Origin of the sequence: Streptomyces sp. NPDC048420 (genome assembly GCF_040651535.1) — a bacterium.
Taxonomy (GTDB): Bacteria; Actinomycetota; Actinomycetes; order Streptomycetales; family Streptomycetaceae; genus Streptomyces.
This window is the reverse complement of record NZ_JBEZKG010000024.1, coordinates 36,588-93,058: the sequence shown is the minus strand read 5'-3', so window position 1 is coordinate 93,058 and position 56,471 is coordinate 36,588. Positions and strand designations below refer to the sequence as shown.

Genomic DNA, 56,471 nt, shown 5'->3' with positions numbered 1-56,471 from the left:
GTACACGCCCGCCCGGCCCCACGCACACGCCGGCGTGAACATCGCGGAGCCGGTGACCGCCGAACTCAAGGGGCTAGGCCGGAGGCCTGCGCACCTCGCAGAGGACACACGGCGGACCGCCGGTGGATGCCCGCGAAAAGGGCACCCGTCACGCCCGCCCGGCCCCACGCACACGCCGGCGTGAACATCGCGGAGCCGGTGACCGCCGAACTCAAGGGGCTAGGCCGGAGGCCTGCGCACCTCGTAGAGGAAACAGCCGTACTCGACGGCCCGGACGTGGACCAGTGCCACGGACGGGTCGTCGAACGCGTCGCGGAAGGCGTTGTCGTCCAGGCCGGGGACCAGCTCGCCGCCGAGGATGTGGCCGTCGGCGGAGTAGCGGCGGACGGTGCGGTGGGCGTGGGCGAAGGGATGGCCGTCCCCGGCCGCCGGTCCCGCACACTCCTCGGCGTGGATGAAGACCGGGCCCTGCTCGTCGTACGCCCCCGGGTGCGCGCCGGTCTCGGCAGCCCAGCGGCGCAGGGGGGCGTAGGAGACGAGCGCGATCCGCTCACCGGGCTCGCTGCGGCGCAGACAGCAGCGGAGCGGGACGCCGCCCTCCTCGTCGGTGAACGAGGACAGGAGGCGGCCGGCGTCGTCGGTGGTGCGGAGTTCCTTGAGGACGGCGGAGTCGACGGGACGTGCGGTGTAGGTCGTCATGGGACCAGGCTGGCGCGACCGAGCACGGATGACCGGCGGAAATCGGACGGGACGCCCCCGGATCCGCAGGGTAATCCCCCGATCCGTCGGAGACAGTTCGTGGAAGGATGACCGAACCGCCGAACCTACTCATAACGAGGAAACAAGGAGATGACCGCGTGCCTGGCACAAACCTGACTCGCGAAGAGGCTCAGCAGCGGGCGTCGTTGCTCAGCGTCGAGTCCTACGAGATCGACCTCGACCTCTCCGGCGCGCAGGAGGGCGGTACCTACCGGTCCGTGACCACGGTGCGCTTCGATGTCACCGAGAACGGCTCCGAGTCCTTCATCGACCTGGTGGCCCCCACGGTCCACGAGGTCACGCTGAACGGGGACGCCCTCGACCCCGCCGAGGTCTTCAAGGACTCCCGGATCGCCCTGCCGGGCCTCCTGGAGGGCCGCAACATCCTGCGGGTCGTCGCCGACGCGGCGTACACCAACACCGGTGAGGGCCTGCACCGCTTCGTCGACCCGGTCGACCAGCAGGCGTACCTGTACACGCAGTTCGAGGTGCCGGACGCCCGCCGCGTCTTCGCCTCCTTCGAGCAGCCCGACCTGAAGGCCACCTTCCAGTTCACCGTGAAGGCGCCGACCGGCTGGACCGTCATCTCCAACTCCCCGACGCCGGAACCGAAGGACGACGTCTGGGTCTTCGAGCCGACCCCGCGGATCTCGTCGTACATCACGGCCCTGATCGTCGGCCCGTACCACTCCGTGCACAGCGTGTACGAGAAGGACGGCCAGTCCGTGCCGCTCGGCATCTACTGCCGCCCCTCGCTCGCCGAACACCTCGACTCGGACGCCATCTTCGAGGTCACCCGGCAGGGCTTCGCCTGGTTCCAGGAGAAGTTCGACTACGCCTACCCGTTCAAGAAGTACGACCAGCTGTTCGTGCCGGAGTTCAACGCGGGCGCGATGGAGAACGCCGGCGCGGTGACCATCCGCGACCAGTACGTCTTCCGTTCCAAGGTGACCGACGCCGCGTACGAGATGCGCGCCGAGACCATCCTGCACGAGCTGGCCCACATGTGGTTCGGCGACCTCGTGACCATGGAGTGGTGGAACGACCTGTGGCTGAACGAGTCGTTCGCCACCTACACCTCCATCGCCTGCCAGGCGTACGCCCCGGACAGCCGGTGGCCGCACTCCTGGACGACGTTCGCCAACTCCATGAAGACGTGGGCGTACCGCCAGGACCAGCTGCCGTCCACGCACCCGATCATGGCCGAGATCCGCGACCTGGACGACGTGCTGGTCAACTTCGACGGCATCACGTACGCCAAGGGCGCCAGCGTGCTCAAGCAGCTCGTCGCCTACGTCGGCATGGACGAGTTCTTCGGCGGTGTGCAGGCGTACTTCAAGCGCCACGCGTTCGGCAACACCCGCCTGTCCGACCTGCTGGGCGCGCTGGAGGAGACCTCCGGCCGTGACCTCGGCACCTGGTCGCAGAAGTGGCTCCAGACGGCCGGCATCAACATCCTGCGCCCCGAGATCGAGACGGACGCGAACGGTGTCATCACCTCCTTCGCGATCCGCCAGGAGGCCCCGGCCCTGCCTGTCGGCGCCAAGGGCGAGCCGACGCTGCGGCCCCACCGCATCGCCGTCGGCCTGTACGAACTCGACGACGACAGCGGCAAGTTGGTGCGTGACGAGCGCATCGAGCTGGACGTGGACGGCGAGCTGACGGCCGTACCGCAGCTGGTCGGCAAGCGCCGTCCCGCGGTGGTGCTCCTGAACGACGACGACCTGTCGTACGCCAAGGTCCGCCTGGACGAGCAGTCGCTGGCCTTCGTGACCGAGCACCTGGGCGACTTCGAGTCCTCGCTGCCGCGCGCGCTGTGCTGGGCGTCGGCGTGGGACATGACTCGCGACGCCGAACTGGCCACCCGCGACTACCTCTCCCTGGTCCTGTCCGGTATCGGCAAGGAGTCCGACATCGGTGTCGTGCAGTCTCTGCACCGTCAGGTGAAGCTGGCGATCGAGCTGTACGCCGCCCCCACCGCCCGTGAGGCCCTGCTGACCCGTTGGACCGACGCCACGCTGGCCCATCTGCGGTCCGCCGCGGCGGGCAGCGACCACCAGCTGGCGTGGGCGCGGGCGTTCGCGGCGACGGCCCGGACGCCGGAGCAGCTGGACCTCCTGGAGGGGCTGCTCGACGGGTCGCAGGTCGTCGAGGGCCTGGCCGTCGACACCGAGCTGCGCTGGTCGTTGGTGCAGCGGCTGGCCGCCGTGGGCCGCTACGACGAGCCTGAGATCGCCGGCGAGTACGAGCGGGACAAGACGGCGGCGGGTGAGCGGCACGCGGCGACCGCCCGTGCCTCGCGGCCCACCGAGGAGGCGAAGGCGGAGGCCTGGGCGCAGGTCGTCGAGTCCGACAAGCTGCCGAACGCCGTCCAGGAGGCCGTCATCAGCGGCTTCGTCCAGACCGACCAGCGGGAGCTGCTCGCGTCGTACACGGACCGGTACTTCGAGGTGGTCAAGGACATCTGGGAGTCCCGTTCGCACGAGATCGCCCAGCAGATCGCGCTCGGCTTCTACCCGTCGCTCCAGGTCTCCCAGCAGACCCTGGACAAGACGGACGCCTGGCTGTCCTCGGCCGAACCGAACGCGGCCCTGCGCCGGCTCGTGTCCGAGTCGCGGTCGGGCGTGGAGCGGGCGCTGCGGGCGCAGGAGGCGGACGCGCAGGCCGCCCAGTAGGGCGCGGCGGGAGACGGGCGGCCCCAGGTCACCCGTCTCCCGCACACACCAGCCGAGCCGTGCTGAGCATCGTCCGCACATGCAGCCCGGTCTGCACGGCCACCGGCACCCACCTGAGGTCGTACGTCTTCTCCAGCTCCTGGCTCCACTCGCGCACCAGGTCGTCGAGGATCTCGGCGACCCGGGGGTCGGTGCGGGCCAGGGCGCGGCTCGCCATCGCCGCCACCCTGAGCGGGATCCGGCGGGCGGAGATCCCCCGGGTCGCGAAGTGGCCGTGGAACAGCCCGGGTTCCTCCGCGGCCCAGCCCTCGGCGATCGACTCCGCCACGCCCAGCAGCTCCCGCGCGGCATCCCGCAGCGGCGCGAGATCCTCCGGTACGGCCATGTCGTCGAGCCGGGTCCCGAGGACCGTCGCGAGCTCCTCGCTGCGGCCCAGCAGTACCTCGCCCAGCCGCGCGGTCTCACGGACCGGGTCGGCGACGGGCCGGGCGTCGCTCACCGAGGGCACGGCCCAGGCGGGCGTCTCGATCAGCGTGGTCAGGGTGCCGTGGCGGCGCGGGTGGAACCAGGTGCTCTGGGCGACGAACCCGCTCGGGTCGCGTTCGCCCTCGCCGTGTCCATCGGGCAGCACCAGGACGCCGGGCGGGTCGAGCCGCCAGTCGGGGCCGTCCACGGGGTGCCGGTCGACGGGGACGCGCAACCGCGCCGCCGTTCGCCGGAAGACGTCCGCGACCCCCGGCACCTCCCGGGTCATCATCACGAAGGCGCCGCCGAACTCGATGCCGTGCAGGGTGAACTGGGCGACCGGCCGCAGCTCGTCGAGGAGCCGGACAAGGGTGGCCGACTCGGGCAGCGGGTCGCCGGGAGGCATGGGCAGGGACTCCGGCTGACGGGCGAACGCGGGCCGGTAGAAGCCGCGATGGCACTCCGTCAGGGACGGTTCCGGTTCCTCCGGCTGCCAGCCGTGCGCGAGGTGGGCCCCGTCGGGGTCCAGGCAGAGCAGGAAGTGCCAGGTGCAGCCGAGGGGTTCGAGCATCCCGGGCCGCCGCGCGAACAGGGCGGCGAGCCGCAACGCCGAGGCCCCGCCCACGGGTTCGTTGGCATGCGCGCCGGCGACGGAGAGGATGTGCCTCTCGCCGTGCCCGGCGGACAGCAGCCACAGCGGGCGTCCGGCCCGGCTCTCACCGACCTGGGCCAGGCGCAGTGCGCTCGGGGCGGCGCGGACCAACGCGCGGGCCCTTCGCTCCAGTTCGTCGACTGCCGGATAGAGCGAAGTCCGCACGCCGGTCCTCCGAACACTGGTCCGATCAAGCACCCTGGGAGTTACTGTCCCCAGTGGTCTCCGTCTTGTCCAGCGGGCGAATCGCGCCCTCGAGGCTCAAACGCCGACCATCCCGCCGGTGGCGTTGACGAACGTGCCGGTGATGCCGCCCGCGTGGTCGGAGGCGAGGAACACCGCGGTGGCGGCGACCTCGGCGAGGGTGGGGTTGCGGCGGGTCATGCGCATCCCGGCCAGGTGGTCGACGATGCCCTGGACGGCCGCCTCGTCGATCGCGGGGTTGACGGCGGCGAGCTTCTCGACGGTGAACGTCTCGGGCACCCCCGCCACCCACAGCCCCACCGCCCGCACCCCGCGCGGCCCCAGCTCGATCGCCAGGTTGCGCACGAGCGTGTCGATCGCCCCGTCCGCAGGGCCGGTGCCGCCCATCATCGGACTGCCGTGCGCGGAACCGCTGTTGAGGGCGAGGATGACACCGGAACCACGGGCGGCCATCCGGCGGCCGGCGGCGCGGGCGGTGATGAAGTTGGCGCGCAGCCCGTCGGTGACCGGCCGCATGAAGTCGTCGACCGCCATGTCGGTCAGCGGCGCGCCCTGCACATCGCCGCGCGTGACCAGGTTGATGGAGATGTCGATGTCCCCGACCGACTCGGCGTGCGCCTCCACGGCCGCCTCGTCCAGCGCGTCCACGACGGCGACCTCGGCGTCCTTGAGGTCGGCGGCCACCGCCTGAAGCGTCTGCCGGGTCCGGCCGACGAGATGCACCCGCGCCCCCTGCTCGGCGAAGGCACGGGCCACGGCCCCGCCGATCGATCCGCCGGCGCCGTAGACGATCGCGGTCTTGTCGGTGAGCAGCATGGTGAACTCCTGTGTGGTGGTTCGTATGTGACATCCATACAGACGCACGAGTCCACGGATGCTCATCGGCCGCGGGTCACAGGCGCAGCGGCAGCCCGAACGCGGGGAAGAGATGCGGCTCGAAGGAGGTGATCTCCGCGATGCGGTCACCGTCCTCCTCGAACCGCAGGACGTCCATGACCTGGGCGCGGTAGACGCTGGTCCCGGGCCTGCGGACGTAATTGCCCACCGCCAGCTGCCCGTTGGCGCGGGCGGGCAGGCTGCGCCAGTGGCCCAGGAAGGCCGGGGAGTCCGGGTCGAGGCTGACCCGCACGAAGTCGAGGAGCGCGTCCCGGCCGACGAACCAGAACGGGTTCGGCGGCATGGTCAGGACGACGTCCTCGGCGAGCAGCGCGGCCATCGCGTCGAGGTCGAGACGCTCCACGGCCGCCATGTACCGCTCCAGCACGGCCTGTTGCTGCCGGGTGGGCCCCGCGGCCCGCCAGTCGGCACGCTCCCGGGGCAGATGCTCGCGCAGGACCGGTCTGGCGCGCTGGAGTGCGCTGTTGACCGAGGCCACGCTCGTCTCCAGGGCCTCGGCGGTCTCGGCCGCGGTCAGCCCGAGGGCGTCCCGCAGCACGAAGGCGGCCCGCTGCCGGGCGGGCAGATGCTGGATCGCGGCCAGCAGGACGAGCTCCAGGGTCTCCCGGGAGACGGCGGCCGTTTCCGGCAACTCCTCCTCGACGACCGGCAGTTCGTCGTCGGGATAGGGCTGCAACCAGGTGATCCGGGCGGGCGGCTCCCCGTCCCCGTGGTGCATCCCCGGCACCGGCTCGTACCGTTGCGGGCGGCGCGCGGTCCGCCGTAGCTGATCCAGACAGGCGTTGGTGGCGATCCGGTACAGCCAGGTCCGCGCAGCGGCCCGCCCCTGAAACCCCTCCCGCGCCCGCCAGGCCCGCAGCAGGGTCTCCTGTACGAGGTCCTCGGCCTCGTCGTACGACCCCGTCATGCGGTAGCAGTGCACCTGGATCTCCCGGCGGTACTGCTCGGTGAGGGCGGCGAAGTCGGTTTCGGTGAGTTGCGTAACGGGCTCTGGTGTGACGGAATCCGCGGAGTCCTCCGCGGTGTCGCGTGCGGTACGGGCCACGCGCCTCAACTGTGCGACGGACGCGGACAGTTCGGCGACGGTGGAGTAGAGGGCGTCGGCGGGCTGCGGCACCAGCCGTCCGGCCTGGCGCCCGATGTCGTCGATGAGTCCCTGCACGGTGAGTCCCTGCGGCTGGTGCCGTTCCCGGTAGGCCTTCTGCCGGCAGGCGGCGGAGCAGTACACGGAACCGCGCCCGGTACGCCCGGCCCGCGCGGCGAGCGGCTTGGCGCACACCGGACAGATCTCTGCGGCCACATGCCCTCCGGGAGTTGCGTAACGCGGGACCGTTGTGAAGTTACAACGCCCTCGACACGCCCCGCAGCGCCTCCGGGGTCGCCTTGCTGCCGGCAGAACCGACCGGCCGGCCGACAGCGGGCGGCCGCACCCCCAGCTGCCCCGCCACCGTCGCCCCGAACGCCACCGCCATCCCCGCCAGCTGCACCGGCGTCAGCGCCTGGTCGAGCGCCGCCGAGCCGACGACCGCGGCGGTCAGCGGGGACAGCGGGCCGAGAAAGGTGACCTGGGTGGCGGTGAGGCGGCCGATGCCGCGGAACCAGAGCCAGTACGCGATCGCCGTGTTCGCCAGCGCGAGGTAGAGGTAGCCGCCGACCGCCCGTCCGTCGAGCGCGGGCGGGGCGCCCTCGACGAGGAGGGCGAGGGGCGCGATGAGCAGGCCGCCGGCGGTGAGCTGCCAGGCGGTGAGGGCGAGCGGGCCCACGCCGTCGGGGCGGCCCCAGCGCTTGGTCAGCACGGTCCCGGCGGACATCGACGCGGCGGAGGCGAAGGCCGCCAGGACACCGACGGCATCGAGGGCCCCGGCCGCCTTGAGCACGACCAGGCTGACGCCGAACGCGGCCACGAGGCCGGTGATCACACTCCGGGCCGTGGGCCGCTGCCCCAGCAGCACCGCCGACAGCGCTACGACGATCAGCGGCCCCACCGACCCCACCACCGCGGCCATGCCGCCCGGCAGGCGGTACGCGGACAGGAAGAGCAACGGGAAGAAGGCCCCGATGTTCAACGCGCCGAGCACCGCGGACTTCCCCCACCACACCCCCCGCGGCAGCACCCGGGCGAGCGCGAGCAGCACCAGTCCGGCGGGCAGCGCCCGCATCATCCCGGTGAACAGGGGCCGGTCGGCCGGGAGGAACTCGGTGGTGACGGCGTAGGTGGTGCCCCAGGAGACGGGGGCGAGGGCGGTGAGGAGGACGGTGGTGGGTCGGTTCATGGTTCCCCCTCGGAAGTGGCTTGGTAGAAAGTAGCTTACCCCTAAGCTACTTTTCCGCAAGCCACTTTCTTGCGGGCGATCCGAAGCCCACGGATACTCGGTACATGAGTGCACAGCACGGGGATGCCGTCGACGCGATCATCGGCCAGTGGGCCGCGGTACGCCCCGACCTCGACACCAGGGCGATGGAGGTCTTCGGGCGGATCTTCCGCCTCTCCCGCACCATGGGCGACCGTATGGAGAAGGCGTACGCCCCCCACGGCATCTCCCGCGGCGAGTTCGACGTCCTGGCCACCCTGCGCCGCTCCGGCGAGCCCTACGCGCTCTCCCCCCGCCAGCTCTCGGCCACGCTCATGCTCACCACCGGCGGCATGACCGGCCGCCTCGACAAACTGGAACGCGCCGCCCTCCTGCGCCGCTCCCCCGACCCCCACGACCGACGCGGCCTCCACGTGACCCTGACGGAGAAGGGGTTGCACGTGATCGACGAGGCGGTGAGAGCGGGCCTCGCGGTACAGACGGCGGCCCTGTCCACCCTCGACGAGGAACGGGCCGGTCAACTGGCCGATCTGTTGCGCGAGTTGCTGACGGGCACGCAGGGTTCAGAGCACTAGGGCCGTCCGGCGGATCTGTCCTTGTTGCCCACGTGGGCGACAAGGAGGGCCTGTTCGCGGCGGCCGCCTCCGTCGACCTGAGGCGGCGCCGCGCCCCTGAGAACACGCCGGGGCGCCGGCCTCGCCCACGTACGGCTGATACGCGTACGTGGGCGGGGCCGGCGCCCCGGGAGAAGCGGTGTCAGGCCTTCGAGCCGGCCTTGGACTCGGCCGCGGCGGGCTTGGTCTTGATGTTGCGGCTGGTGACCCGGTGCTCTTCCTTGGACTTGTCCAGCACCATGACCAGACCGGCGATGACGCCGAACAGGACGAGCGGGGCCACGACGAAGAGGCCGAGCGTGTCGATGACGCTCAGACCCTTGCCGGGGTCGTCGCCGTCGTCGCGGGTCAGCGCCGAGGCGGGGACCGACATGAGCAGCATCATCAGCGTCGTACCGGCAGCCAGGGCGCCGGCGCGCAGGGCGTTCTTCTTGTCCACGGGCCCAAAGTATCCAACGCCGCTTCGGGACGCGCGCCCGGGGTGCCGTATGAGGTGCGAGCGAGCGGGGTGGACATGCCAGCCGACGGTGCCTGCAACCCCCTAGGGGCGCGGGGAACCGCGCGACAAGCCCCCACCGGCCCGCACCCGACCGACTACGGCTGACGCAGCACCTCCACCAACCCATGCAACCGAGCCGAAGACGCCAGATCCTCCAACGTCACCACCCGCCCCTCCCCGTCCGCGATCGGCAGCCGCCAGTTCGGATACTGGTCCCACGTCCCCGGCAGGTTCTGCGGCCGCCTGTCCCCCACCGTGTCCGGCAACCAGACCCCCACCATCCGGGACGGGGTGTGCAGCAGAAACCGGTGCACGGCCTGGATCTGCGCCTCCTCCGAGGAGGGGTCGGCGCCACCCCCGGTGCCCCGCAGCAGCCCGAGGCGGGCCAGCAGCTCCAGCCACTCCCCCGCGTCCGCCGACGCCTCCGCCCGCTCCTCCTCCAGCGGCCGGGCCAGCAGACCGAGACCGTCCCGGAGTGCCACGTGTTCCCCGGTGAGGCGGGACGCCGTCGGCGGCAGATCGTGTGTCGTCGCCGTCGCCAGACAGTCCGCACGCCACCGCTCGGGCGGCAGCGGACGCCCGTCGCCCTCCCAGTCCCGTTCGAACCACAGCACGGACGTGCCGAGCACCCCGCGCTCGCGCAGCACCTCGCGCACCCCGGGCTCCACCGTCCCCAGGTCCTCGCCGATCACCACCGCCCCGGCCCGCGAGGCCTCCAGGACGAGGACCGCGAGCATGGCCTCGGCGTCGTAGCGGACGTAGGTGCCCTCGGTCGGCGGGTGCCCCTGCGGGACCCACCAGAGCCGGAACAGGCCCATGACGTGGTCGATGCGCAGTGCGCCGGCGTACCGGAAGAGGGCCCGCAGCAGCTGCCGGTAGGGCGCGTACCCCGACTCCGCGAGCCGGTCCGGGCGCCACGGCGGCAGCCCCCAGTCCTGGCCGCGCGCGTTGAAGGCGTCCGGGGGCGCTCCCACGGACATCCCGGCCGCGAAGTACGTCTGCTGGGCCCACGCGTCCGCGCCCTCGGGATGCACGCCCACCGCGAGGTCGTGGACGACGCCCACCGGCATCCCCGCCTCCCGGGCGGCCCGCTGGGCGGCGGTGAGCTGGCTCTCGGTGAGCCAGGCGAGGCGGCAGAAGAAGTCGACGCGGTCCATCAGCTCACCGCGGGCACGGGCCGTCTCGGCCGAGCGCGGGTCGCGGAGCCCGGCCGGCCAGCCGCGCCAGTCCGAGCCGTGCACCTCCGCCAGCGCGCACCAGGTCGCGTGGTCCTCCAGCGCCTCGCCGCCCTCGGCGAGGTAGTCGGCGTAGGCGGCCTGGCGTCCGGGCCCGAGGGGGACCTCGCGGACGAGTTCCAGGGCCTCCCGCTTCAGCTCCCAGACGGCGTCCCGGTCGATCAGCGCACCCTTCTCCAGCACCGATCCGCGCAGCCGCTCGGCCCGCTCGCGCAGGGCCCGCGGCCGGCCGGGGTCGGTGAGGTAGGCGTATTCGGGGATGTCCTCGATCCGCAGGTGCACCGGGTCGGGGAAGCGGCGCGAGGAGGGCCGGTAGGGGGACGGGTCGGTGGGGGCGCCGGGTACGGCCGCGTGCAGCGGGTTGACCTGGACGAAGCCGGCGCCGAGGGCCCGCCCCGCCCAGGAGGTCAGTTCGGCGAGGTCGCCGAGGTCGCCCATGCCCCAGGAGCGGTGCGAGAGCAGGGAGTAGAGCTGGACGAGGAGTCCGTACGACCGCCCGGGCGGCGCCGGGAGCCGGGGCGGGGCCACGATCAGGTGGGCGTCGGCGGTGCGGCCGTCGGGGGCGGTGACGGTCAACCGGTGGATGCCCGGCGGGAGTTGGTCTGCGGCGGCGCGCGTCTCGCCCTGTTCGGTCTCGATGCGCAGCCGGGTGCCCTCGGGAAGATCGGCGACGAAGGCGGGCGGGCTGCCGCTCCAGCACACCACGGTCGGCGGCAGCAGGCGCCGGCCCAGCTCACGCTCGCGGTCCGCCAGCGCGGCGGCCGGGTCGCGGGCGTCGACGCCGAGGGCGGCCAGGGCCAGCGTGACGGCGGTGGCGGAGGCGGCGACCGTACGGTCCGGAGCGGGCTGGTAGGAGGTGGCGACGCCGTAGGACTCGGCGAGCCGGGACAGCTCCGGACCGGGGGGCTCCGCCATCTAGGGCTCCAGGTGGGCGTCGGACTCGCTGGTGAGGGGGGCGGCGTCGGCGAGGGGCGGTTCGCTGGTGAGGGGTTCGGCGTCGGGCAGGGGTGGTTCGCTGGTGAGGGGGGTCTCGGTGCAGGCGCCTTCGGCGCTGAAGACACAGAAGTGTTCAGCGGGCGCCTCGGGTTTGGACAGGGCCGAGAGCAGGAGTTGTGCCGATGCGGCCACGGGGGCCTCCTTGTCGGGTACGACGACGGGGGTTATCGCAGCCCTACCCACAGGACGCGACGACATTCATAGACCGCCTCCACTATTCACTGAGTACATATACGTGGTGCATACTGATCTCCATGAGCACCCGCCACATCCTGCTGGGGCTGCTCGCCGGAGGGCCGAGCCATGGCTACGACCTCAAGCGACGCCATGACGACCGTTTCCCGCAGGCCCGCCCGCTGGCCTACGGGCAGGTCTACACGACCCTGCAACGCCTGGTGCGGGACGGCCTCGCGGAGGTCGACGGCACCGATTCGGACGGCGGTCCCGAGCGCACCAGGTACCGCTCGACCGACGAGGGGGCGCGTGAACTGGCCGAGTGGGCCGGGCAGATCGCGCCGCCCGCGCCCTTCGTGACCAACGAGATCTTCGCCAAGGTCGTCGTCTCGATCCTGGCCGGCGGCGACCCGGACGCGTATCTCCGGGCCCAGCGCACCGCCCACATGGAGCGGATGCGGGAGCTCACGGCGGTCAAGACCGCCCCGGGGGCCGATCTCGCAACCGTGCTCTCGGCGGACTACGCCCTCAACCACCTCGACGCCGATCTCCGTTGGATGACCACCACGGCGGCCCGGCTCACCACCCTGACCGCGGAGGTCGACTCGGCATGAACATAGAGGGGGGAATCCCGGTGCCGCTTCTCACGGCCCGTGACCTCGTCAAGTCGTACGGCCCGACGGAGGCCCTGCGCGGCGCCTCGGTCGGCCTCGACACCGGCGAGATCCTCGCCGTCACCGGTACCAGCGGCAGCGGGAAGTCGACGCTGCTGCACTGTCTGGCCGGGATCGTCCGCCCGGACACCGGTTCGGTGTCCTACGGCGGTGAGCGCCTCGACCAGCTGTCCGAGAAGCGGCTGAGCGAGCTGCGCCGGACGGAGTTCGGGGTGGTGTTCCAGTTCGGGCAGCTGATCCCCGAGCTGACGGCCCTGGACAACGTCGCGCTGCCGCTGCTCCTCGCGGGCGTCTCCCGCGCCGACGCCCACACCCGGGCCGGCGAGTGGCTGGAACGGTTCGGCGTACGCGGCCAGGCCGCACTGCGCCCCGGCGAGATGAGCGGCGGCCAGGCCCAGCGGACCGCGCTGGCCCGCGCCCTGATCACCGGCCCGAAGGTCGTCTTCGCGGACGAGCCGACGGGCGCGCTGGACTCCCTGGCGACCGAACAGGTCATGACGGCCCTGGTCCACACGGCCCGTGAGTCCGGCACGGCGGTCCTGCTGATCACCCACGACGCCCAGGTGGCGGCGTACGCGGACCGCGAGGTACGGATGGCCGACGGGGCCGTGGTCGCGTCGGGGGTGACGGCATGACCACCGTCTCGAAAGCGCGCCCGGGTGCCGATCTCCGGCTGGCCTGGTTGCTCAGCCGTGGTTCCGACCGGCGGGAGTGGTGGCGGATTGTCCTCACGGCGGTCGGGGCGGCGCTCGTGGCCGCGGTCGGGATGGCCGTCGTCGCGCTGAACTCGCTGGACGGGTACTACTCCGTGTCCTTCGGCTCCGGGCTGCTCGACTCCGACAGCGACCGACGCAACGTCGGACTCGTGATGGTGATGCTGCTCATCCCGGTGCTCGGGTTCCTCGGTCAGTGCGCGCGGATCGGCGCGGTGCACCGGGACCGTCGGCTGGCCGCGCTGCGGCTCGCGGGGGCCGGGCCGTGGCAGGTGCGGCGGATCGCGGCGCTGGAGTCGGGGCCGGCCTGTCTGGCGGGCTCGCTGGCGGCCGCGGCGGTGTTCGTACCGCTGCTGCTGCGCCTGTGGGAGCGGCCCGGCGCCCTCGTCTGGGCCGGGGTCGCCTTGGTCCCCGTGGTCGTACCGGTGCTGGGCGCGGCCGTGAGCGTGCTGTCGCTGCGGCGGGTGGTGGCCTCGCCGCTGGGCTGGGTACGGCGGGTACGGCCGGTGTGGGGCCCAGGTCGGGCCCTGCGGGTGGTGATCGTGCTGCTCGGGGTCACAGCGCTGTGCGTCGGTCTGTCGTCGTTCTTCGGCGGTCCCGTCGACATCGCCCTCGGCCCGCCGGCGCTGTTCACCGTCGTCCTGGCCGTCGGGCTCGCGACGGTGTCGCTGGCCGGTACGACGGCCCGGCGACTGGGCGGGGCCCTGGCCGCCCGCACCCAGAGCCCGGCGGTGCTGATCGCGGCGGAGCGGCTGCGGGACGACCCGTGGGCGGCGGCCCGTACGCACGCCTCGGTGCTGCTGGTGACCGTGGTCGGCTCGGGCTTCGTGGGCGTACGGCAGGTGCTGCTCGACACCCTGCACACCATGCGCCGCGAGGGCACGCTGGCCACGGACATGGGCTACTACACGACCGGTATCGACCTGACGGCCGCCGCGGTCCTCGTCGCTCTCGTGCTGGTCCTGAGCGGGCTGGCCGTCGGCACCGTGGAGTCCCTGGCCACCCGCCGCCGGGGCCTGGCCGCTCAGGTCGCCGCCGGGGTGCCGTACCGGGTGCTGGCGAGGGCTCTGCTGTTGGAGACCGCGCTGCCGCTGGCCCCCGCGGTCGTGGTCGCCGGTGCCGGCGGCATGGGGATCAGCGTCTGGTACACCTCGCTGGCCTCGCGGGACACGGCGACGGGACTGCCGTACGCCGCCCTCCTGGTCCCACTCGCGGTGTACGCGGCCTGCCTTCTGGCCGCCGCCACCTCACTGCCGCTGCTGCGCCGCTCGGTCCGCCCGGCGGAGCTCAGGTACACCTGACCGGATGATCTTCCGGTCCCGGAGGTACGGGGGGCCTCCGGGACCGGAGCCCAGGGTCTGCCTTTTCGGTCGGCTCGGCGTCGCGGGCTCTGCCGCCCTGGAGGCGTGGAGACCCCGAGACGCGTCGACGTCACTGCCGATGCTCCGCGTTGCCCGCCGCCGTAGCGGCTGATCGATCCGGCCCCTCCGCCCTGCCCGCCACCGCAGCGGCTGATCAATACGGCCCCTCCGCCCTGCAGCCGCACGCACCAGACCCCGGTCGATCCGGCCGGTCCGCCTGTCACCCGTAGCCGACCTGATCCGAAAGGCGGAGCCTGGCCGCGTGCGGCAACACGAAGGCCCGGATACGTCAGGCTGAGATGCCGTCGATCCGGGCCATGGCGTCTTCCGCGCCGTACGGCTGCAAGTAGGGCAGCCAGCGCGGGTCCCTATGCCCGGTGCCGATGATGCGCCAGGCCAGACCGGTGGGTGGAGCGGGTTTGTGGCGCAGCCGCCAGCCGATCTCGAACAGGTGTCGGTCCGCCTTCACATGGTTGCAGCGGCGGCAGGACGCCACCACGTTGTCCCAGACGTGCTTGCCCCCGCGGCTGCGCGGAATGACATGGTCGACGCTGGTTGCGACGCCACCGCAGTACATGCACCGGCCCCCGTCGCGCGCGAAGAGCGCCCTGCGGGTGAGAGGAACGGGCCCCCGATAGGGGACCCGGACGAATCGCTTGAGCCGGACCACGCTGGGTGCGGGGACTGTGACGGTGGCGCTGTGCATGAAGGCGCCGGATTCCTCCAGGGAGACCGCTTTGTTCTCCAGGACGAGGATGAGCGCGCGGCGGAGCGGTACGACGCCGAGGGGCTCGTACGACGCGTTGAGTACCAGGACATGCGGCACGGATGCCTCCTTGGGCGTCGGCGGCGCGTGGCTCGCGCCGGGACGATCTGAGGTCAGTCTCCCCTCTTGGCCGGGAGAAACGCCACCATGTCCCGGTAACGGGCTGGGAGTGTTTTCGACCACACCCAGCAGCATTCCCAGGTGAGCAGCGTCTCTCCCCCGAACATTGCAACGATCCACACACGATGCACCGTTAGTGTGGTGAGCCTGCCCTACCGGTGACCTTTTCGTGACCATGACCGCCCGGCCGGGAGGCAGACGCAGCACCTGGAGGTACCTGCCGTGTCCTTGTCCGCCGTACTGCTGGCCGCCACGAGTCCGTCGCCGTCGCCGTCCCCCTCGGACACCTCGACGCCGGTCGTGCCGAGTCTCCAGGACGCCCAGGAGAGCGCGACGAACGCCGCCGGCTGGGTCGAGCAGAACTGGTCGACGTGGCTGGCGATCGGTCTCAGGGTCCTGCTGATCCTGGTGATCGCCGGGGTGCTCAGAATGGTCGTGCGGCGGGCCATCACCAAGCTGATAGACCGGATGAACCGCACCGCCCAGGCGGTCGACGGCACCGCGATCGGCGGGCTGCTGGTCAACAACGAGCGGCGCCGTCAGCGCTCGCAGGCGATCGGCTCGGTGCTGCGCTCGGTGGCGAGCTTCATCATCATGGGCACGGCCGCGCTGATGGTCCTGGCCGCCTTCGAGATCAACCTCGCCCCGCTGCTGGCGTCGGCCGGTGTCGCGGGTGTGGCGATCGGTTTCGGCGCCCGCAACCTCGTCACGGACTTCCTCTCCGGCGTCTTCATGATCCTGGAGGACCAGTACGGCGTCGGCGACACCATCGACGCGGGTGTGGCCTCCGGCGAGGTCATAGAGGTCGGCCTCAGGGTGACCAAGCTGCGCGGCGACCAGGGCGAGATCTGGTACGTCCGCAACGGCGAGGTCAAGCGCATCGGCAACCTCTCCCAGGGCTGGGCGACGGCCGGCGTGGACGTGACCGTGCGCGCCTCCGAGGACCTGGACAAGGTGAAGCGGGTGCTGGGCGAGGTCGCCGAGAAGATGAGCAAGGAGGAGCCCTGGAACGAGCTCCTGTGGAGCCCCATCGAGGTCCTCGGCCTGGACAGCGTCCTGCTGGACTCCATGGTGGTGCGGGTCTCCGCCAAGACGATGCCCGGCAAGTCCCTCACCGTCGAGCGCGAACTGCGCTGGCGCATCAAGCGCGCCTTCGATGTGGCGGACATCCGCATCGTCGGCGGCGAGACCGTCCTCACGGACGGGGAGCCCGACGACCCGGCCGCCGCGGTCGCGGCCCCGTCGGTCTTCGCCAACTCCGAGTCCGCACAGTCGGCGACAGCCTCCCCGATCACGACCCCACGGGCAGCACCGCGGTAATCGGCAGCGCCAGCGGCGTCACAGCCGCTCGAGCGGGGCCGCGCTCAACTCGCGCACTTCCTCCACGTCCCCCATGCACGAGGAAGCCACCAACCCGCCGCGGTCGCGGCCCCGTCGGTCCTCGCCAACTCCGAATCCGCACAGTCGACGACAGCCTCCCCGATCACGACCCCACGGGCAGCACCGCGGCAATCGGCAGCGGCGTCACAGCCGCTCGAGCGGGGCCGCGCTCAACTCGCGCACTTCCTCCACGTCCCCCATGCACGAGGAAGCCACCAACCCGCCGCGGCGGCCACGGCACCGGGGCAGCGGCCGGCGGCGCGATAGCCGGAACTCTCACCGCCTTCACGCGAAGTCCCCGTTCCCTCCACAAGCATGATCGCTTAAGGTCACCTCCACAGCGGGCCCTTGTTCTGGAGCGCAACGCCCAGGGGCCCGTTTCGAATGTGGGGAAACACATGAGAAAGCTCGCCATAGGCGCCGCCGTGTCCGGTGCCCTGGCTCTGACCGGCCTGGTCGCGCCCGTCGCGTCCGCGGCCGACACTCCGAACCTGGTCTTCTCCGGCGTCACCGTGAACAAGGGGAAGGCGATCGTCGTCGGGACGACCGCCACGGTGAAGGTGCCGGTGACGTACACGCTGACCCGACCGTCCGACCTGACGATCGACTACAAGTCGAACTTCGCGGGCGTCATGCTCTACCGCGGCACGCTCGGGTCGATGCAGAACACGATCGAGCCGACCACCACCCCGCCCACCTGCACCACCACCGCGACCACGGACACCACGGTGACCGAGGCCTGCACGGAGACGCTGGCCCTCGACCCCGCGGAGTACCTGTTCGAAGCCGCGGACGCCACCACCTGGAAGGCGGCCGGCCTCTACAGCCGCATGGACCAGGACAACGACGACTCCGACGGCCACATCAGCCTCGGCTACAACTACGACGCGTGGGGCCCCCTCGGCAGCGGCGTCCAGATCAAGCGCGCCGCGCGGCTCACCGTCAACGCGTCACCCGAGCCGGTGAAGAAGGGGAAGACCATCACGGTCACCGGCAAGCTCACCCGGGCCAACTGGGAGACCGGCACCTACTCGGGTTACACCTCCCAGAAGGCCGCTCTGCAGTTCCGGGCCAAGGGCTCGAACACCTACAGCGCGGTCAAGACGGTGACCTCCGGCACCGGCGGCGCGCTCAAGACGACGACCACGGCGTCCAAGGACGGCTACTACCGCTACGTCTTCGCGGGCACGTCCACGACCGGCGCCGCGACGGCCGCGGGCGACTACATAGACGTCCAGTAGCCCCACCCGCACCACCTCCCCGCCCCCGCAGGTAACGACTCCGTTTCCTGCGGGGGCGGTTTGTTCTCTCCCCCTTGACTCCCTGGTGGTCCAGACCTATGTTCCCTGCATCCAACAGGAAACTTTCCTAACAATCACCCTTCCGTAAAGTCACACCTTCGGAAGCAGTCCTGGGAGAGGGGCACCCATGGCAGGCACACCACGCACACTGCGCGCCATGAACGACCGTGCCGCGCTCGACCTGCTCCTGGAGCACGGCCCCCTCTCCCGCACCCGGATCGGCAAGCTCACCGGCCTCTCCAAGCCGACCGCGTCCCAGCTCCTGGCCCGCCTGGAGGCGTCCGGGCTCGTCCTCGCCACCGGCACCAGCGAGGGCAGGCCGGGCCCCAACGCCCAGCTGTACGAGGTCGACCCGACCGCCGGACACGCGGCCGGACTCGACGTCACCCCCGAGCGCATCCTCGCCGCGGTCGCCGACATCACCGGCCGCACGGTGGGGTCCTTCGAACTCCCGACCCCGGGACGGCGGCCCACCCAGCCCGTCGTCCGGCAGGTCACCGACGCCCTCGACGGCGCGGTGAAGGCGGCCGGGCTCGCCCGAGCCGACGTCCACCGGCTCGTCATCGGCACCCCCGGCGCCTTCGACCCCAACACCGGCCGACTGCGCTACGCCTCCCACCTCCCCGGCTGGCACACCCCGGCCCTCCTCGACGAACTCGCCGCGGCCCTGCCGATGCCGGTGGAGTACGAGAACGACGTCAACCTCGTCGCCGTGGCCGAACAGCGGCTCGGGGCGGCCCGCGGCCACGAGGACTTCGTGCTGCTGTGGAACGAGGGCGGTCTCGGTGCCGCCCTGGTCCTCGGCGGACGGCTGCACCGCGGCTGGACCGGCGGTGCGGGGGAGGTGGGTTTCCTGCCGGTTCCCGGAGCACCCCTGGTGCGGCAGGTGACCAAGGCCAACAGCGGCGGCTACCAGGAGCTCGCCGGTTCCCAGGCCGTCCCACAGCTCGCCCGCGAGCTCGGCATGAAGGGGATCCCCTCGGGGCCGTACGCCGAGGTCGCCGCCGCCCTCGTCGAGCGGGCCGCCACCGAGGACACCGTCCTGAACCGGCTGCTCCTGACGACGTACGCCACCCGTCTGGCCACCGGTCTCGCCTCGCTCGTCTCCGTCCTCGACCCCGAACTCGTCGTCCTCAGCGGTGCCTCGCTTACCGCCGGCGGCGACACCCTGCGCGCCCTCGTCCAGGACGAGCTGGAGGAACTGGCAGCCTCCCGGCCCCGTCTGGTCGTCGGCGACGTCCATGAACACCCCGTGCTGCGCGGCGCCCTTGAGAGCGCGCTCGCGGCCACCCGCGACGAGGTCTTCGACACCTCGCGCTGACCCCCGTACTCCCCCACACCCTCACCTCACCGCCCGTCCCTGGGAGATCCCGTCATGCGCACAGCCATGCCCTCAGCCGTACCCTCCGTCGCCCGAAAGGCGGCCTTTGCCCTGACCTTGTCCGCCGTGCTCGTCACCACCGCCTGTACCGGCCAGGCTTCCTCCGGAGCCGACGACGACGCGTCGAAGGAGACCACCATCAACTTCTGGCACGCCTGGAGCGCGGACTCCGAGGTGGCGGGAGTGAAGGCGCTGGTCGCCGGCTTCGAGCAGGCGCACCCCAACATCCACGTCAACGTCGTCGGCAACATGACCGACGACAAGATCAACCAGGCGCTGCGCACCGGCGGCGACAAGGCCCCGGACGTCATCTCGTCGTTCACCACGAACAGCGTGGGCAAGTTCTGCTCCTCGGGCGCGCTGGTCGACCTCAACCCCTTCTTCAAGAAGTCGGGCGTCGACCCGGACAAGACGTTCCCGGCCGCGATGAACCAGTACACGCAGTTCGACGGCGACCGCTGTGCCGCGCCGCTCCTCGGCGACGCGTACGGGCTCTACTACAACAAGACGGCGTTCGAGAAGGCGGGCATCACCTCACCGCCCAAGACGTGGTCCGAGTTCGAGGCCGACGCCAAGAAGCTGACGATCGCCCGGGGCGACTCGTACAAGCAGCTCGGGTTCATGCCGAACTACCACGGCTGGGAGACCACGACCGAGCACTACATGGGCCAGTTCTCGCCCACCTACTTCGACAAGGCGGGCAAGTCCACGATCGCCACCGACCCGGCCGTCTCCGCCGCCTTCACCCTCCAGAAGAAGCTCGTCGACGAACTCGGCGGCTACCAGAAGCTGGAGAAGTACCGTGCGGGGCTCGGCGACGAGTGGGGCCCCAAGCACCCCTTCCAGACCGGCCAGGTCGCCATGCAGCTCGACGGTGAGTGGCGGCTCGGCATGGCCGTGGACGCCAAGCCCGGCTTCGACATCGGCGTCGCCCCGCTGCCCGTCCCCGACGACCAGGCCGACCAGTACGGCAAGGGCTACATCACCGGCACCATCGCCGGCATCGCCGCCAACAGCACCAAGCAGAACGCGGCCTGGGAGTTCCTGAAGTACATCACCACGGACACGGACGCGGTGGTCGGCTTCTCCAACGCCATCCACAACGTGCCCTCGACGCTCGCGGCCCTGAAGTCCCCGAAGCTGAAGTACGACCCGCGCTTCAAGACCTTCCTCGACATCGCCGCGGACCCGAACTCGACGACCGCACCGTCCTCGATCAACGGCGGTGTGTACCTGACCACCATCCAGGAGTTCGGCTACAGCTACGAGAGCGGCAAGGTCACCGACCTGAAGGCGGGCCTGAAGAAGGCGGCGGCGCAGATCGACACGGACATCGCGCAGGCGAAGTAGCCATGGCCGCCACCTACACCCTGCGGGCGAAGCACCGGCGTTCGAGGCTGCGCACCCTCGCCTTCCTCTCGCCCTGGCTGATCGGCTTCACGGTCTTCTTCGCCTACCCGATGATCTCCACGGTCTACTTCTCGTTCATGCACTACGACGGCTTCAGGCCGCCGACGTGGAGCGGGACGAAGAACTGGAAGTACGTCTTCGAGTCCTACCCGTTCTTCTGGCCCGCCCTGCGCAACACCCTGTGGCTGGTCGTGATCATGGTGACCCTCCGTGTCCTGTTCGGACTCGGGATCGGCATGCTCATCACGAAGATCAAGACCGGTACGGGCGTCTTCCGCACCCTCTTCTACCTGCCCTACCTCGCCCCGCCGGTCGCCGCGACCATGGCGTTCGCGTTCCTCCTCAACCCCGGGACCGGCCCGGTCAACTCGATCCTGGAGAAGGTCGGCATCCCGGCGCCCGGCTGGTTCAACGACCCCGACTGGTCGAAGCCGGCACTCACGCTGATGTTCCTGTGGGGCGTCGGCGACCTGATGGTCATCTTCATGGCCGCGCTGCTCGACGTACCGAAGGACCAGTACGAGGCGGCGGAGCTGGACGGCGCGTCGGCGTGGCAGCGGTTCCGGTTCGTCACCCTGCCCAACATCTCGCCGATCATCATGTTCGCGGTCGTCACCGGCGTCATCGCTGCGATGCAGTGCTACACACAGCCGCTCGTGGCCGGAAAGGTCGCCTCGGGCGTGATCCAGGGCGCGGGCACCGCGTTCCAACCCGGCTACCCCGAGCACTCCACACTCACCCTCCCCCAACTCGTCTACAACCTCGGCTTCCAGCGCTTCGACTACGGCTCCGCGTGTGTCGTCGCCCTGGTCCTGTTCGCCCTGTCGATGGCGTTCACCGCGCTGTTGATGCGGCGCCGGGGCGGTCTCATCCAGGCAGGTGACTGACATGACCCAACTACTGGAACGGCCGCCGGTGGAGCTGAAGGTCCCCGCCACACCCGCCGAGCGCACGGCCCGCCGCAAGGCTCTCCTGGAATGGATCGCGGTCCACTCCCTCGGCGTCGCGGCGGCCCTCTTCTTCACCCTGCCCTTCGTGTTCGTGTTCCTGACCTCGCTGATGAGCGACTCGCAGGCCCTCAGCCGGGACCTCGTCCCGCACACCTGGGAATGGTCCAACTACCGCAAGGTCTTCGACACCCCGGGCTTTCTGACCTGGTGGAAGAACACCCTGATCTACGCCGGCCTCGGCACCGTGCTGACCGTCGTCTCGTCCGTGCCCGTGGCGTACGCGCTCGCCAAGTTCCGCTTCCGGGGCCGGAATCTGACGCTCATGCTGGTCATCTCGATGATGATGCTGCCGCCTCAGGTGGTCGTCATCCCGATGTACCTGTTCTGGGCGAAGCAGCTCGACCTGTCCGGCACGCTGTGGCCGATGATCATCCCGCTGGCGTTCGGCGACGCGTTCTCGATCTTCCTGCTGCGCCAGTTCCTGATGACCATCCCCAACGAGTACGTGGACGCGGCCAAGGTGGACGGCTGCGGCGACCTGCGCACCCTGCTCAAGGTCATCCTGCCGATGGCGAAGCCGGGCATCGCGGCCATCGCCCTCTTCCAGTTCTTCAACGCCTGGAACGACTACTTCGGCCCCCAGATCTACGCCTCCGAGAACCCGGGCGCGTGGACGCTCAGTTACGGCCTGGAGTCCTTCAAGGGCATGCATCACACCGACTGGAACCTGACCATGGCCGCGACCGTGCTGGTCCTGGCCCCCGTGCTCCTCGTCTTCTTCTTCGCCCAGAAGGCGTTCGTCGAGGGCGTCACGCTGACCGGAGTGAAGGGTTAACCACGTATGAAACTCACCGTGGTCGGCGGAGGCTCGACCTACACCCCCGAACTCATCGACGGCTTCGCGCGCCTGCGGGACACGCTGCCCGTCGAGGAACTCGTCCTCGTCGACCCGGCCGCCGACCGCCTGGAGCTCGTCGGCGGTCTGGCACGGCGGATCTTCGCCAACCAGGGCCATGACGGCCGTATCGTCACCACGTCCGACCTGGACGCGGGCGTGGACGGCGCCGACGCCGTCCTGCTCCAGCTGCGCGTGGGTGGCCAGGCCGCCCGCGAGCAGGACGAGACCTGGCCCCTGGAGTGCGGCTGCGTCGGCCAGGAGACCACCGGCGCGGGCGGCCTCGCCAAGGCGCTGCGCACGGTCCCGGTGGTCCTCGACATCGCCGAACGGGTCCGCCGTACCAACCCGGACGCCTGGATCATCGACTTCACCAACCCGGTCGGGATCGTGACCCGCGCACTGCTCCAGGCCGGCCACAAGGCGGTCGGGCTGTGCAACGTGGCGATCGGCTTCCAGCGGAAGTTCGCCGGGCTGCTCGGCGTCGCCCCTGCCGACATCCACCTCGACCACGTGGGCCTCAACCACCTCACCTGGGAGACCGGCGTACGGCTCGGCGGCCCCGAGGGCGAGGACGTCCTGTCCAAGCTGCTCACCGAGCACGGCGAGACGATCGCCGGCGACCTGCACCTGCCGCGCCCGCTCCTGGACCGCCTCGGCGTGGTCCCGTCGTACTACCTGCGTTACTTCTACGCGCACGACGAGGTCGTACGGGAACTCGGCACCAAGCCGTCCCGGGCGGCCGAAGTGGCGGCGATGGAACGGCAGTTGCTGGAAATGTACGGCGATCCGGCCCTCGACGAGAAGCCGGAGCTGCTCGCCAAGCGGGGCGGCGCCTACTACTCGGAGGCGGCGGTGGACCTCGCCGCCGGACTGCTCGGGGGTGGCGGCAGCCCCTACCAGGTGGTCAACACCCGCAACCGGGGCACGCTGCCCTTCCTGCCCGACGACGCGGTGATCGAGGTGCAGGCGGCGGTGGGCCCGAAGGGGCCGACCCCGCTCGCGGTACCGGCCGTGGACCCGCTGTTCGCGGGCCTGATGGCGCATGTCACGGCCTACGAGGACCTGGCGTTGACGGCCGCCCTGCGCGGGGGCCGGGAGCGGGTCTTCAAGGCGCTGCTCGCCCACCCCCTGATCGGCCAGCACGAGTACGCCGAGGGTCTCACCGACCGACTGATCGCACACAACCGGGAGCATCTCGCGTGGGCCTGACCGCATGCGTCCTCGCCGTCGACGCGGGCAACAGCAAGACCGACGTGGCGGTCGTGGCGGCCGACGGAAACGTCCTCGCCACGGCCCGCGGCGGCGGGTTCCGGCCGCCCGTGGTGGGTGTCGAAACGGCGGTGGACACCGTCGCCGACGCGGTGGGAGAGGCCTTCGCCGCGGCCGGGGTGAGCTCCGTGGAGCACGTCTCGGCCTGCCTCGCCAACGCCGACTTCCCGGTGGAGGAGGAGCAGTTGGCGGCGGCGCTGCACGCGCGCGCGTGGGGCTCGGGCGTCGAGGTCCGCAACGACACCTTCGCGATCCTGCGGGCCGGGGTCACCGAACCGCGCGGGGTCGCCGTGGTGTGCGGGGCGGGCATCAACTGCGTCGGCATGCGCCCCGACGGCCGTACCGCCCGCTTCCCCGCGCTCGGCCGGATCTCCGGCGACTGGGGCGGCGGCTGGGGCCTCGCCGAGGAGGCACTGTGGCATGCCGCCCGCGCGGAGGACGGGCGGGGTGTCGACACCGACCTCGCGCGCGTGCTCCCGCGTCACTTCGGGCTGTCGTCCATGTACGCCCTCGTCGAGGCCCTGCATCTGGAGCACATCGCCCCGGCCCGCCGCCACGAGCTGACGCCGGTGCTCTTCGCCACGGCCGCCGCCGGCGACCCCGTGGCCCGCTCGCTCGTCGACCGCCTGGCCGACGAGGTGGTGTCCATGGCGACGGTGGCCCTGACCCGCCTCGACCTCCTCGCCGAGGAGACCCCGGTCCTCCTCGGCGGCAGCGTCCTGGCCGCCCGGCACCCCCGACTGGACGACGGCGTACGGGAACTCCTGGCCGTCCACGCACCCAAGGCCGTACCGCGTGTGGTGACGGCCAGCCCGGTCCTGGGCGCGGCGCTGCTCGGTCTCGACCGGGTGGGGGCGCCCCCGGAGGTGCAGGCGAGGGTACGGGCGTACTACGAGAGCTGAGCGAGCACCGCGTCGGCCGTTTCGGAGACGGACCCGCCGTTTCCGACGTCGACGCGGGGCAGCGCCAGCCGGTCGACCGCCGCCACCATGAGCTCCTGGTAACGCACGCTCCGGGCCAGGAACTTGTCCATCAGGGCCCGCTCCCCGTGCGACGCCTCGTCGTAGCGCCCGCCCGCACGGATCCGGGCGCGTACGACGCTCTCGTCGGCGGTGAGCCATACGGCGGCCGTGTGCGGGACATCCAGGGTGGCGACCCGCTCCGGCCAGAGAGCCGAGCCCTCCAGGACCAGGCCCGGTCCGTCGGCGCCCGCCCTGACCAACTCCTCGATACGGGGCCACAGGCGCTCGTAGTGACCGAGGACCGAGTCGATCAACTCGTCGACGCCGAGCGTCGCGTAGTGCTCGGCCACATGCGGCGGCACCTCCCGCTCCGGCGTGCGCCACGGCCGCCCCGGGTGTCTCGCCAGCAGATCCGTCGACCGGTGCTCGAAGGCGAGCCGGTCGGCCACCTCCCCGGCGACCGTGGACTTACCGGTGTTCGACGTTCCGCCGATCATCACCACACGTACCCCGCGCACGACGACAACCCTACGCGCCCCCAGGGGAACCGAACCGATTCCCCTGGCGTATTCATGGGCAAGGGGTGGTGCGGGGGCGCGGTCGAGCCGTCGGCGGGCAATCCACTGCGATCCGATCAAGATCCAGTGAAGCCCGGTGCGGATGTCAGTCCCGGCAGCGATACTTGCGGCACGGATGACCATGGGGGAGGTCAAACAGTGACACACCCGCCGAAGAGCAGCACGGCGCCACCGGGTTCCGGGGTGCCCACGATGCCGTCCGTTCCGCCGCAGCCGGGTCCGCGGATCCCGGTCGCGCAGGCACCCCCGCCCGCCCCGGTGCCGGACCCGGCGCCCGCCCGTCGTACGGCCTTCGCCGAGGGCTTCGACCAGGTGCGCGCGGCCGCCACCACCGAACCGGGCCGACTGCGCATCATCGGCGCCGCGCTCGCCCTGCTCGTCGTCCTCTTCGGCGCGGTCACCGCCTGGCAGACCAACGACCGGGCCACCGCCGCGGACGACGTGCTGAACAAGAGCCAGCCGCTCAGCAGTGCCGCCGCAGACATCTACCGCTACCTGGCCGACGCCAACACCGCGGCCTCCAGCGGCTTCCTCGCCGGCGGCCAGGAGACGGCCGACTCCCGCAAGCGGTACGAGGAAGACATCGACCTGGCCGCGGCCGGTCTGGTCAAGGCCGCCTCGAACAGCGACCCGGACTCCCCCGCCGCGAAGACCGTGGCCGAGCTCAACACCCTGCTGCCGGAGTACAAGGGTCTGGTGGAGCGGGCCCGTACGTACAACCGCCAGGGCTTCCCGGTCGGCGGCGCGTATCTGCGCTACGCCAACGAGAAGATGCAGGAGGAGATGCTCCCGAAGGCGCAGAACCTCTACACCAGCGAGAACCAGCGGCTGCGCGCCGACTACGCCGACGCCACGCCCTACCCGTGGGCCGCGATCGGCCTCGGTGTCCTGGCGCTAGCCGGGCTCGCCTGGGCGCAGCACCGCAACTACCGGCGCACCAACCGGGTCCTCAACCACGGACTGGTCGCGGCCACCGCGACGGCCACCGTGGTGCTGCTGTGGCTGGTCGTCGGCCACACCGTGGCGCGCGCGGGCCTCAACGACTCCTACGACCACGGGGTGCGCTCGCTCAACGTGCTGCACGACGCCCGGATCGCCTCCCTGAAAGCGCGCGGCAACGAGAACCTCACGCTGGTGGCCCGCGGCGCGGAGACCATCACGAAGAAGAACGCCCAGGGCAAGGAAGTCACCTACGACGCCTACGACTACGACTTCGGCAAGGACATGGACACCCTCGGCAAGGGCCTGGCCGAGGCGTCGAAGCTCGCCGACGACAGCAGCGGCAAGAAGCCGGTCACCGCGGCCGAGGGCAACATGACGGTGTGGAAGCAGCGCCACGCAGCGGCCCGCGACCAGGACGACAACGGCAACTACGAAGAGGCGCTGAACCGGGTCATCGGCGGCAAGGGCGCGACGGGCGAGTGCTTCGACAGCGTCGACACCAATCTCGCCAACGCGCTGAAGCACGAGGAGGCCGAGTTCGAGCGGTCGGCCGGTGACGGTCTGGACGCGATGACCGGCCTGTCGGTGGGTGCCGCCGTACTGGCCGTGCTGGGCGCGGCCGGCGCGGTCCTCGGCATCGGACGCAGGCTGTCGGAGTACCGGTGAGAGGGGGAGTGACGATGCGGATGCGCGGACGGGTGCGGGCCGGTCTCAAGGGCTGGGGCGGTGTCGGGGCGATGGCGGCCGTCTGTGCCCTGGTTCTCGCCATCGCGTTGTTGTTGCCGCTGGCCCGGTCCCACGGCGACGGCGGCACGGTCACCGGCGGTCCGGGCGCGACCCGTGCCGAGCAGGCGGCGGACAAGGACCCCTGTCTGAACCCGGCGATCAAGGCGCACCCGGAGGAGCAGACGCTGTCCCCGTCGAGCGCGGACGGCCCGACCATAGACAAGATCAAGGCCCGCGTGGGCGAGAAGCGCAAGCTGATCGTCGGTGTCGACCAGAACAGCTACCGCTGGGGCTACCGCAACCCCAACGGCGGGGCCGACGCCGACCTGGAGGGCTTCGACATCGACCTGGTGCACCGGATCGCCCAGGACATCCTCGGTGACCCGAACGCCGTGCAGTTCAGGGCGATCCCCACCAACCAGCGCATCCCGGCGATACAGAACGGCCGGGTCGACATGGTCGTCCGCACGATGACCATCAACTGCACCCGCGTGGGCCAAGTGGCGTTCTCCGCGCCGTACTTCAAGACCGGGCAGCAGGTACTCGCCCCCAAGTCCTCCAGCGTCAAGGGTTACGACGACACCCTGGCGAAAAAGAAGATCTGCACGGCGGAGGGCTCGACCGCCTTCAGCAAGCTGGAGGAGGACAAGAAGGCGGGGGACCTCGTCGCCTCCGCCAACATCAAGACCACCGTCCCCAACCAACTCGACTGCCTCGTAAGACTCCAGCTCGGCGAGGTCGACGCCGTGGTCACCGACGGCGCGCTGGCCGCCAGCCAGGCCGCCCAGGACCCCACGGTCGAACTGAAGGGCTCCCCCTTCACCACCGAGTACTACGGCGTGGCGATGCGGAAGGACGCCGACGACCTGGTACGCCGGGTCAACCAGATTCTGGTGGACTACCGCCAGGACACCACCAACGGCTGGCAGGCGTCGTACGACAGGTGGCTGTCGGCCACACTGAACAAGAACTCGGCGAAGTCGGAGCCGCCCCCACCGACGTACCTGCGCAAGAGCTGACGGACCGTCAAAGGAACACGTTCAACACCGCGTACAACACTACATAAAACCCCCAGCAACCCTTCAGCAGCGAGAGGTGATCGATGGGCGTCACGGGACCCCCCGGGCCGGTGATGGACCGGGACGAGGTGGACCGTGCGCTGGCGCGGCTCGGCGCGGAGCACGAGGCCATCGAGACCTCGCTCCTCGCCCTGCAGGACCACGCGGGCCGCAGGCTCCTCGAAGGCGCCGACCTCACCGGCGTCACCAAGGAGCGCTGGACGTCCGCCGACGCCTCGATCACCCTGCTGTGGGCGTACTTCGACGCGTACACCGACGCGCTGCGCTCCGCCCGGGAGATCCGCTCCCGCCGCCGCTGGTCCAGCCGCGAGGACCTGGTCGAGCTGACCGAGCTGCTGCGCGGCGAGGCGGTCACCGTCGCGGGCTCGGCGACCGCCACGGCCAACGCGCCCACCCTGCAGGGCGGTTCGAGCAAGCTCAGCGAGCAGTTCTCGCTCGTCACGCTCGTCGAGCGGATGAACGAGCTGTACGCGACGAGCCTGGACATGGTCGTCGCCGCCGACGCGGTGTGGTCGGCGCTGCCCGCGCGGATAGATCTACTGGCCGCCGAACTCCAGCGCACCCGCCGGCTCGCGCACTCCGTCGGCGTCCGCCCAGGGGAGCACCCGGCCGGTGACGACCTGGAGCGCATCACCCGCACCCTCACCTCGCTGCGCGAGCGGGTGATCTCGGACCCGCTCGCCTTCTGGCAGCGCGCCCAGGGCAGTTCGGCGCCCGGCGGAGGAAAGCCGGACACCACCGCGTACGACCGTGAGGCGCGCGCCCTGGAGGACGTGCGCCGGGAGATCGACGCCGTGCTCACCGTCCGGCAGGACGCGGAGGCCCGGCTGGTCAGGCTGCGGGACGTGCTCTCCCGCGCGGATCGCACGCTCGCCGAGGCGCGCACCGCGCGCGGTGAGGTCCTCGCGAAGATCGCCGCGACGGAGGTGCCGGTCGTCAGCGGACCGCCGACCGTGCTGCAGGAGCAGCTGGCGACGGCCGCCGAGTACCGCAGACACGCCCAGTGGCACCGCCTGTCCCCGCTCCTGGAGTCCCTGGAGCAGAAGGCGGAGGACGAACTGCTGCGCGCCCGCGAGTCGTTGACCGCGGTCACCCAGCCACTGGCGGTCCGCGCCGAGCTGCGCGGCCGTCTCGACGCGTACAAGGCGAAGGTGGCCCGGCACGGCCTGGCCGAGGACCCGTTCCTGATCGAGCGGTACGACGCGGCCCGGCGGATGCTGTGGAGCGCGCCCTGCGACCTGCGGGTCGCCGAACAGGCCGTACTGCGCTACCAGCACGCGGCCGCCGAACTGCTGGGCGCCCCGCGGGTGCCGCAGAGCGGTCCCGAAGACCGTAGGGGGGAGTCGTCGTCATGAGTCAGGAACAGCAACCCTGCCAGCGGCCCGGCTGCGACGGCCGTTACGAGGACATGGGCGGCGGCGAGCTGTACTGCGACACCTGTGGCCTCGCGCCGGTCGTCGCGGGGACCGGCCGGCCCGGCTCGGTGCCCAGCGGCACGGCCGGCGGCCGGGACTCGCAGGGCAGTCGCAGTTCGCGTTCCACCAGCCGCGGTTCCGCACGTACGTCCTCGCACTCGTCGAAGTCACGACGCTCGGTGTCGGGGCGGCTCTCGCGCTCGGTCTCCGGGAAGTCCACGGGCCGTTCGGTGTCCGTGCGCAGCTCCGGCTCCGGCGCCGGTTCGACCGGGCGCGGCCGGCTCGGCGCGGGCCTCGTCGAGGTGCCCGGAGTGCCGCGGCCCGACCCGCGCGAGATGGTCCTGGAGAACCCCGAGGTGCCCGAGCGCAAGCGGTTCTGCTCGCGCTCCGACTGCGGGGCCCCGGTGGGGCGCGCACGCGGGGACCACAAGGGGCGCACGGAGGGCTTCTGCACCAAGTGCGGCCACCCGTACTCGTTCGTGCCGAAGCTGAAGTCCGGCGACATCGTGCACGGCCAGTACGAGGTCGTGGGCTGCCTGGCGCACGGCGGGCTCGGCTGGGTCTACCTCGCCGTGGACCGCGCGGTATCCGACCGCTGGGTGGTCCTCAAGGGCCTGCTCGACACCGGCGACCAGGACGCGATGGCCGCGGCGATCTCCGAGCGGCGCTTCCTGGCGGAGATCGAGCACGCCAACATCGTGCGGATCTACAACTTCGTGGAACACCTCGACCAGCGCACCGGCTCGCTCGACGGCTACATCGTCATGGAGTACGTCGGCGGCAAGTCGCTGAAGGAGATCGCCAACGGGCGCCGCTCGGCCGCCGGGAAGCGGGACCCGCTGCCGGTGGAGCAGGCCTGCGCGTACGGCATCGAGGCCCTGGAGGCGCTCGGTCACCTGCACAGCCGCAATCTGCTGTACTGCGACTTCAAGGTCGACAACGCCATCCAGACCGAGGACCAGCTCAAGCTCATCGACATGGGCGCGGTGCGCAGGATGGACGACGAGGAGTCGGCCATCTACGGCACCGTCGGCTACCAGGCGCCCGAGGTCGCGGAGGTGGGCCCGTCGGTCGCCTCCGACCTCTACACCGTCGCCCGCACCCTGGCCGTGCTGGCCTTCGACTTCCAGGGCTACACCAACGTCTTCGTCGACTCGCTGCCCGACCCCGACAACATCGAGGTCTTTCGCCAGTACGAGTCCTTCTACCGGCTGCTGGTCCGGGCGACGGACCCCGACCCGGCCCGCCGTTTCGCCTCCGCGCAGGAGATGTCGGAGCAGCTGACGGGGGTGCTGCGCGAGGTCGTCTCGCTGCAGACGGGCCGCGCCCGCCCGTCCCTGTCGACCCTGTTCGGCCCCGAAGTACGGGTCACCGACACGGAGTTGTTCCCGAAGCTGGACGGGGAGGTGTCGCGGCTGGGGACGCGGGTGGTGCCTTCCCGTAAGACTTCGGTCAGTTCTGTCGGCACAGGGGTCCTCAACTCCACTCCGGCCATCGTGAAGGACGTGAACGCCCCCGCCGCGGCCCTGGCCCTCCCGGTCCCCCACGTCGACCCCTCCGACCCCAACGCCGGTTTCCTCGCCGGGCTCATGACCACCGCGCCCGCCGAGCTGCTCGGCGCCCTCGCGGCCGCGCCGGCGGCGTCCGCGGAGACGCGGCTGCGACAGGTGCGGGCCTGGCTGGAGAACGGCGACGCGCACACCGCGGACGAGGCGCTGCGGCGCCTTGAGGACGAGCGGCCCGACGACTGGCGGGTGGTCTGGTACCGGGGCGTGGCCGCGCTGGTGACCGGCGACCACGAGGCCGCGGCGCTCGCCTTCGACGCGATCTACGACGCCTTCCCGGGCGAGCCCGCCCCCAAGCTGGCCCTCGGCCTGTGCGCGGAGGTGCTCGGCCAGCTCGACAACGCCGCCGAGTACTACCGCCTGGTCTGGTCGACCGACCCCAGCTATGTGAGCGCCGCGTTCGGCCTGGCCCGCGTACAACTCGCGACCGGGGACCGCCGTAGCGCCGTGAAGACGCTGGAGTCGGTGCCGGAGTCCTCCATCCACTACACCGCCGCCCGGGTCGCCGCCGTCCGCGCACGGCTGCGTGGACGCACCGCGACAGCGGGGGACGTACCCTTCCTGGACGACCTGACCGCCGCCGCCGGCCAGGTCGAGGCGCTGGACGCGTACGGTCTGGATCCGGCGCGCCGCGAGCAGTTGTCGGCGGAGGTGCTGGGCGCGGCCCTGGACTGGATACTCTCCGGTGGCCAGGACTCCGTCACCCCCGCCGCCGGGGGACGGTCACTGCTCGGCAGCGGACTGGACGAGCGAGGACTGCGCTTCGGCCTGGAGCGTGCCTATCGCACGCTGGCCCGGCTCGCGCAGGGCGGCGAGGAGAGGATCGACCTGGTGGAACGAGCCAACCGTTACCGCCCCCGGACGTGGGTGTAGTTGATGTCCCAGATGCCCCAGCAGACCGCCCTGTCGAGGTGCCCGAGCTGCGAGGAACCCCTCGAGTCGGGTGACCGTTTCTGCGGTGCGTGCGGATACGACCTGTCCGCGGTGCCGGCCCGGCCGGACGACAGCCCGACCATCGCCCTGAACGGGGCTCCCCCGGGCGGCACCTGGCCACAGGTCCCGCACCCCCCGGCCGAACGCCACCTGCCGACCGACCTCCAGGGCACCGAATCGGGCGATCACCCGCTGCCCCGGTCGGGCCCTGTCGTCGGATCACCGGTCTCCCCCGCCTCCGGTGTGCGTTTCGACCGGACGCCGGAGCCCGACGAGTACCTCCTCCAGGCACCCGACCCGCGGATGGCCGCCGAACCGCCCACCCCGGCCGAGGGCGTCAAGGTCTGCGTGGCCTGCCGGGCGGGCCGGGTCGACCACGACGGCTACTGCGAGAACTGCGGTCACGCCCAGCCCCGCGAGCGCGACCACATGGAGCAGGAGGCCGGTTCGATCGCCGCCGTCAGCGACCGCGGCCTGCGCCACCACCGCAACGAGGACGCCTTCACCCTCGGCAACACCCTCCTGCCCGACGGCTCACCGGCGACCTTCGCGGTGGTCTGCGACGGCGTGTCCTCCGCGACCCGCCCCGACGACGCCTCCCTGGCCGCCTCCCGGTCCGCGGCCGACACCCTGCTGGCCGCCCTGCCGCAGGGCACCCACCCCCAGCAGGCCATGCACGAGGCGATCGTCGCCGCCTCCCGCGCGGTCAACTCCCTGGCCAACGAGCCCGCCACGGCCCGTGAGCACCAGCCGCACCAGAACGCCCCCGCGTGCACCATCGTCGGCTCGATCGTCACACCGTGCCTGCTGGTGGTCGGCTGGGTCGGCGACAGCCGCGTCTACTGGGTGCCGACGGACCGCACCTCACCCCCGGCCCGGCTCACCGAGGACGACTCGTGGGCCGCGCAGATGGTCGCCGCGGGCCTGATGAACGAGGCCGAGGCGTACGCCGACGAGCGCGCCCACGCGATCACCGGCTGGCTCGGCGCGGACGCCTACGAACTCGACCCGCACACCGCTTCCTTCAAGCCGGACCGGCCTGGTGTGGTGGTGGTGTGCACCGACGGCCTGTGGAACTACGCGGAGGCGGCCGACGAGATGGCGCAGGCCGTACCGGCCGACGCCGCCGTCCGCCCGCTGCACAGCGCCCGGGTCCTGGTCGGTCACGCCCTGGACGGCGGGGGCCACGACAACGTAACAGTGGCCGTCGTGCCGTTCCCGACCCCTCCGCAGGGGGCAGGATCGGCCTGAGGCCACACACGGGGGTGCCTCGGTGGACCGGAGGGGACCGGTCCACGATCAGTCATCGCCTCACGACCGTGAGGTTTTCGAGGGGGATTTGAGTAGGTATGGCCAATTTTTCGAAGTCGAACGTGCCGCAGTTCTCGATGGACGTCTACCAGAACGAGTACCTGCCGGAGGGCGGCCGCGAGGTCAACGCGATCGTCACGGTGACCGCGACCGGCGGCGGCACGATGGGAAGCGCGGTCACCGCGCCCCACCTGTACTCGGCGGGGCAGGGGCCCTCGGCGGCGGTCGCGGTCATGGTCGACTGCTCGGGCTCCATGGACTACCCGCCGACCAAGATGCGCAACGCCCGTGACGCCACGTCCGCCGCGATCGACACCCTGCGCGACGGCGTGCACTTCGCGGTGATCGGCGGCACGCATGTCGCCAAGGAGGTGTATCCGGGTGGCGGCCGCCTCGCGGTCGCCGACGCCACCACCCGCGACCAGGCCAAGCAGGCCCTGCGCAAGCTCAGCGCAGGCGGCGGTACGGCCATCGGCACCTGGCTGCGCCTCGCCGACCGCCTGCTCTCCTCGGCCGACGTCGCCATACGCCACGGCATCCTGCTCACCGACGGCCGCAACGAACACGAGTCGCCGGAGGACCTCAAGGCCTCCCTCGACGCCTGCGCCGGACGCTTCACCTGCGACGCCCGGGGCGTGGGCACCGACTGGGAAGTGAAAGAAGTCACAGGGATCGCCTCCGCCCTGCTCGGCACCGCCGACATCGTCGCCGACCCGGCCGGTCTCGCCGCCGACTTCACGCAGATGATGGAGACGGCCATGGGCAAGGAGGTCGCCGACGTGGCCCTGCGCGTGTGGACCCCGGTCGGCACCGTCATCAAGTTCGTCAAGCAGGTCGCGCCCACCGTCGAGGAGCTCACCGACCGGCGCACCGAGGCCGGCCCGCGCGCCGGTGACTACCCCACCGGCTCCTGGGGAGACGAGTCCCGTGACTACCACGTCTGCGTCGAGGTCCCGGCCGCGAACATCGGCCAGGAGATGCTTGCCGCCCGGGTCTCACTGGTCGTCCCGCAGCCCGACGGCACCGTCCAGAACCTGGGCGCGCAGGGTCTCGTACGGGCCGTGTGGACCGACGACATGGTCGCCTCTACGTCGATCAACCCCCAGGTCGCCCACTACACCGGCCAGGCCGAACTGGCACAGGCCATCCAACAGGGTCTCGATCTGCGCAAAGCGGGCGATATGGATGGAGCGACGGCCAAACTGGGCCGGGCCGTCCAACTGGCGAACGACTCGGGGAACGCCGATACTGCGAAACTGCTTTCGAAGGTGGTCGACGTGGTCGACGCCACGACAGGTACTGTGCGACTGAAGGCGAAGGTCGAGGAGGCCGACGAGATGACTCTCGAGACACGGTCGACAAAGACCGTTCGTGTAAAGAAGTAGACAGTTTCCGACAGCCACCGACGTAGAAGTTCCCTGATCCGAGAGGGGGAAGCGCCGACATGCCGACCTGCCCGAACGGACACCAGTCGGGTTCCGACGACTGGTGCGAGGTCTGCGGTCACCGCATGGCCGGTGCCGTACCTCCGCCCCCTCCGCCGCCGCCCGCACCGGGTGGGGGCGGCTACGGCTTCCCGCCGCCTGGCGGCCCCGGCGGTCCCGGTGGCCAGCCCGGCGGACGTCCGCACCTGTCCGCCGTACCGGACCCCGAGCCGGAGCTCTGCCCGCAGTGCCGTACGCCCCGTGAGGGCGGTGCGCCCTTCTGCGAGGAGTGCCGGTGGAACTTCCTGACGAACACGGCGACCTCGTACACCCCGGCCGCCCCGCGCCCGCCGGCCAGCTCCGGGGGTGCGCCCTCGCACTTCCAGCAGCAGCCCGGGCCTGGCCCGTCCTTCGGCGGCGGCGGTGACTCGTACGAGTACCAGGGCTCACGTCCGTCCCAGGTGAACCGGCCCGCGGAACCGATCCCGTTCGGCTCGGAGCCGTCGGGACGCCCGGGGCCGGGAGGGCCGGGCGGTCCGGGTTCCGGTCCTGGTGGTCCCGGCGGTCCTGGTGGCTTCGGTGGCTCAGGCGGCCCAGGCGGTCAGTCCGGCTTCCCCGGTGATCCGGCACGGCCCGGCGGTCCCGGCGCACCCGGCCCCTCCGGTCCTTCCGGTTTCCCGGGCGACCCCGGGCGTCCCGGCGGCCCCGGCCCCTCCGGCTTCCCCGGTGACCCTTCTCGACCTGGCGGTCCCGGCGGTCCCGGCGGTCCCGGCGGTGGTGGCCAGCAGGGCTTCCCGGGTGACCCCGGCCGTCCCGGCGGCCCCGGCCCCTCCGGTTTCCCCGGTGACCCCTCGCGGCCCGGCGGTCCTGGCGGCGGCCCCGGCGGTCCTGGTGGGCCCGGCGGCTACGGCTACCCGCAACCCGGCTCCACCCAGCCCGGATCTCCCGGCGCCGGTCCCGGTGGGCCAGGCGGCCCGGGTGGCCCCCAGGGCTTCGGCGGCAACCCCACCCAGCCCGGTCCCTCGGGTCCCGGTGGCCCCGGCGCCCCGCAGGGCTTCGGCGGCAGTCCCACCCAGCCCGGCCCGTCCGGCCCCGGCGGCCCGCAGGGCTTCCCCGGTGGCCCCTCCGGTCCCGGCGGAGGTCCTGGCGGCCCCGGCGGCCCCGGTGGTCCGCCGAACTTCGGCGCCGACCCCTCCCGTCCGGTCCCGCCGCCCCCCGGCGGCCCCGGTGGCACGAGCGGCGCCCCGCAGGCATTCCAGGCGCAGGGCGCATCGGCCCCGCCCGCCTTCCCACAGGAGACCGGCCGGCCCCAGCAGGGCGGCCAGTCCTTCGGCGGCGGCGCGGACGACTGGGTCATCTCCCCGCCCGGTTCCACCGCCCCCGGCCGTCCCGGCGGTCCTGGTGGGCCCGGCGGCTACGGCTACCCGCAGCCCGGCTCCACCCAGGCCCCGCCCGGACCGGGCGGCCCGTCCTTCCCGCAGCAGCCCGCGACCTGGACGGCGACGATCGGCCCGGACCGCGAGTACTTCATGGCGATGATGCAGCGCTCCGGCCCCGAGGCCGCGGGTCTGAACCTGCCCGCGTACTCCCCCGAGCAGCAGCGCGCGCTCACCGGCAACCAGGTCACCATCGGCCGCCGTCGGCACTCCACCGGCGACACCCCCGACGTCGACCTGTCGGTTCCCCCGGAGGACCCGGGCGTCTCGCACCAGCACGCGGTACTGGTGCAGCAGCCGGACGGCTCCTGGGCGGTCGTCGACCAGAACTCGACGAACGGCACCACGGTCAACGGCGCCGAGGAGCCGATCACGCCGTTCGTTCCGGTTCCGCTGCAGGACGGCGACCGGGTGCACGTGGGCGCCTGGACGACGATCACGATCCGGCGGGGCTAGGACGGTCGGCTCAGCCCCGGAGGGACCAGGTGTACGGTCCCTCCGGCTGGTCCAGCCACGCCCACTCCCGCTCTCCCTCGACCGTGATGCCGTAACGCTCCCTGCTCGGCTCCCCCTCCCGCTCCCACAGCGCGTACGCCTCCCGCGTCTCCAGGCTGCCGCGGGTCAGGGCCAGCAGGAACCGGAACAGTTCGCTCTCCCGGGCCCTGCGCGGCACCCCGCGCCACTCGACGAACCCCTCCTCGTGCTGCTCGCCGCCGCGCAACGGCACGAAGTAGGCGGGCGTGTGCAGGAACCGCCCCTCCGCATGCCCGGCGTCCCGGACGGTCAGGGCGATCAGGCCGGTGGCGAGCGGGCTCAGGATCCGTGCGCCGGGCCGGCACTGCGCGAGCCAGGCGACCGGGACCGACGACAGGGTGCAGGTGGCGATGATCCGGTCGAAGGGGGCGCGTTCGGGCACCCCGCGCGCGCCGTCACCGGTGACGACCGCGGGGTGGTACCCGGCGGCGGCCAGATGCCCGCGTGCCGCCTCGGTGATCTCCGGCTCCAGGTCGACGGTGGTGACGAGCGAGTCGTCGCCGAGCCGGTGCGCGAGCAGCGCCGCGTTGTAGCCGGTGCCCGCGCCGATCTCCAGGACCCGGTCGCCGTCCCGCACCCGCAGTTCGGCCAGCATCAGCGCCATCAGCGAGGGCTGGCTGCTGGAGGACACCAGCTGCCCGTCGCGCAGCCGGGTGGCCAGCGGGACGTCGGCGTAGGCCCCGCGTATCCAGCGCTGCCGGGCGCGCGGCTCGGGGTTCTCGCCCCACCGCCGCTCGTAGCCGCCCCTGACACCGACGTAGTAGTACGGCACGAACAGGTGCCGTGGCACCGCCTCGAAGGCCTCCCGCCACACCGGGTCCGCCGCCCAGGCCCCGCTCGCGTCGATCTCCCGCACCAGCGCCGCCCGTGCCGAGACGGCGAGGTCGGTCAGGTCCCTGTCGAGAGCGTGTGCGCCCATGTCTCCACTGTGCACCCGGAATGCCGGTGGTCCTAAGCCTTGAGTCCTCGTCCACCCCGTCTGAGACCATGGGTGATGTGAAAGAGATCCGACGCGGCACGCTGCAGACGCAGACCTTCTACGAGCAGGTCGGCGGGGAGGAGACCTTCCGCCGCCTCGTCCACCGTTTCTACGCGGGCGTCGCGGAGGACCCCATACTGCGGCCCATGTACCCCGAGGAGGACCTCGGACCGGCCGAGGAGCGGCTCGTGCTGTTCCTGATCCAGTACTGGGGCGGCCCCACGACGTACAGCGACAACCGCGGCCACCCCCGGCTGCGCATGCGCCACGCCCCCTTCACGGTCGACCGTGCGGCGCACGACGCCTGGTTGAAGCACATGCGGGACGCCGTCGACGAGCTCGGTCTGTCCGAGGAGCACGAGACCCAGCTGTGGAACTACCTGACGTACGCGGCCGCCTCGATGGTGAACACCGCCGACTGACCACGGCTGGCTGAAGGCCGTGGCCGGTGTGGATCGTGCGTTCGGTACGAGCCACAGTGGCCCGCGGCCGGACGACAGCGCCGACCGCGACGGCTGATCAGCGCACGCTGACGCCGAGCGTCCCAAGTCCCCCTTGCCGTACGGCGATCGACCCGAACGGCGTACGCAGCCGCAGCCACGCCCCCGACGAGAAGAGCGCCGACTCCCTGCCTGGCCGCAGGAATCCGAGCGACTGGGCCGCGTGCACGGCCCGGACCGGAAGACCCGTCTCCCCCACGGTCCGGGACCAGATCTCCCGCCCGATCCGGTCGAGTTCGGCCCGCGTACGGCCTTCGGGCCCCAACTCCTCGGTACGGGACCGGAATTCGGCGACCCCGGCGTGGACAAGGGCCCGCAGCGCTTCCGGTTCCGGCAATCCGCTCACCGCGTGCCAGCCGCCGCGCGGCGGCAGCACCCCGGCCCACGGCGGCCCGGTCACGGCCTGCGGCACGACAGCCGTACCCGCCGACTCGTCGACGGACTCCAGCAACTCCCCAGCGGACACGGTGACATCGAGGGTGACGTCCAGTCCGTTCTCGTACGGCTTCGCCAGCCGTACCGCCCGGATCGCCAGCACCTCGAAGGACGGCGGCCGCCCGAAGACGGCGAGCGCGGTGCCGGCGCCCTGGAGGCGTACGGTGGCCGAGCGGTCGTAGTGGAGCAGCCGGGAGAGGAAGGCGGCGAGGTCGGCCGCCTCCGATTCGTCGGCGAGATGGAGCACCGTCATGCGGCGACGGCCTCCTCCTCGTCGTCGTCCCGGTACTCCTCCAGGAACTCGCGTTCCTCCGCGGTGATCCGGCGCGGCCGCTGGGCCGCGAAGTCGAACGGCACTATCACCGTCGAGGCCCGGACATAGACCTCGTCGCCGTCCTTCACCTCGTAGGCGATGGTGAAGGACGCCGCTCGGATCTCGGTGACCCACAGCTCGATGTCCACGGGTGCGTGCCGGTGGACGAGCTGCCGCTTGTAGTCGATCTCATGGCGTGCCACCACGGACCCCTGCTTGAAGTCCTTCTCCGGGCGGAACAGGAAGTCGATACGGGCTTCCTCCAGGTAGCGGAGGAAGACCACGTTGTTGACGTGGCCGTACGCGTCCATGTCCGCCCAGCGCAGCGGGCAGCGGTAGATGTGCCGCAAGATCAGCCCCGGGTCAGCTTCTTGTAGGTGGCGCGGTGCGGACGCGCGGCGTCCGGGCCGAGCCGCTCGATCTTGTTCTTCTCGTAGGACTCGAAGTTGCCCTCGAACCAGAACCACTTGGACTCGCCCTCGTAGGCGAGGATGTGCGTGGCCACCCGGTCCAGGAACCACCGGTCGTGGGAGACGACCACGGCCGCGCCCGGGAACTCCAGCAGGGCGTTCTCCAGGCTGGACAGGGTCTCGACGTCGAGGTCGTTGGTCGGCTCGTCGAGGAGCAGGAGGTTGCCGCCCTGCTTGAGGGTGAGCGCGAGGTTGAGGCGGTTGCGCTCACCGCCGGAGAGGACACCGGCCGGCTTCTGCTGGTCGGGGCCCTTGAACCCGAAGGCCGAGACATACGCACGGCTCGGCATCTCGACCTGACCGACGTTGATGTAGTCGAGCTCGTCGCTGACGACCGCCCAGAGGCTCTTCTTCGGGTCGATGTTCTCGCGGCTCTGGTCGACGTACGAGATCTTGACGGTGTCGCCGACCTTGATCGAACCGGAGTCGGGCGTCTCCAGACCCTGGATCATCTTGAAGAGGGTGGTCTTGCCGGCGCCGTTCGGGCCGATGACCCCGACGATGCCGTTGCGCGGCAGCGTGAAGGAGAGGTCGTCGATCAGCACCTTCTCGCCGAAGGCCTTGGAGAGGTTGTTGACCTCGACGACGATGGAGCCCAGCCGCGGGCCCGGCGGGATCTGGATCTCCTCGAAGTCCAGCTTCCGCATCTTGTCGGCCTCGGCGGCCATCTCCTCGTAGCGGGCCAGACGCGCCTTGGACTTGGCCTGACGGCCCTTGGCGTTGGAGCGGACCCACTCCAGCTCTTCCTTGAGCCGCTTGGCGCGCTTGGCGTCCTTCTGGCCCTCGACCTTCAGACGGGTCGCCTTGGTGTCGAGGTAGGTGGAGTAGTTGCCCTCGTAGGGGTGGGCGCGACCGCGGTCGAGCTCCAGGATCCACTCGGCGACGTTGTCGAGGAAGTACCGGTCGTGGGTGACGGCGACGACGGTGCCGGGGTACTTCGCGAGGTGCTGCTCCAGCCACTGGACGGACTCGGCGTCCAGGTGGTTGGTGGGCTCGTCGAGAAGCAGCAGGTCAGGGGCTTCAAGGAGCAGCTTGCACAGCGCGACGCGGCGGCGCTCACCACCGGAGAGGTTGGTGACGGGCCAGTCGCCGGGCGGGCAGCCCAGGGCGTCCATGGCCTGCTCCAGCTGGGTGTCCAGGTCCCACGCGTTGGCGTGGTCCAGGTCCTCCTGGAGCTTGCCCATCTCGTCCATGAGCGCGTCGGAGTAGTCGGTCGCCATGAGCTCGGCGACCTCGTTGAACCGGTGCAGCTTGCCCATGATCTCGGCGGCGCCGTCCTGCACGTTCTGCAGAACGGTCTTGGACTCGTCGAGCGGCGGCTCCTGCAGCAGCATCCCGACCGTGTAGCCCGGCGACAGGAACGCGTCACCGTTCGACGGCTGCTCCAGCCCCGCCATGATCTTCAGAACGGTGGACTTACCAGCACCGTTCGGCCCGACCACACCGATCTTCGCGCCGGGCAGGAAGCTCAGCGTCACGTCGTCAAGGATCACCTTGTCGCCGTGCGCCTTACGCGTCTTGCGCATGGTGTAGATGTACTCAGCCAAGAGAAACCGTCCGGCAGCTTGAGATCGGCAGTGGGCAGATACACCCCATCTTGCCTGAGGTCCACCCCTTGGTGTTAACCCGAATGATCGGCGGCCGCTGACCTGGGGTTTCGATGTAGACGCGCTCGGCTGGTCTGTCAATAAGGTCTTCCAGTGTTGCCGCTCCAGGGTGAGGACCGCTGCTGCGATTGATGTCATGCGATCCGGGCTGCACCGCGCTCTGCGGAAGATTCGCCAGGACTTCAGCCGGCACTGCCGCCCTAGTCCGGTGCCCGCGCCCTGGACAGCGTCCGGTTCGCCGTCTGTTGGTGAGCGTGAGTTCGCCTCCCGCAGGCCGTCTGTGCGGTGTGGTCACCCTCTCGCCGGCACCGTTGCAGGCGCGGTCGGCCAGGATCGGTACCCATTGGCACTCGCAGATCCTGATGATCCGGTGGGTACGGGCCGTCACCGTGGCGGTCGCACTCGGCCAGGGGTGCCATCCAGCAGGGCGAACCCGGGGTACGCCTCACGCAGAGCGCTGGAAGTAAATAGTATTCCCTACTCAAGGAGATTTGAGAAGACAACCCGCTCGACTCATAAATGCAGAGCCAGACGTCGATGACATTTATTAAGAAATGCTCTCCCCAACGTTCCCCCACGTCAGAGTCACTCATTTGCCGCGCATCTGGAGGAGAGGGAGCGGCGTTATCGAGATATGACGAAAGTAACGACCCACGGCTTGCCTCACCGCGACACAGGGAAGGGTAAACCGCCTGCGACCCGTGATGCGACAGTGAGGAAATATAATGATATGCCTAGTCTGGAATACTCGGCGCATGAGTCGTGTGGCACCCTGCACGGAGACGGCGTGCGGGTGGAACTGCAGGTCACCGAGTCCCTGCTCCGCGATTTCCTCGCACTGTTGGAGTCGGCCCAGGAGGAACTTGATCAGCGGTGGAACGACCAGAGTAAGTCCGGTTGTCACGCGGACCGCTCTTGACGGGGCGGATATCCATGAATCACGACTATGTGGATCCCTCCTTCGTGCGTGAATGGCATTCCGGCGCATCCCCATATGGGTCGGGTGCCGACTGGCACGGCAGTCCTGTCGATGCCCTTTACTCAGGGGCCCCCTCGGCACCCCCGGTCTCGGGCTGGGACCCGGTTGAGGAACTAACCCATCTCCTGCAGGAGGCCGTTTCAGTGGAGCAGGCGGCCGTGGTGCCGCCAACTCGCAGCGAGTCCCCATCCAGCGTCGACTTCACCGACCCGATGGAGGACCTGACGCAGATCACCGCTCAGCTTCCGCCCATCCGACACTCTTCTGTCAGGCATCGAAAGAATCGGGGCGGAAAACTCCGACTCAAGTGTTTGCAGACTGGCAGCTTCGCGATCGTCGCATTCGTTGCCCTCATCGTGGCTATGGTCAGCGTCTTCGGTGGGATGGTGGCATACGAGCCTCTGCAGAACATCTCGTCCGGCGCGAAGAGCGGGATGATCAATCAATGGCCTCTTCTCGTGTACGGCCCCTGGACGGTGGCGGCTCTCTCTATCCTCCGAACTGTCTTGCATCGGCGCCGAGCTCTGCACTCATGGCTCATCGTTCTGCTGTTTTCCTCCGTCGCCGTCATGCTGTGCGTAGCCCAGGCCGACCGGACATTCACCGGTGTCATTGGAGCTGCCCTGCCCGCCGTCGCGTCCCTGGCATGCTTTCATCAACTCGTCCGACAAATCATACTGACAAGGCCCCCACGGCAGGCGTCGCCCCGCCACCGCCAGTAGTGCCACAACCTCATGTGCGCAGGGCACTGCTGAAGGAAAGAACGATGTCTTTGTAGGCGCATCCGGACCTGCCCGGTAATGCGCAACGTCGGAGCCGTGATCTTCGACTGTGTTCCGCCCGAACCTGACGCAATGGAAGCAGCAGGCACAGCCCGTTTCCCCCGGCTCACGCGTACGAGGCCGACCTGCGGGTCCGTGGTTCCGCTCTGCCCACCCGGCACACGAAGCTGGACGCCCGGGCCCGAAAACTCAACGAGGCGTACAGCGCGCTGCATGCGCACGGACCTGGTCGTCAGCCCCACCCCGCACGGCCAGCAGCACGGCGGCGCCCACGGCCACCGCCCCCACCGCACCCGCGGACCGCTTCAAACCGCGCCACGACAGAACCGACCACTTCGACTGCGCCGACAGAAGCGACCCCGTGCTCAGCCAGGAACCCGCCGAGATCAGGGACAGGGCCGAACCGATCGAGCCAACGGACAGGGCGCTGCCGATCGATCCGACCGAGAGCGCCGAGCCCACGGAGCCGATCGACAGGACCGAGCCCACCGAGCCGATCGACAGCACCGAGTCCTGTGACCACAGGGACAGCACCGAGTCCGAGGAGGTGTGACGCGCCGGTGGTGCGGATGGCTTGGTCATGATGCCATTGTGCCCGGCACCGGCGGGCCGCGGTCAGTCCTGTGCCCGGTTCTGCTTCCTGCCGGTGAGGACCAGAGCCGCGCCCCCGATCACGACCAGCGCGATGGCGGTACCGGCGATCAGCGGGGTCGTGGCGGAGCTGCCGGTCTCTGCGAGGTTGACGTCGGTGGTGGGGACGGCCACCGTGGCGGGGCTGGGCTCGCTGAGGGTCTGGGTCGTGGCGTCGCTCTCGCTGCTGCGGGTACGGCAGTCGAGGACGCCGGTGAAGCGCTTGGCGAGACCGTCGGGACCGTTGATCGTGAAGTCGTACGCCTGGTCCTCCTGGAGCGGGACCGTCACCGTGCGGGACTCGCCCGCCGCGATGGCGTACTCCGTGCCCATCAGCTCGAACGCGAACTCCTCGTCGCCCTGGTTGACCGCCTTGATGTCCAGGCCGCCCTCGGTGCAGTTCCGGGCCGCGGACAGGGCCGGCACGGCGCCCTCCTTCGCCCAGGTCGCGCTCGCCGTCGCCGAGACCGTCGACTCGCTGGAACCGGCGAGGATCTGGGTCTGGCTCCGGCTCTCGGAGGCGAACGCACGGCCGACCGGCACGGTGGTCGAGGCCTGCACGGTGAGGTCGGCCGAGCCTGCCGCCGCGTCCTCGGGAACGTCGAAGTAGAGCTCACTGCCGTTGCTCGCGGAGGTCACCGGCCTGCCGTCCTTGCCGACGATCCGCACGCCGCTCGTGGCCGCGTCCGCCGGCGGGGCGACCGTCGCGCCAGCCGCGTTCGTGTGCACCGTCACCGGGCCCAGCAACTCACCGGGATGACCGGAGACCGCGGGCGGGTCGAGCGTCAGCGACGCCGCCGGCTCCACGACGTCACGGGCACTCTTCTCAAGGTAGTTCGCGAGTTTCTCGGCCTGCGGGTCGACGGCGTCGACGTCGGCGGCGTCCGAGTAGCGCCAGATCGCCACCTGGGTGCCGGCCGCCGCGTCCTGCTCGGTCAGGCCCGAGGCGATACCGGCCTTGGCGGCGAGCGCCGCGAGATCGTTGACCTGGGGGTAGGAGTTCTGCAGGATCCAACGGATCTTGCCCGCCCCCTTGTTGGCGCCCAGCGAGGTGCCGCTCCAGTCGGTCTCGTGGTACTTGGCGTCCTTCTGCGTGGGGTTGTAGAGGTCGACGCAGTACGTCTGGAGGGTTCCGCCGCCCTCGACGGACATCTCGAACAGCCCGGCCGGCACCTGGAGATCACCGTCGGTGTCGTGTATCACCGCGTCGCCGAAGGTCTTCAGGCCCACTATGGTGGCGGTCGCCCCGCTCTGGTTCTGCGCCGCCTCGTCCGCTGACGCCGTGTCGGCGACGGCCACCGTCGCACCGGCGGCGAGCAGGCCGGAGATGAACGTGACGACCGCGAGGCGAGCCGCCCCCCGTCCGCGCACGGACAGCGCAGAGAACGCAGAAAACACGGAATTCCCCTCCGAACAGGACCCGTTGACGAGCGGGGTGGCGGTCCCACCAGCAGAATCAGTAACCCCGGGAGCTGTGTTCGGCATCCTAGGGACGCGGCCGCCCCCTCTTCCCGGGGATGCGGTCGGAAGATCGATCCGACTCGGAATCGTTATCGCCAAGGCGCCTTTCACTCGCAGGGCTTATCGACAAATCGACCGGAGGGATCCGGAATGCATTCACCGATAAGCCGCACTTCGGTCGGAGCCGGCGCGCGCCATCGGCCGGCGCGCGCCATCGGCCGACGTCACGTCACCGCGACGGGCTCCTGGTCCGCAGTCTCACTCGGCGGTGTCTCCCAGGCCGGTTCGGGTTGCGCGGACGGCCCCGCGACGCCGTTCTCCGGCCGCTGTGTGCGCCGGAAGGCCGAGGTGCCCCGCGCGAGGTCGTGGCCGATCGCCACCGCGTCGATGTCGGCCGAGGTCCAGGCCGACTGCCCCTCGCGCATTTCCGATCGCACCTTCAACCGGCCCTGGACGACCACCGGATCACCCACGTTGATCGACCCCGACACGTTCGTGGCGAGCTGGCGATTGGCCCACACCGTGAAGAAGTTGGTGTGCCCGTCCGTCCATTCGTTCTTCTCGCGGTCCAGATAGCGCGCCGTCGCCGCCAGCCGGAACCGCACCGACGCGCCCGTCGCCAGCTCCCGGTACACCGGTTGTGTCGCCACGTTGCCCACCGCACAGATCATCGTCTCGTTCATCGCTGGGATCCCCTCCCGGACATGCGTACGGGCCCGTCCCGTACGGTTGCTGTTGTCTGCGTGCCGACCACGTCACCGCGATCGCCGCGAAGCCAGACTGCCTCCGCCGGGCCAAGCCCGCTGGGACCTGTGGACCGTCCACGGGTTGTGGAGAACTCCGCCACCCGAACGAGGGATCCGGTCCACAGGAACACCCGCCCCCCCGCCGTCGTCCGCGCCCCCCGCCGTCACACCGCTCACCCCACTCCGACGACCCTCCCGTACTGCTCCCGGACCTCCCGGTAGCGCAGCAGCTCCGCCGCCACCGGATCCAGCACCCGCGCCCGCCCGCACCCGGCCGCCGCCTCCCGCAGCCGCCGTTCCGCCTCCACGCCGTACCGCCGCGCGGGCCCCCGTGCCGCCATCCGGCAGCTCCACTCGACGAGCGGGCCGCCGATAATGCCGGCCACCATCAGCAGCACCGGAACCCCCAGGTTCGGCGCCATGACCCCGACGATCTGACCCATCAGCCAGAGCCCGCCGACGATCTGAAGGAGCGTCATGGACGCCTGTGCCAGCACGGCCGCCGGCCACCAGCCCGGACGCGGCGGACGGCCCGGTGGCAGCCCGGCCCGGGCCGTCAGCTCGTCCAGCGCCTCGGGCAGCCCCTGGGAGCCGCGTACGGCCGCCTCGCGCACCGCCTGCGCCCACGGCGCGGGCAGTCCCGCCGAGGCCCGGTCGGCGAGCGTCCGTACGGCCTGCTCCACACGCTGGCGCGCGGTCGCCTCCTCGTCGGGCTGGGCCCGCAACGGCAGCCGTCCCGTGGGAGGTTCACACCGGTCCTCGTACCAGCGCCACAGCCGCAGCCAGGGCGTCCCACACGCACGGTTGGCGTTGCGCAGCCACACGCGTTCGGCCGCCTCGCCCGCCGCCGTGGCGCCCACCGCGTCCGCGAGCCGGGCGGCGAAGTCGTCGCGCGCGTCCTCGCTCAGCCCGGTGCGCCTGCCCGTGGCGTAGACGGGCCGAAGCCGCCACGCCGCCGCGTCCACGTCGGCCGCGATCCGCCGCGCGGGAGCCCCGCGCTCCGCCACGAACTGGCCGAGCGCCTCCCGCAGTTCACCGATGCCGTCCCCGGTGAGCGCGGACAGGGCGAGCACGGTCACGCCCGGTTCGCCGTACTCCCCGAGGGCGATCCCGTCCTCGTCGAGCAGCCGCCGCAGATCGTCGAGGACCTGCTCGGCGGCCTCCCCGGGCAACCGGTCGATCTGGTTGAGGACGACGAACATGACCTCCGCGTGGCCCGCCATGGGCCGCAGATAGCGCTCGTGCAGGATCGCGTCGGCGTACTTCTCGGGGTCGACGACCCAGATGACGGCGTCGACGAGCGCCAGGATCCGGTCCACGTGCTCGCGGTGCTGGACGGCGGCCGAGTCATGGTCGGGCAGATCGACCAGGACGAGCCCGCGCAACTGGGCCTCCAACTCGGCACTCTGCAGCGGACGCCGCCGCAGCCGGGGCGGGATGCCGAGCCGCTCGATGAGACTCGCCGAGCCGTCGCTCCAACTGCACGCGATCGGCGCGGCGGTGGTGGGCCGGCGTACGCCGGTCTCCGAGATGGCCACTCCGGCGAGCGAGTTGAACAGCTGCGACTTGCCGCTGCCGGTCGCGCCCGCGATGGCGACGACAGTGTGCTGTCCGGAGAGCCTGCGTCGGGCGGCCGCCTCGTCCAGGACCTGTCCGGCCTCGGCGAGCGTCCGACTGTCGAGCCGGGTCCGCGAGAGCCCGATCAGCTCCCGCAGCGCGTCCAGACGGGAGCGCAGAGGGCCGTCGTACGCAAGCGGGACGGTGGACGGTGCGTTGTGCCCACGGACCTCCACGACGGCGGCCTGCTCGGTCTCCGCGGTGACGCGCCGCGCGATCAGCCCGTCGTCCCAGGCGCCCGCGGAGTCGGCGTCACCGGGGCCCTCGGCGTCGCCCGACCCCTGGGAGCCCCCATCGGCCTCCTCACGCGCGTGAGCGGCCTCCATACGCCCGCGCCCCGCCTCCGCACGCGCGTGCCCGGCCTCGACACGCGAACGCTCCGCCTCCTCGCGCGTGCGACCCGAGTCCGCCTGAGCACTGCCCCCGTCCACGCGCGCGTGACCATCCTTCTCACGCATTCGGCCACCCTCCCCACGCGCGTCCCCGGCGGCCTCCCGCCCGTCACCGACCTCCACGCGCGCGCGCTCGCCCTCGCCCCCCGACTCCACCTCGTCCTCCGGCAAAGGCACCTCGACCATCCCCTCCCTCGCCCTCGAGTCCCCTGATACGGCGTCCTCCGCCTGCTCCGTGTGGTCCTGATCCGTGACGGCGGTCATCGGTCACCTCTCCTTCTGCAGTACGGACAGCGCGGCGATGAGTTCGGCCTGGGGTTCGGGGTGTACGTCGAGTGCGTCGAGCGGGGCGAGCCGACGCTCGCGTTCGGTGTGCACGACCTTGTCGAGGTGCTCGGTGAGCAGCCGTCCCGCCCGGTCGCGCAGCCGCAGGGCGCCATGGGCTCCAATCCGCTCGGCGAGCCCCTCTCCGGCGACCCGCGCCCGGCGTCCGCCCAGCAGCGCGGTTGCGACGAGGGCGGCGACCGTCTCGGGATCCGGCGTTGCCCCGCGGTCGAGGTCGCGGACCTCCTCCTCTGCGTACTCCTCCAACTCCCGCCGCCAGCGCCGTACGGCCATCCCGATCCGCTGCTCGGCGCTCTCCAGAGTCGGATCGCGGTCAGTCAGTTCCGGCGCCCTCGCGGCCGGTTCACGCCGCCAGGCCTCGTTGACACGCTCGTCTGCGGCGGTGACCGCGCACAGCAGGAGGGCACCCAGGCTCTCCACAAGGGCGTCCAGGAGCTCTACGGCGGTGCAGTCGAGGGGGAAGGCCCGCCAGCGCTTGAGGGCGTCGCCGGCGAGCACCGCACCGGCCTTCAGCCGCCCCCGCACGCGCGCGTACTCGCTGTCGTACGCCCCCTCGACGGCTACGGTGAGCCGCTGCGCGGCCGCGTACTGGGCAGCGGCCGCGCTGGCCAGCTCGGGCATCCGGGACTTGAGGGAGGCAAGGACGCCGTGGGCCGTACGGGCGACGGTGTGCTGCCGGGCCGCGGGGTCCTGCACCTGGTGCACGAGCCAGGTCCGCAGCGGCGCCACCGCGGTGACCGGCAGCAGTCCCCCGCCCCAGGCCGACTCGGGCAGCTCGGGCACCGTGAACCGGGGCACCTCGCCGAGGCCGGCCTTGGTGAGCAAGGCGCCGTACTGCCTCGAGACCTCGGAGACGACCTGGTGCGGCACCCGGTCGAGGACGGTCACGAGCATGGCGTCGTACTCCTTGGCGGTGCGCAGGAGGTGCCAGGGGACGGCGTCGGCGTAGCGGGCGGCCGTGGTCACCATGATCCAGACGTCGGCCGCGCAGATCAGCTCGGCGGCGAGGACGCGGTTGTCGGCGACCAGGGAGTCGACATCGGGTGCGTCCAGGAGCGCGAGGCCCGGCGGGAGGGTGTCGGCGGTCTCGATGCGCAGCACGCGCGCGGGGTTCTCGCCGGGCAGCAGGAGTTCGTCCCCCGGCTCCTGGTGCGGTACCCACACGCGTGTGAGGTCGGGCAGTATGCGCATACCACTGAACCAGTGTTGGTCCTCCGGATGACAGACCAGCACCGGTGTCCGCGTGGTCGGCCGCAGCACGCCCGCCTCGCTCACCCGCCGCCCCACAAGGGAGTTGACGAGGGTCGACTTACCGGCCCCGGTGGAACCCCCCACCACGGCCAGCAGTGGCGCTTCCGGGTCCCTCAACCGGGGCACCAGATAGTCGTCCAGCTGGGCGAGCAGTTCGTCGCGGTTGGCGCGCGCGCGTGGGGCCCCCGCCAGGGGCAGCGGGAAGCGTGCGGCGGCGACACGGTCGCGCAGGGCGGAGAGTGCGTCGAGCAGCTGAGGCCGTACGTCCAAGGTCACCACATGCGAAGAATGCCCAATTTTAGGGGAATTCTGAAGCATATGAGTATGTCTGCGCGCCGACCGGACACAAGGGATGCAAGGGATGACTGGGACGCAGGCACAGTCCAGGCATAACGAGTGCACAACACCCGGTGCGCGAGGCGCCAAAAGCGATGCACGATTCGTACCTGCCTGCGATTATCAGGACCGCTTCACCGAACCTCCACATCGAGCCACGGAGGCGAAGCAACAGGGACAAGGTCGTGGGAGCCCTATCCTTGTCCCCGGCAACGTCACGGAACGGCCCACACCCGGGCACCCACGACAGAGGCCACCACACCCGGCCCCCGTAGCTCAGTGGATAGAGCAGGCGCCTTCTAAGCGCTTGGCCGCAGGTTCGAGTCCTGCCGGGGGCGCCTTAGCCCTTTGACCTGCATCTTCGGGTCATCAGAGCGTCATGCGCGAGTGGACCAACGTCCACCGGACACTGGAGAAGTTGCCTGGTTCTCGTGGTTCTTCTCTAGCGCATGACTCCCCAGGGTGTGATCGGAAACGCGAACAGTTCCTCTGACCTGCACCGATACGACTTGTCTAGGGTCCAGGTCGTCGCGTGGAGGGAAGCACGCCCAAGGTGAGCCAGCGCATTGGGTCCTGCCCGTCTGTCCGCTTCGCGGACAGGGGCCGGGCGGTGGTCTCGCAGGCCGGAGGGGTGCCGCTGGTTGAGACTGCCCGCAAGACCGGCCTGGATACCGCGATATCAGCGGCGCTCGCGTCGTGTCACCGGCCCCGGACGGTGCACGATCCGGGCAAGATCCGCCTGGGTGTGGCTCCCGCGATCGCGCTGGGCAGGGACTGCCTGGCCGATGCAGGAATGCTGCGGGCCGAGCCGGCCATGTTCGGGCCGGTGGCCTCCGTACCGCGGTCTCCCGGCTGATCGACACCCTCGCCGCGGCCGGAGACAAGGCTCTGCCCGCGATCCGCTCGGCGCGGGCCGAAGTGCGCGAGTACGTCTGGCCGTTGGCAGGGATGCGGCGCCGGACACGGGCGGTCAAGTGATCGTGGACCTGGACGGGGTGTTGGCCCTGGCCCACTCCGACAAGCAGGACACGTCCGCGACCAGGAAGAAAGCCTTCGGACATCACACGCTGACGGATTTCGTCGCACGTCCGCATCCAGCCCCTTCCGCCGGACGGTCCACACAGCTCCGCGCTGCCGCGTGACAACTGCTCACGGTGCTTGCGCGGAGACGCTTCCCGCGGCTGCTGCGAGATCGATTCCAGAGGTTAGGCGCAGCCTGTCTCGGGCTCCACCACGCTTAGCTCACGATCACGGGCTCCAGGACGGCGAGCGTGCTGGTCGCCTCCCGCAGGGCACCTTCGAGTGTGTTCGGGGCGTGCAGGACACCGGTGCCGTCGGGCGCAATGATCCACCCCAGACGGCCGGCGGTCCGATACGGGGGTGGCGCTGCCACCCACGTCCCCCAGCCCGCATAGCGGACCCCCGCCCCGACCCATTCACGGTCCGGATCAGGCGGCAGGAAGAAGCCCAGCCTGCGAGCAGCGCAGTCCACCAGCACGGGTCCGGGCACTTCCAGTGGGCGGCGGCAGAGGATGTCCAGAGCAAGCAGGCCCAGGTAGTGGGGGACGCTGAGCACGTCCCAAAACCGTCCGGCCTGCAACAACACGGGGCCTGTGCTCTCCTCCCATTCCCGCTTGCACTCCCGCGGGTCCATAGCCGCCGCGGCAAGCCACTCGATGGACTGGTTCCACTCGGCGTTGTGCATCTTCCACTCCAGACATCTCGGTCCGCAGGAACGGGCGCGCGCAAACAAGCGGTCCTACGGACACCGCGCCACTGACCGGCCTCTTCATGCTGATGGATATCTCTGCAGGCCAGAAGGGGTGGCGCAGCCTGGCGTTTACGACCAGTTCGTTCGAAGACCACGTGGCCGTTCGCTTCCGGACCCGTATCGGACCTCCGGAGGCGCCATGCGCGAACTGTCGTGCTTCCGAGGCGAGTTCTACTCCTGCCTGACCAAGCGCTCGGATGCACCGCTCGACTCCGGACGATAACGCCGCCACAGTCACCCTCGGCAGGTCCGCGAGCCCATCGAGCGACTGATGGAGGCGGGCCAGCGGAAATGCGGCGACCCAGACCTGCTGATCGTCGTAACGCCGGATATGACGTGCCTGGCGCCGTCCGCCCACTCGGCGGCAGGTTCGTCTTCGATGACGGCTACTTGGAAGACCCCCGACACCGCGACCGCGCCCCGTCTGTACGGCGCTGCTACCGCCCAGACCCCGGGACCGGTTCCACCCCCGTCTGCCCCACCGCTCGGCGCCGACCACCCGGCTGGGTGGGGCCGCAATCATCGAGGGCACCCCGATCCGCCTGGTCGACCGTCTCCCCACCATGGCCGCGCCAAGGCCGGTGCGGCTGTGGTGGTCGGGCAACCGATGCCACCGCCACCCGGGTCGACCTGCTCTGGGAGCGCTTCCTGCGACGGTTCGACATGGAGCACACCTTCCGGCTGCAGCACGCCTCAAGGGTCGAGAAGGGGGCGGGCGCGCCCACGACCCCAACCCGGTTCACCACCCGCGACGGTGCTCCGCCTCGGCCCGAGACGGCCCTGCATCCGACTGCCCACGCGTTGGGCAACAAGGGCTACAGCGCGGAGGGTCATCCGCAGTTGACTTCGGCCGCAGAGCATCAGCCTGGCCCTGCCGTCTGGCGACGTGGCGTCATGAGCTCCCGGGTTGACCATTCCCGTGACTGAAAGTCTCGACAATTCCGGTCATAAAGGGAGAAAAGTTGACCGTCTAGTGACGGTGTGTCATGATCGCCGCGCAGCATCCACTCCGTGCCTTTCGCGTGTGCACCGCGGCAGTTCCCGCACGCTCGCACGATCCGCCACGGGCACCCCACCAAGCGCCTCACCGACGAAGAGGATCCCCATATGGCAGTGATGCGCCAGGCACTGCGAAGACTGCCCGAAATCGCCGCGGCATCCGTGGTCGTCGGCCTTGTCTCCGTCCTCCCCGCACACGCGACGCCGGGCCGCGATGGGCGGATCCAGCACGCGGATACGGTGGACGCCGTTGCCGACAGCTACATCGTCAGCTTCAAGTCCGATACCGTAAAGGCCAGTTCCGACGATGGTCGGGCCCTGGCCGAGAAGTACGGTGCCACCATCACGAACTCCTACGTGAAGGCGCTCAACGGGTACGCCGTTCAGGTCAGCGAGACCAACGCGAAGCGATTCGCCGCCGATCCGGCCGTCGACTTCGTCACCCAGAACCACACCCTCCGCATCGATTCGACCCAGACCAACCCACCCTCCTGGGGCCTGGACCGCGTCGACCAGAAGACCCTGCCGCTGAACACCAAATACGGCTACCCGGACTCGGCCGGCCAGGGTGTGACGACGTACGTCATCGACACCGGCGTACGCATCACGCACAGCGATTTCGGCGGCCGTGCCTCGTACGGTTACGACTTCGTCGACAACGACCCCGTGGCACAGGACGGCCACGGCCACGGCACGCATGTGGCGGGCACGGTCGCCGGCACCGCGTACGGCGTGGCCAAGAAGGCGAAGATCGTCGCCGTCCGTGTCCTGAACAATGCCGGATCGGGGACCACGGCCCAAGTGATCGCGGGCCTCGACTGGGTGGCTACGCACCACAGCGGCCCGTCCGTGGCCAACATGTCACTCGGCGGCGGTCCCGACACCGCGCTCGACACAGCGGTGCGCAACACCATCGCCTCTGGGGTCACGTTCGCGGTCGCCGCAGGCAACAGCAACTCCGACGCCTCCAACTTCTCTCCCGCCCGAGTGAGTGAAGCGATCACGGTCGGTGCCACTACGTCCAGCGACCTGCGGGCCAGTTACTCCAACTACGGCTCCGTGCTGGACCTCTTCGCGCCGGGCTCCTCGATCAGATCCGCGTGGAACACCAGCGACACGGCCACAGCCACGCTGTCCGGCACATCGATGGCGACGCCCCACGTGGCGGGGGCTGCGGCCCTCTACCTGGCGGGCCACGCCACCGCCACGCCCGCGCAGGTCGCCTCAGCGCTGACGACCGCCGCTTCCAACGGCGTCGTCTCCGACCCAGGTCCCGGTTCGCCCAACCGGCTCCTCAACGTCCTCGGCAGCCCGTCGGCGCCTCCCTCCGGGCCGCGCTTCGTGAACACCACGGACTACCCGATCCGGGACTTCACCACCGTGGAGTCACCGATCACGGTCACCGGGGTCCCTGGCAACGCGCCCTCGGCCCTCCGCGCGGAGGTGCACATCCAGCACACCTACATCGGTGACCTTCAGGTCCAACTGATCGCGCCGGACGGGTCGGCGTACCTGCTCAAGCCGTACGGTTTCGGCGGCAGCGCGGACAACATCGATACCACGTACACCGTGAACGCCTCGTCTGAGACGGCGACCGGCCTGTGGAAGCTGAGGGTCAGCGACAGCGCGATTGTCGACACGGGCAAGATCGACTCCTGGGCTCTGCAGTTCTGATCACACGTCCTCGTCCTCGCGGTACGGCTTCGGGTCACTGCCCAGCCGCCGCGAGGATCAGGCATGAGGTGCATGCATCGCGAGGAAGGCCAAGGGATGGGTCGAATCTGGCGCTGACGGCGGTCGGGACACAGCGGAAGTCGGGCGCGCGGTAGGGGTACCGCGCGCCGGAGGGCGGCGGTGTACGGCCTTCCTCCCTCGTTGCCCATGGGCCCGGGCGCCCTGGTGAACCGTCCTTCGCACTGGGCAGAGTCCCCTCGGTTCGAGCGCCCCAGCTGCCGCACCAGTACGTCCAACAGGCCACTCGCCGGGTCGGTTCGGCTTTTGCTCGCCGCGGGTGCGGCGCGAAGGACCCGGCTGTGCTCACCCTGGACCGTCTCCTTCCGTTCCATCCTGACGTGCCGTCATCCCAGCGTCGTTCGCTCCGGCGGCCAACGGACAGGTAGTCGGTCCTGGCGGCAGAGGTCCGTTGAACCGGCTGCTACCTGGGCCGGACCGCGCCCCGGGTGGAACCAGTGCATGGCCGCCTGCTCCAGCGCTCTGGGGCGCGCCTATATCACCGACCCGCACAACCCCTGGCAATGCAGCGCCAACGAGACCCCCAACGGACTGTTCCGCCAGCACTCCCCCAAGGGCACCGACCTGTCACAACGAGGCGGGTGAGCTCGGGGCCGTTCCTCTCCCTCTCAACAACGGCTCAGTCCAGGCAATACAAGTCGATCGGCTCACAACACGCCTGGTCAGAGCAGGATTCCAGGCATCCATGGGCTCGTCGGTGACTCCTTCGACAATGCCCTGGCAGAGAACCTGTGGATGCTGGTCAGGACAGAGTGCGTCCGCGGCCGCGTCTTCACAACCAGAGACGAGGCGAATTCGCACTCTTCGAATACATCGACGGCTTCCATAACCCCCGCCGCATCCAATAGCGACTCGGCTACCTCAGCCCCATCGAGTTCGAGGAGAAGCACTACGCCGGACCAGGCAGCGGCTACACCAGTGAACCTGAAACCACGTCAACCCGCCCTGACCAGTTGGTCAGCCCTTATCGCGCAGCGGGGAATCCTCACTTCGCGTCCCGTTCGAGATTCCTCGCCCAGCACGGTGGCCAGCAGGCGTGCGGCCCGGTCCACCTCTTGCCCCAGGACCCGGCCCCCACCGCGGCGAGCGGCGCCCCCTCACGGACCCTCGAATCGATGAGGGCTCCCGCTCGGCCGCGTCCCACCAGTCGACGGCCGGCCTGGCCGCGTCCCTCCAGTCGATGGCCGGCCTGGCCGCGTCCCTCCAGTCGATGGCCGGCCTGGCGCGCTGGTGCAAGCGCCCCGCTGGGCGAGCAGAGACCGCAGTTGGGTCCGCAGCACGTGCTCGGCCGCCCGCAGCAGACCGTGTACGACCGACCGAATCAGCGTGATGTCCGGGGGGCTCGCGATGGTGCGGCCTTCATACCTCCGGCTTGCCCGACCGGGTCGAGGTGGGCGAACACGACCAGGTTGGCCTCGTAGTCGTGGGTAACGTGGTTGTACGCGCCGTCGCACGTGATCAGGCGCAGCTGGGGGGAGCGTGTGTCGGCGTAGACCAGGTGGTCAGGAAACCGGTCCTTGCTGAAGGTGTTGAGTGAGTCGACCTTGAAACGCGCGACGGTGTCGTCTGCGCGGGTGACGTACACCATGCTTCCGGGCTTGAGTTGCCGGAGTTGCGCGAACACGGCCGGGCCGGTCTTGGTGTCGACATGCCCTACGACAATCGACGAACCGCGCTCGCCGGGCGAAACCCCGCCCTCGAACCAGCCCACGAGGTTGGCCTCGCCTGCGGGCGGTGCGTTGAGCTGTCCGGACGCGCCGATGGACAGCCTGGTGAACGGCGCGTCCACGGCGATCTCCGGAATCGAGAGCCGCTCTGGCATCGCGCGTGGCAGAGCCTGATCGGCAGCAGCTGCGGCCGCCGAAGGAGGTGTCGCGTGGGTGACCGCCGCCGGTCGAGTGTACGGCTTGTGATCATCTACAGGGCCCGTCAGGGAGTTGTGCAGGAGCAGAACGCCCACTCCCATTGCTGCGGCGGGCCAGAGGAGAGCGCGCCGGGAGGTGGAGAATGCGGACTTGGACCTGCGCGTGTCCGGTCCTGGTGTCTGCGGGGCGGGCATGACCGTGCCTTTCGTGAACAGGGTGGCGGTGAGGTGAGGCATGCGGACCGTCAACTCATGGTCGCCGTCACCCTTGGAGGATGACGGCGACCATGACACTGGAGAGCTGGCGACAGGAACCTGTTTAGGCAGCGGCACCTGCCGCCTGGCGGCGACGCAGCATGTACGCGCCGACACCGAGACCGCCGAGCAACAGTGCGGAACCCGCGGTCATGCTCCTCCCGGTCTGCGCCAGACCGCCGCCGCCGGCGTGCACCCCACCGTGCGGCTTGTGCTCGCCGTGACCCTCCTCCTTCTCCTTCGACCAGCCGTCCTCGCCACCGTCCTGGGCAACCCTCATGGCCAGACCGCCGCCGCCGGCGTGCACCCCACCGTGCGGCTTGTGCTCGCCGTGACCCTCCTCCTTCTCCTTCGACCAGCCGTCCTCGCCACCGTCC

General features: G+C 70.7%; 44 protein-coding genes, 1 tRNA gene and 3 pseudogenes. 25 read left to right on the top strand and 23 right to left on the bottom strand.

Annotated features, from left to right (window positions below; all coding sequences use genetic code 11):
- Positions 1–219: 219 nt before the first annotated feature.
- A complete protein-coding gene (locus AB0D34_RS36480; RefSeq protein WP_362669686.1) occupies positions 220–699 on the bottom strand; it encodes a DUF1203 domain-containing protein in 480 nt (159 codons plus the stop codon).
- 158 nt (positions 700–857) lie between these two features.
- On the opposite strand from AB0D34_RS36480, the gene pepN reads away from it, so the two are divergent.
- Complete coding sequence (gene pepN / locus AB0D34_RS36475) at positions 858–3,434, top strand: aminopeptidase N (RefSeq protein WP_362669684.1); 2,577 nt, start codon at positions 858–860, stop codon at positions 3,432–3,434.
- A gap of 28 nt (positions 3,435–3,462) precedes the next feature.
- Here pepN and AB0D34_RS36470 read toward each other — a convergent pair whose 3' ends face one another.
- From AB0D34_RS36470 to AB0D34_RS36455, 4 genes are all read right to left on the bottom strand, one after another.
- Complete coding sequence (locus tag AB0D34_RS36470) at positions 3,463–4,716, bottom strand: M14 family zinc carboxypeptidase (protein ID WP_362669681.1); 1,254 nt, start codon at positions 4,714–4,716, stop codon at positions 3,463–3,465.
- Positions 4,717–4,812: 96 nt separating this feature from the next.
- Complete coding sequence (locus tag AB0D34_RS36465) at positions 4,813–5,571, bottom strand: SDR family oxidoreductase (protein ID WP_362669679.1); 759 nt, start codon at positions 5,569–5,571, stop codon at positions 4,813–4,815.
- A 76-nt stretch (positions 5,572–5,647) separates the two neighbouring features.
- Complete coding sequence (locus AB0D34_RS36460) at positions 5,648–6,952, bottom strand: RNA polymerase subunit sigma-70 (protein ID WP_362669678.1); 1,305 nt, start codon at positions 6,950–6,952, stop codon at positions 5,648–5,650.
- A 40-nt stretch (positions 6,953–6,992) separates the two neighbouring features.
- Positions 6,993–7,925, bottom strand: a complete 933-nt coding sequence (locus AB0D34_RS36455; RefSeq protein ID WP_362669676.1) for an EamA family transporter — start codon at positions 7,923–7,925, stop codon at positions 6,993–6,995.
- 104 nt (positions 7,926–8,029) lie between these two features.
- Between AB0D34_RS36455 and AB0D34_RS36450 the strand changes: the two genes are divergently transcribed.
- Positions 8,030–8,539 carry a MarR family transcriptional regulator gene (locus tag AB0D34_RS36450; RefSeq protein WP_362669674.1) on the top strand — a complete coding sequence of 170 codons (510 nt, stop codon included), beginning with the start codon at positions 8,030–8,032 and terminating at the stop codon, positions 8,537–8,539.
- A 181-nt stretch (positions 8,540–8,720) separates the two neighbouring features.
- On the opposite strand, the gene AB0D34_RS36445 is transcribed toward AB0D34_RS36450, so the two are convergent.
- The 3 genes from AB0D34_RS36445 to AB0D34_RS36435 form a co-directional block, all read right to left on the bottom strand.
- Positions 8,721–9,017: a hypothetical protein gene (locus AB0D34_RS36445; RefSeq protein ID WP_362669672.1), complete on the bottom strand. Its 297-nt coding sequence runs from the start codon at positions 9,015–9,017 to the stop codon at positions 8,721–8,723.
- 155 nt (positions 9,018–9,172) lie between these two features.
- The gene (gene malQ, locus AB0D34_RS36440) at positions 9,173–11,227 is read right to left on the bottom strand and encodes a 4-alpha-glucanotransferase (protein WP_362669670.1); all 2,055 of its coding nucleotides are present in this window, start codon (positions 11,225–11,227) and stop codon (positions 9,173–9,175) included.
- Complete coding sequence (locus tag AB0D34_RS36435; RefSeq protein WP_362669668.1) at positions 11,228–11,440, bottom strand: hypothetical protein; 213 nt, start codon at positions 11,438–11,440, stop codon at positions 11,228–11,230.
- 122 nt (positions 11,441–11,562) lie between these two features.
- Here AB0D34_RS36435 and AB0D34_RS36430 point away from each other — a divergent pair, with 122 nt between their 5' ends.
- From AB0D34_RS36430 to AB0D34_RS36420, 3 genes are read left to right on the top strand one after another with little or no spacing between them, the layout of a single operon-like run.
- Positions 11,563–12,096: a PadR family transcriptional regulator gene (locus tag AB0D34_RS36430; protein WP_362669666.1), complete on the top strand. Its 534-nt coding sequence runs from the start codon at positions 11,563–11,565 to the stop codon at positions 12,094–12,096.
- Entirely contained in the window at positions 12,093–12,791 is a 699-nt protein-coding gene (locus tag AB0D34_RS36425; protein WP_362669663.1) for an ABC transporter ATP-binding protein, read from the top strand. Before AB0D34_RS36430 ends, AB0D34_RS36425 begins: the two co-directional genes overlap by 4 nt.
- Positions 12,788–14,170: an ABC transporter permease gene (locus AB0D34_RS36420; RefSeq protein ID WP_362669661.1), complete on the top strand. Its 1,383-nt coding sequence runs from the start codon at positions 12,788–12,790 to the stop codon at positions 14,168–14,170. Before AB0D34_RS36425 ends, AB0D34_RS36420 begins: the two co-directional genes overlap by 4 nt.
- A 349-nt stretch (positions 14,171–14,519) precedes the next feature.
- Here AB0D34_RS36420 and AB0D34_RS36415 read toward each other — a convergent pair whose 3' ends face one another.
- Entirely contained in the window at positions 14,520–15,056 is a 537-nt protein-coding gene (locus AB0D34_RS36415; RefSeq protein WP_046259555.1) for an HNH endonuclease, read from the bottom strand.
- A 282-nt stretch (positions 15,057–15,338) separates the two neighbouring features.
- Between AB0D34_RS36415 and AB0D34_RS36410 the strand changes: the two genes are divergently transcribed.
- The 8 genes from AB0D34_RS36410 (at position 15,339) to AB0D34_RS36375 (ending at position 24,607) form a co-directional block, all read left to right on the top strand.
- Complete coding sequence (locus AB0D34_RS36410) at positions 15,339–16,436, top strand: mechanosensitive ion channel family protein (protein WP_362669658.1); 1,098 nt, start codon at positions 15,339–15,341, stop codon at positions 16,434–16,436.
- 458 nt (positions 16,437–16,894) lie between these two features.
- The gene (locus AB0D34_RS36405; protein WP_362669656.1) at positions 16,895–17,737 is read left to right on the top strand and encodes a hypothetical protein; all 843 of its coding nucleotides are present in this window, start codon (positions 16,895–16,897) and stop codon (positions 17,735–17,737) included.
- Between the two features lie 187 nt (positions 17,738–17,924).
- Positions 17,925–19,118, top strand: a complete 1,194-nt coding sequence (locus AB0D34_RS36400; RefSeq protein ID WP_362669654.1) for an ROK family transcriptional regulator — start codon at positions 17,925–17,927, stop codon at positions 19,116–19,118.
- Positions 19,119–19,172: 54 nt separating this feature from the next.
- A complete protein-coding gene (locus AB0D34_RS36395; protein WP_362669652.1) occupies positions 19,173–20,528 on the top strand; it encodes an ABC transporter substrate-binding protein in 1,356 nt (451 codons plus the stop codon).
- Between the two features lie 2 nt (positions 20,529–20,530).
- The gene (locus AB0D34_RS36390; RefSeq protein ID WP_362669649.1) at positions 20,531–21,475 is read left to right on the top strand and encodes a sugar ABC transporter permease; all 945 of its coding nucleotides are present in this window, start codon (positions 20,531–20,533) and stop codon (positions 21,473–21,475) included.
- Position 21,476: 1 nt separating this feature from the next.
- Positions 21,477–22,373: a carbohydrate ABC transporter permease gene (locus AB0D34_RS36385; RefSeq protein WP_362669647.1), complete on the top strand. Its 897-nt coding sequence runs from the start codon at positions 21,477–21,479 to the stop codon at positions 22,371–22,373.
- Between the two features lie 6 nt (positions 22,374–22,379).
- On the top strand, positions 22,380–23,645 hold the full coding sequence (locus AB0D34_RS36380; protein ID WP_362669645.1) for a 6-phospho-beta-glucosidase: 1,266 nt from the start codon (positions 22,380–22,382) through the stop codon (positions 23,643–23,645).
- On the top strand, positions 23,636–24,607 hold the full coding sequence (locus AB0D34_RS36375; protein ID WP_362669642.1) for a BadF/BadG/BcrA/BcrD ATPase family protein: 972 nt from the start codon (positions 23,636–23,638) through the stop codon (positions 24,605–24,607). The genes AB0D34_RS36380 and AB0D34_RS36375 overlap by 10 nt, the downstream gene beginning before the upstream one ends.
- Here the strand turns inward: AB0D34_RS36375 and AB0D34_RS36370 are convergent.
- On the bottom strand, positions 24,595–25,164 hold the full coding sequence (locus tag AB0D34_RS36370) for an AAA family ATPase (protein ID WP_362669786.1): 570 nt from the start codon (positions 25,162–25,164) through the stop codon (positions 24,595–24,597). The genes AB0D34_RS36375 and AB0D34_RS36370 overlap by 13 nt on opposite strands.
- Positions 25,165–25,437: 273 nt before the next feature.
- Here AB0D34_RS36370 and AB0D34_RS36365 point away from each other — a divergent pair, with 273 nt between their 5' ends.
- The 7 genes from AB0D34_RS36365 to AB0D34_RS36335 all read left to right on the top strand — a co-directional run bounded on the left by AB0D34_RS36365 (position 25,438) and on the right by AB0D34_RS36335 (position 36,532).
- Positions 25,438–26,853 carry a hypothetical protein gene (locus AB0D34_RS36365; protein WP_362669640.1) on the top strand — a complete coding sequence of 472 codons (1,416 nt, stop codon included), beginning with the start codon at positions 25,438–25,440 and terminating at the stop codon, positions 26,851–26,853.
- Positions 26,854–26,867: 14 nt separating this feature from the next.
- Positions 26,868–27,932, top strand: a complete 1,065-nt coding sequence (locus AB0D34_RS36360) for a glutamate ABC transporter substrate-binding protein (protein WP_362669638.1) — start codon at positions 26,868–26,870, stop codon at positions 27,930–27,932.
- Between the two features lie 83 nt (positions 27,933–28,015).
- Positions 28,016–29,347 carry a hypothetical protein gene (locus tag AB0D34_RS36355; protein WP_362669636.1) on the top strand — a complete coding sequence of 444 codons (1,332 nt, stop codon included), beginning with the start codon at positions 28,016–28,018 and terminating at the stop codon, positions 29,345–29,347.
- Positions 29,344–31,845, top strand: a complete 2,502-nt coding sequence (locus AB0D34_RS36350) for a tetratricopeptide repeat protein (RefSeq protein WP_362669633.1) — start codon at positions 29,344–29,346, stop codon at positions 31,843–31,845. Before AB0D34_RS36355 ends, AB0D34_RS36350 begins: the two co-directional genes overlap by 4 nt.
- Entirely contained in the window at positions 31,846–33,156 is a 1,311-nt protein-coding gene (locus AB0D34_RS36345) for a PP2C family serine/threonine-protein phosphatase (protein WP_362669630.1), read from the top strand.
- Positions 33,157–33,254: 98 nt separating this feature from the next.
- A complete protein-coding gene (locus AB0D34_RS36340) occupies positions 33,255–34,601 on the top strand; it encodes a VWA domain-containing protein (RefSeq protein WP_362669628.1) in 1,347 nt (448 codons plus the stop codon).
- A 59-nt stretch (positions 34,602–34,660) separates the two neighbouring features.
- Positions 34,661–36,532 carry an FHA domain-containing protein gene (locus AB0D34_RS36335; protein ID WP_362669625.1) on the top strand — a complete coding sequence of 624 codons (1,872 nt, stop codon included), beginning with the start codon at positions 34,661–34,663 and terminating at the stop codon, positions 36,530–36,532.
- A gap of 10 nt (positions 36,533–36,542) precedes the next feature.
- Here AB0D34_RS36335 and AB0D34_RS36330 read toward each other — a convergent pair whose 3' ends face one another.
- Positions 36,543–37,529 (bottom strand): methyltransferase domain-containing protein, encoded by a 987-nt coding sequence (locus AB0D34_RS36330; protein WP_362669623.1) that lies wholly within the window; start codon positions 37,527–37,529, stop codon positions 36,543–36,545.
- Between the two features lie 68 nt (positions 37,530–37,597).
- On the opposite strand from AB0D34_RS36330, the gene AB0D34_RS36325 reads away from it, so the two are divergent.
- Complete coding sequence (locus tag AB0D34_RS36325; RefSeq protein ID WP_362669621.1) at positions 37,598–38,011, top strand: globin; 414 nt, start codon at positions 37,598–37,600, stop codon at positions 38,009–38,011.
- Positions 38,012–38,108: 97 nt separating this feature from the next.
- On the opposite strand, the gene AB0D34_RS36320 is transcribed toward AB0D34_RS36325, so the two are convergent.
- From AB0D34_RS36320 to AB0D34_RS36305, 4 genes and pseudogenes are all read right to left on the bottom strand, one after another.
- Positions 38,109–38,777, bottom strand: coding sequence for a hypothetical protein (locus AB0D34_RS36320; RefSeq protein ID WP_362669619.1), 669 nt, complete (start codon positions 38,775–38,777; stop codon positions 38,109–38,111).
- Positions 38,774–39,187 (bottom strand): thioesterase family protein, encoded by a 414-nt coding sequence (locus tag AB0D34_RS36315; protein ID WP_356455099.1) that lies wholly within the window; start codon positions 39,185–39,187, stop codon positions 38,774–38,776. Before AB0D34_RS36315 ends, AB0D34_RS36320 begins: the two co-directional genes overlap by 4 nt.
- Positions 39,188–39,189: 2 nt before the next feature.
- Positions 39,190–40,854, bottom strand: coding sequence for an energy-dependent translational throttle protein EttA (ettA, locus tag AB0D34_RS36310; RefSeq protein WP_362669784.1), 1,665 nt, complete (start codon positions 40,852–40,854; stop codon positions 39,190–39,192).
- Between the two features lie 156 nt (positions 40,855–41,010).
- Positions 41,011–41,302: pseudogene (locus AB0D34_RS36305) on the bottom strand (IS5/IS1182 family transposase); the annotation flags it as partial.
- A 734-nt stretch (positions 41,303–42,036) separates the two neighbouring features.
- On the opposite strand from AB0D34_RS36305, the gene AB0D34_RS36300 reads away from it, so the two are divergent.
- Positions 42,037–42,615, top strand: coding sequence for a hypothetical protein (locus tag AB0D34_RS36300; protein WP_362669617.1), 579 nt, complete (start codon positions 42,037–42,039; stop codon positions 42,613–42,615).
- Between the two features lie 249 nt (positions 42,616–42,864).
- On the opposite strand, the gene AB0D34_RS36295 is transcribed toward AB0D34_RS36300, so the two are convergent.
- The 5 genes from AB0D34_RS36295 to AB0D34_RS36275 form a co-directional block, all read right to left on the bottom strand.
- Positions 42,865–43,257 carry a hypothetical protein gene (locus tag AB0D34_RS36295; RefSeq protein WP_362669615.1) on the bottom strand — a complete coding sequence of 131 codons (393 nt, stop codon included), beginning with the start codon at positions 43,255–43,257 and terminating at the stop codon, positions 42,865–42,867.
- Between the two features lie 33 nt (positions 43,258–43,290).
- Positions 43,291–44,703, bottom strand: a complete 1,413-nt coding sequence (locus AB0D34_RS36290) for a TQXA domain-containing protein (RefSeq protein WP_362669613.1) — start codon at positions 44,701–44,703, stop codon at positions 43,291–43,293.
- Between the two features lie 287 nt (positions 44,704–44,990).
- On the bottom strand, positions 44,991–45,449 hold the full coding sequence (locus AB0D34_RS36285; protein ID WP_362669610.1) for a single-stranded DNA-binding protein: 459 nt from the start codon (positions 45,447–45,449) through the stop codon (positions 44,991–44,993).
- A 236-nt stretch (positions 45,450–45,685) separates the two neighbouring features.
- On the bottom strand, positions 45,686–47,785 hold the full coding sequence (locus AB0D34_RS36280) for a GTP-binding protein (RefSeq protein ID WP_362669607.1): 2,100 nt from the start codon (positions 47,783–47,785) through the stop codon (positions 45,686–45,688).
- 3 nt (positions 47,786–47,788) lie between these two features.
- Positions 47,789–49,396 carry a dynamin family protein gene (locus tag AB0D34_RS36275; RefSeq protein WP_362669605.1) on the bottom strand — a complete coding sequence of 536 codons (1,608 nt, stop codon included), beginning with the start codon at positions 49,394–49,396 and terminating at the stop codon, positions 47,789–47,791.
- Between the two features lie 322 nt (positions 49,397–49,718).
- Here AB0D34_RS36275 and AB0D34_RS36270 point away from each other — a divergent pair.
- Both AB0D34_RS36270 and AB0D34_RS36265 read left to right on the top strand, forming a co-directional pair.
- Positions 49,719–49,791 (top strand) — tRNA-Arg (locus AB0D34_RS36270).
- A gap of 215 nt (positions 49,792–50,006) precedes the next feature.
- Positions 50,007–50,535: pseudogene (locus AB0D34_RS36265) on the top strand (transposase); the annotation flags it as partial.
- 155 nt (positions 50,536–50,690) lie between these two features.
- On the opposite strand, the gene AB0D34_RS36260 reads toward AB0D34_RS36265, so the two are convergent.
- Positions 50,691–51,158: a hypothetical protein gene (locus tag AB0D34_RS36260; protein ID WP_362669603.1), complete on the bottom strand. Its 468-nt coding sequence runs from the start codon at positions 51,156–51,158 to the stop codon at positions 50,691–50,693.
- Between the two features lie 1,173 nt (positions 51,159–52,331).
- Between AB0D34_RS36260 and AB0D34_RS36255 the strand changes: the two genes are divergently transcribed.
- Positions 52,332–53,897 carry a S8 family serine peptidase gene (locus tag AB0D34_RS36255; protein WP_362669601.1) on the top strand — a complete coding sequence of 522 codons (1,566 nt, stop codon included), beginning with the start codon at positions 52,332–52,334 and terminating at the stop codon, positions 53,895–53,897.
- A gap of 1,399 nt (positions 53,898–55,296) precedes the next feature.
- Here AB0D34_RS36255 and AB0D34_RS36250 read toward each other — a convergent pair.
- Both AB0D34_RS36250 and AB0D34_RS36245 read right to left on the bottom strand, forming a co-directional pair.
- Entirely contained in the window at positions 55,297–55,941 is a 645-nt protein-coding gene (locus AB0D34_RS36250) for a class F sortase (RefSeq protein ID WP_362669781.1), read from the bottom strand.
- 217 nt (positions 55,942–56,158) lie between these two features.
- Positions 56,159–56,471, bottom strand: a pseudogene (locus AB0D34_RS36245) (hypothetical protein); the annotation flags it as partial.

Excerpts from the sequence above, each read along its gene's own strand:
- AB0D34_RS36480 (WP_362669686.1), bottom strand. The coding sequence starts at position 699 with ATGACGACCTACACCGCACGTCCCGTCGACTCCGCCGTCCTCAAGGAA.
- AB0D34_RS36465 (WP_362669679.1), bottom strand. The coding sequence starts at position 5,571 with ATGCTGCTCACCGACAAGACCGCGATCGTCTACGGCGCCGGCGGATCG.
- AB0D34_RS36455 (WP_362669676.1), bottom strand. The coding sequence starts at position 7,925 with ATGAACCGACCCACCACCGTCCTCCTCACCGCCCTCGCCCCCGTCTCC.
- AB0D34_RS36450 (WP_362669674.1), top strand. The coding sequence starts at position 8,030 with ATGAGTGCACAGCACGGGGATGCCGTCGACGCGATCATCGGCCAGTGG.
- malQ (WP_362669670.1), bottom strand. The coding sequence starts at position 11,227 with ATGGCGGAGCCCCCCGGTCCGGAGCTGTCCCGGCTCGCCGAGTCCTAC.
- AB0D34_RS36430 (WP_362669666.1), top strand. The coding sequence starts at position 11,563 with ATGAGCACCCGCCACATCCTGCTGGGGCTGCTCGCCGGAGGGCCGAGC.
- AB0D34_RS36425 (WP_362669663.1), top strand. The coding sequence starts at position 12,093 with ATGAACATAGAGGGGGGAATCCCGGTGCCGCTTCTCACGGCCCGTGAC.
- AB0D34_RS36420 (WP_362669661.1), top strand. The coding sequence starts at position 12,788 with ATGACCACCGTCTCGAAAGCGCGCCCGGGTGCCGATCTCCGGCTGGCC.
- AB0D34_RS36405 (WP_362669656.1), top strand. The coding sequence starts at position 16,895 with ATGAGAAAGCTCGCCATAGGCGCCGCCGTGTCCGGTGCCCTGGCTCTG.
- AB0D34_RS36400 (WP_362669654.1), top strand. The coding sequence starts at position 17,925 with ATGGCAGGCACACCACGCACACTGCGCGCCATGAACGACCGTGCCGCG.
- AB0D34_RS36395 (WP_362669652.1), top strand. The coding sequence starts at position 19,173 with ATGCGCACAGCCATGCCCTCAGCCGTACCCTCCGTCGCCCGAAAGGCG.
- AB0D34_RS36390 (WP_362669649.1), top strand. The coding sequence starts at position 20,531 with ATGGCCGCCACCTACACCCTGCGGGCGAAGCACCGGCGTTCGAGGCTG.
- AB0D34_RS36385 (WP_362669647.1), top strand. The coding sequence starts at position 21,477 with ATGACCCAACTACTGGAACGGCCGCCGGTGGAGCTGAAGGTCCCCGCC.
- AB0D34_RS36380 (WP_362669645.1), top strand. The coding sequence starts at position 22,380 with ATGAAACTCACCGTGGTCGGCGGAGGCTCGACCTACACCCCCGAACTC.
- AB0D34_RS36370 (WP_362669786.1), bottom strand. The coding sequence starts at position 25,164 with ATGATCGGCGGAACGTCGAACACCGGTAAGTCCACGGTCGCCGGGGAG.
- AB0D34_RS36365 (WP_362669640.1), top strand. The coding sequence starts at position 25,438 with ATGCCGTCCGTTCCGCCGCAGCCGGGTCCGCGGATCCCGGTCGCGCAG.
- AB0D34_RS36360 (WP_362669638.1), top strand. The coding sequence starts at position 26,868 with ATGCGGATGCGCGGACGGGTGCGGGCCGGTCTCAAGGGCTGGGGCGGT.
- AB0D34_RS36355 (WP_362669636.1), top strand. The coding sequence starts at position 28,016 with ATGGGCGTCACGGGACCCCCCGGGCCGGTGATGGACCGGGACGAGGTG.
- AB0D34_RS36350 (WP_362669633.1), top strand. The coding sequence starts at position 29,344 with ATGAGTCAGGAACAGCAACCCTGCCAGCGGCCCGGCTGCGACGGCCGT.
- AB0D34_RS36340 (WP_362669628.1), top strand. The coding sequence starts at position 33,255 with ATGGCCAATTTTTCGAAGTCGAACGTGCCGCAGTTCTCGATGGACGTC.
- AB0D34_RS36335 (WP_362669625.1), top strand. The coding sequence starts at position 34,661 with ATGCCGACCTGCCCGAACGGACACCAGTCGGGTTCCGACGACTGGTGC.
- AB0D34_RS36330 (WP_362669623.1), bottom strand. The coding sequence starts at position 37,529 with ATGGGCGCACACGCTCTCGACAGGGACCTGACCGACCTCGCCGTCTCG.
- AB0D34_RS36325 (WP_362669621.1), top strand. The coding sequence starts at position 37,598 with ATGGGTGATGTGAAAGAGATCCGACGCGGCACGCTGCAGACGCAGACC.
- AB0D34_RS36320 (WP_362669619.1), bottom strand. The coding sequence starts at position 38,777 with ATGACGGTGCTCCATCTCGCCGACGAATCGGAGGCGGCCGACCTCGCC.
- AB0D34_RS36295 (WP_362669615.1), bottom strand. The coding sequence starts at position 43,257 with ATGACCAAGCCATCCGCACCACCGGCGCGTCACACCTCCTCGGACTCG.
- AB0D34_RS36285 (WP_362669610.1), bottom strand. The coding sequence starts at position 45,449 with ATGAACGAGACGATGATCTGTGCGGTGGGCAACGTGGCGACACAACCG.
- AB0D34_RS36280 (WP_362669607.1), bottom strand. The coding sequence starts at position 47,785 with ATGACCGCCGTCACGGATCAGGACCACACGGAGCAGGCGGAGGACGCC.
- AB0D34_RS36260 (WP_362669603.1), bottom strand. The coding sequence starts at position 51,158 with ATGCACAACGCCGAGTGGAACCAGTCCATCGAGTGGCTTGCCGCGGCG.
- AB0D34_RS36255 (WP_362669601.1), top strand. The coding sequence starts at position 52,332 with ATGGCAGTGATGCGCCAGGCACTGCGAAGACTGCCCGAAATCGCCGCG.
- AB0D34_RS36250 (WP_362669781.1), bottom strand. The coding sequence starts at position 55,941 with ATGGGAGTGGGCGTTCTGCTCCTGCACAACTCCCTGACGGGCCCTGTA.